This is a genomic window from Microbacterium sp. (genome assembly GCF_017305435.1).
GTDB lineage: Bacteria > Actinomycetota > Actinomycetes > Actinomycetales > Microbacteriaceae > Microbacterium.
The window spans coordinates 1-56,487 of sequence record NZ_JAFKIP010000003.1 but is presented as its reverse complement, the minus strand read 5'-3'; the positions used below and the strand labels follow the sequence as shown (position 1 = coordinate 56,487).

General features: G+C 68.2%; 52 protein-coding genes, 1 tRNA gene and 1 pseudogene (1 of these 54 only partly in view). 32 read left to right on the top strand and 22 right to left on the bottom strand.

Annotated elements, in window-relative coordinates:
• The 11 genes in view from J0I43_RS03695 to J0I43_RS03645 are tightly spaced (at most 16 nt apart) and all read right to left on the bottom strand, a layout consistent with a single transcriptional unit that may run on beyond the window.
• On the bottom strand, positions 1–358 hold the 5' portion of the coding sequence (locus J0I43_RS03695; protein ID WP_292859242.1) for a single-stranded DNA-binding protein. The gene continues 95 nt to the left of window position 1, outside the view; only the first 358 of its 453 coding nucleotides appear in the window; the start codon lies at positions 356–358; its stop codon lies off the left edge, out of view.
• Between the two features lie 16 nt (positions 359–374).
• A complete protein-coding gene (locus tag J0I43_RS03690) occupies positions 375–863 on the bottom strand; it encodes a hypothetical protein (protein WP_292859239.1) in 489 nt (162 codons plus the stop codon).
• Complete coding sequence (locus J0I43_RS03685) at positions 860–1,252, bottom strand: hypothetical protein (protein WP_292859236.1); 393 nt, start codon at positions 1,250–1,252, stop codon at positions 860–862. Before J0I43_RS03685 ends, J0I43_RS03690 begins: the two co-directional genes overlap by 4 nt.
• The gene (locus J0I43_RS03680) at positions 1,249–3,051 is read right to left on the bottom strand and encodes a TraM recognition domain-containing protein (RefSeq protein ID WP_292859233.1); all 1,803 of its coding nucleotides are present in this window, start codon (positions 3,049–3,051) and stop codon (positions 1,249–1,251) included. The genes J0I43_RS03685 and J0I43_RS03680 overlap by 4 nt, the downstream gene beginning before the upstream one ends.
• Complete coding sequence (locus J0I43_RS03675; RefSeq protein ID WP_292859231.1) at positions 3,048–4,322, bottom strand: AAA family ATPase; 1,275 nt, start codon at positions 4,320–4,322, stop codon at positions 3,048–3,050. The genes J0I43_RS03680 and J0I43_RS03675 overlap by 4 nt, the downstream gene beginning before the upstream one ends.
• Complete coding sequence (locus J0I43_RS03670) at positions 4,319–5,944, bottom strand: hypothetical protein (protein ID WP_292859229.1); 1,626 nt, start codon at positions 5,942–5,944, stop codon at positions 4,319–4,321. Before J0I43_RS03670 ends, J0I43_RS03675 begins: the two co-directional genes overlap by 4 nt.
• Entirely contained in the window at positions 5,944–7,434 is a 1,491-nt protein-coding gene (locus J0I43_RS03665) for an SCO6880 family protein (protein ID WP_292859227.1), read from the bottom strand. Before J0I43_RS03665 ends, J0I43_RS03670 begins: the two co-directional genes overlap by 1 nt.
• Positions 7,431–8,948: a hypothetical protein gene (locus J0I43_RS03660; RefSeq protein WP_292859224.1), complete on the bottom strand. Its 1,518-nt coding sequence runs from the start codon at positions 8,946–8,948 to the stop codon at positions 7,431–7,433. Before J0I43_RS03660 ends, J0I43_RS03665 begins: the two co-directional genes overlap by 4 nt.
• Positions 8,948–9,238 (bottom strand): hypothetical protein, encoded by a 291-nt coding sequence (locus tag J0I43_RS03655; RefSeq protein ID WP_292859221.1) that lies wholly within the window; start codon positions 9,236–9,238, stop codon positions 8,948–8,950. Before J0I43_RS03655 ends, J0I43_RS03660 begins: the two co-directional genes overlap by 1 nt.
• A gap of 10 nt (positions 9,239–9,248) precedes the next feature.
• Positions 9,249–9,872, bottom strand: coding sequence for a M23 family metallopeptidase (locus J0I43_RS03650; RefSeq protein WP_292859218.1), 624 nt, complete (start codon positions 9,870–9,872; stop codon positions 9,249–9,251).
• Between the two features lies 1 nt (position 9,873).
• Entirely contained in the window at positions 9,874–10,416 is a 543-nt protein-coding gene (locus J0I43_RS03645; RefSeq protein WP_292859215.1) for a hypothetical protein, read from the bottom strand.
• A 573-nt stretch (positions 10,417–10,989) separates the two neighbouring features.
• On the opposite strand from J0I43_RS03645, the gene J0I43_RS03640 reads away from it, so the two are divergent.
• From J0I43_RS03640 to J0I43_RS03630, 3 genes are all read left to right on the top strand, one after another.
• Positions 10,990–11,307, top strand: coding sequence for a MarR family transcriptional regulator (locus J0I43_RS03640; RefSeq protein ID WP_292859212.1), 318 nt, complete (start codon positions 10,990–10,992; stop codon positions 11,305–11,307).
• A gap of 112 nt (positions 11,308–11,419) precedes the next feature.
• Complete coding sequence (locus J0I43_RS03635; RefSeq protein ID WP_292859209.1) at positions 11,420–12,721, top strand: ISL3 family transposase; 1,302 nt, start codon at positions 11,420–11,422, stop codon at positions 12,719–12,721.
• A 247-nt stretch (positions 12,722–12,968) separates the two neighbouring features.
• Positions 12,969–13,196, top strand: a complete 228-nt coding sequence (locus tag J0I43_RS03630; RefSeq protein WP_292859206.1) for an RNA-binding S4 domain-containing protein — start codon at positions 12,969–12,971, stop codon at positions 13,194–13,196.
• Between the two features lie 10 nt (positions 13,197–13,206).
• On the opposite strand, the gene J0I43_RS03625 is transcribed toward J0I43_RS03630, so the two are convergent.
• From J0I43_RS03625 to J0I43_RS03605, 5 genes are all read right to left on the bottom strand, one after another.
• Positions 13,207–13,896: a YesL family protein gene (locus J0I43_RS03625; RefSeq protein WP_292859203.1), complete on the bottom strand. Its 690-nt coding sequence runs from the start codon at positions 13,894–13,896 to the stop codon at positions 13,207–13,209.
• Between the two features lie 10 nt (positions 13,897–13,906).
• The gene (locus tag J0I43_RS03620) at positions 13,907–14,884 is read right to left on the bottom strand and encodes a carbohydrate ABC transporter permease (RefSeq protein ID WP_292859200.1); all 978 of its coding nucleotides are present in this window, start codon (positions 14,882–14,884) and stop codon (positions 13,907–13,909) included.
• Positions 14,885–14,896: 12 nt separating this feature from the next.
• Positions 14,897–15,895 carry a sugar ABC transporter permease gene (locus J0I43_RS03615; RefSeq protein WP_292859197.1) on the bottom strand — a complete coding sequence of 333 codons (999 nt, stop codon included), beginning with the start codon at positions 15,893–15,895 and terminating at the stop codon, positions 14,897–14,899.
• A 96-nt stretch (positions 15,896–15,991) separates the two neighbouring features.
• Positions 15,992–17,683: an extracellular solute-binding protein gene (locus J0I43_RS03610; RefSeq protein ID WP_292859194.1), complete on the bottom strand. Its 1,692-nt coding sequence runs from the start codon at positions 17,681–17,683 to the stop codon at positions 15,992–15,994.
• A gap of 222 nt (positions 17,684–17,905) precedes the next feature.
• Positions 17,906–19,123: an ROK family protein gene (locus J0I43_RS03605; RefSeq protein ID WP_292859191.1), complete on the bottom strand. Its 1,218-nt coding sequence runs from the start codon at positions 19,121–19,123 to the stop codon at positions 17,906–17,908.
• Positions 19,124–19,191: 68 nt separating this feature from the next.
• Here J0I43_RS03605 and J0I43_RS03600 point away from each other — a divergent pair, with 68 nt between their 5' ends.
• The 3 genes from J0I43_RS03600 to J0I43_RS03590 are packed head-to-tail and all read left to right on the top strand — an operon-like array spanning position 19,192 to position 25,084.
• Complete coding sequence (locus J0I43_RS03600; RefSeq protein ID WP_292859188.1) at positions 19,192–20,883, top strand: glycoside hydrolase family 13 protein; 1,692 nt, start codon at positions 19,192–19,194, stop codon at positions 20,881–20,883.
• Positions 20,884–20,918: 35 nt separating this feature from the next.
• A complete protein-coding gene (locus J0I43_RS03595; protein WP_292859185.1) occupies positions 20,919–23,315 on the top strand; it encodes a TIM-barrel domain-containing protein in 2,397 nt (798 codons plus the stop codon).
• A 41-nt stretch (positions 23,316–23,356) separates the two neighbouring features.
• Positions 23,357–25,084: a glycoside hydrolase family 13 protein gene (locus tag J0I43_RS03590; RefSeq protein WP_292859182.1), complete on the top strand. Its 1,728-nt coding sequence runs from the start codon at positions 23,357–23,359 to the stop codon at positions 25,082–25,084.
• A gap of 39 nt (positions 25,085–25,123) precedes the next feature.
• On the opposite strand, the gene J0I43_RS16445 is transcribed toward J0I43_RS03590, so the two are convergent.
• Entirely contained in the window at positions 25,124–25,297 is a 174-nt protein-coding gene (locus J0I43_RS16445) for an excalibur calcium-binding domain-containing protein (RefSeq protein WP_367267540.1), read from the bottom strand.
• Between the two features lie 252 nt (positions 25,298–25,549).
• On the opposite strand from J0I43_RS16445, the gene J0I43_RS03585 reads away from it, so the two are divergent.
• Positions 25,550–26,281 carry a hypothetical protein gene (locus J0I43_RS03585; protein ID WP_292859179.1) on the top strand — a complete coding sequence of 244 codons (732 nt, stop codon included), beginning with the start codon at positions 25,550–25,552 and terminating at the stop codon, positions 26,279–26,281.
• Positions 26,282–27,278: 997 nt separating this feature from the next.
• Here the strand turns inward: J0I43_RS03585 and J0I43_RS03580 are convergent.
• Together J0I43_RS03580 and J0I43_RS03575 are read right to left on the bottom strand one after the other, a co-directional pair.
• Complete coding sequence (locus J0I43_RS03580) at positions 27,279–28,577, bottom strand: hypothetical protein (protein ID WP_292859176.1); 1,299 nt, start codon at positions 28,575–28,577, stop codon at positions 27,279–27,281.
• A gap of 461 nt (positions 28,578–29,038) precedes the next feature.
• Positions 29,039–29,626 carry an RNA polymerase sigma factor gene (locus J0I43_RS03575; RefSeq protein ID WP_292859173.1) on the bottom strand — a complete coding sequence of 196 codons (588 nt, stop codon included), beginning with the start codon at positions 29,624–29,626 and terminating at the stop codon, positions 29,039–29,041.
• Positions 29,627–30,402: 776 nt separating this feature from the next.
• Between J0I43_RS03575 and J0I43_RS03570 the strand changes: the two genes are divergently transcribed.
• The 11 genes and pseudogenes from J0I43_RS03570 to J0I43_RS03520 all read left to right on the top strand — a co-directional run bounded on the left by J0I43_RS03570 (position 30,403) and on the right by J0I43_RS03520 (position 37,672).
• Positions 30,403–30,494: transfer RNA gene (locus J0I43_RS03570), tRNA-Ser, on the top strand.
• 642 nt (positions 30,495–31,136) lie between these two features.
• The gene (locus tag J0I43_RS03565) at positions 31,137–31,451 is read left to right on the top strand and encodes a hypothetical protein (RefSeq protein ID WP_292859170.1); all 315 of its coding nucleotides are present in this window, start codon (positions 31,137–31,139) and stop codon (positions 31,449–31,451) included.
• A gap of 108 nt (positions 31,452–31,559) precedes the next feature.
• The gene (locus tag J0I43_RS03560; RefSeq protein WP_292859167.1) at positions 31,560–31,751 is read left to right on the top strand and encodes a DUF3892 domain-containing protein; all 192 of its coding nucleotides are present in this window, start codon (positions 31,560–31,562) and stop codon (positions 31,749–31,751) included.
• 391 nt (positions 31,752–32,142) lie between these two features.
• Positions 32,143–32,793: a hypothetical protein gene (locus J0I43_RS03555; RefSeq protein WP_292859164.1), complete on the top strand. Its 651-nt coding sequence runs from the start codon at positions 32,143–32,145 to the stop codon at positions 32,791–32,793.
• A gap of 282 nt (positions 32,794–33,075) precedes the next feature.
• Entirely contained in the window at positions 33,076–33,435 is a 360-nt protein-coding gene (locus J0I43_RS03550; protein WP_292859161.1) for a DUF4190 domain-containing protein, read from the top strand.
• Between the two features lie 119 nt (positions 33,436–33,554).
• A complete protein-coding gene (locus J0I43_RS03545; protein ID WP_292859158.1) occupies positions 33,555–33,725 on the top strand; it encodes a hypothetical protein in 171 nt (56 codons plus the stop codon).
• Positions 33,726–33,956: 231 nt separating this feature from the next.
• Positions 33,957–34,426: pseudogene (locus J0I43_RS03540) on the top strand (recombinase family protein); the annotation flags it as partial.
• Between the two features lie 161 nt (positions 34,427–34,587).
• Positions 34,588–35,208 (top strand): hypothetical protein, encoded by a 621-nt coding sequence (locus tag J0I43_RS03535; protein WP_292859155.1) that lies wholly within the window; start codon positions 34,588–34,590, stop codon positions 35,206–35,208.
• A gap of 75 nt (positions 35,209–35,283) precedes the next feature.
• Positions 35,284–35,895, top strand: a complete 612-nt coding sequence (locus tag J0I43_RS03530) for a copper resistance CopC family protein (RefSeq protein ID WP_292859152.1) — start codon at positions 35,284–35,286, stop codon at positions 35,893–35,895.
• Positions 35,892–36,449, top strand: a complete 558-nt coding sequence (locus J0I43_RS03525) for a copper chaperone PCu(A)C (RefSeq protein ID WP_292859150.1) — start codon at positions 35,892–35,894, stop codon at positions 36,447–36,449. The genes J0I43_RS03530 and J0I43_RS03525 overlap by 4 nt, the downstream gene beginning before the upstream one ends.
• The gene (locus tag J0I43_RS03520; protein WP_292859147.1) at positions 36,449–37,672 is read left to right on the top strand and encodes a Dyp-type peroxidase; all 1,224 of its coding nucleotides are present in this window, start codon (positions 36,449–36,451) and stop codon (positions 37,670–37,672) included. The genes J0I43_RS03525 and J0I43_RS03520 overlap by 1 nt, the downstream gene beginning before the upstream one ends.
• Positions 37,673–37,791: 119 nt before the next feature.
• On the opposite strand, the gene J0I43_RS03515 is transcribed toward J0I43_RS03520, so the two are convergent.
• Positions 37,792–38,412, bottom strand: coding sequence for a TetR/AcrR family transcriptional regulator (locus J0I43_RS03515; protein WP_292859144.1), 621 nt, complete (start codon positions 38,410–38,412; stop codon positions 37,792–37,794).
• A 94-nt stretch (positions 38,413–38,506) separates the two neighbouring features.
• Between J0I43_RS03515 and J0I43_RS03510 the strand changes: the two genes are divergently transcribed.
• Together J0I43_RS03510 and J0I43_RS03505 are read left to right on the top strand one after the other, a co-directional pair.
• Complete coding sequence (locus J0I43_RS03510; RefSeq protein WP_292859141.1) at positions 38,507–40,171, top strand: CocE/NonD family hydrolase; 1,665 nt, start codon at positions 38,507–38,509, stop codon at positions 40,169–40,171.
• Entirely contained in the window at positions 40,168–40,638 is a 471-nt protein-coding gene (locus tag J0I43_RS03505) for a DUF3237 domain-containing protein (RefSeq protein ID WP_292859138.1), read from the top strand. The genes J0I43_RS03510 and J0I43_RS03505 overlap by 4 nt, the downstream gene beginning before the upstream one ends.
• Before the next feature lie 29 nt (positions 40,639–40,667).
• On the opposite strand, the gene J0I43_RS03500 is transcribed toward J0I43_RS03505, so the two are convergent.
• Positions 40,668–41,240: a hypothetical protein gene (locus J0I43_RS03500; RefSeq protein WP_292859136.1), complete on the bottom strand. Its 573-nt coding sequence runs from the start codon at positions 41,238–41,240 to the stop codon at positions 40,668–40,670.
• Between the two features lie 125 nt (positions 41,241–41,365).
• On the opposite strand from J0I43_RS03500, the gene J0I43_RS03495 reads away from it, so the two are divergent.
• Genes J0I43_RS03495 through J0I43_RS03470 form a run of 6 tightly spaced genes read left to right on the top strand, consistent with a single transcriptional unit; the run spans position 41,366 to position 49,717 of the window.
• Positions 41,366–43,018 (top strand): ABC transporter substrate-binding protein, encoded by a 1,653-nt coding sequence (locus J0I43_RS03495; protein WP_292859133.1) that lies wholly within the window; start codon positions 41,366–41,368, stop codon positions 43,016–43,018.
• Between the two features lie 37 nt (positions 43,019–43,055).
• Positions 43,056–44,015, top strand: a complete 960-nt coding sequence (locus J0I43_RS03490) for an ABC transporter permease (RefSeq protein WP_292859130.1) — start codon at positions 43,056–43,058, stop codon at positions 44,013–44,015.
• On the top strand, positions 44,012–44,875 hold the full coding sequence (locus J0I43_RS03485) for an ABC transporter permease (RefSeq protein ID WP_292859127.1): 864 nt from the start codon (positions 44,012–44,014) through the stop codon (positions 44,873–44,875). The genes J0I43_RS03490 and J0I43_RS03485 overlap by 4 nt, the downstream gene beginning before the upstream one ends.
• Positions 44,872–46,563, top strand: coding sequence for an ABC transporter ATP-binding protein (gene nikE / locus J0I43_RS03480; RefSeq protein WP_292859124.1), 1,692 nt, complete (start codon positions 44,872–44,874; stop codon positions 46,561–46,563). The genes J0I43_RS03485 and nikE overlap by 4 nt, the downstream gene beginning before the upstream one ends.
• Positions 46,560–47,993: an amidase family protein gene (locus J0I43_RS03475; protein WP_292859121.1), complete on the top strand. Its 1,434-nt coding sequence runs from the start codon at positions 46,560–46,562 to the stop codon at positions 47,991–47,993. The genes nikE and J0I43_RS03475 overlap by 4 nt, the downstream gene beginning before the upstream one ends.
• 5 nt (positions 47,994–47,998) lie before the next feature.
• Positions 47,999–49,717 carry an amidohydrolase gene (locus J0I43_RS03470; RefSeq protein ID WP_292859118.1) on the top strand — a complete coding sequence of 573 codons (1,719 nt, stop codon included), beginning with the start codon at positions 47,999–48,001 and terminating at the stop codon, positions 49,715–49,717.
• A gap of 22 nt (positions 49,718–49,739) precedes the next feature.
• On the opposite strand, the gene J0I43_RS03465 is transcribed toward J0I43_RS03470, so the two are convergent.
• A complete protein-coding gene (locus J0I43_RS03465; RefSeq protein WP_292859115.1) occupies positions 49,740–50,198 on the bottom strand; it encodes a MarR family winged helix-turn-helix transcriptional regulator in 459 nt (152 codons plus the stop codon).
• A gap of 86 nt (positions 50,199–50,284) precedes the next feature.
• Between J0I43_RS03465 and J0I43_RS03460 the strand changes: the two genes are divergently transcribed.
• The 6 genes from J0I43_RS03460 to J0I43_RS03435 all read left to right on the top strand — a co-directional run bounded on the left by J0I43_RS03460 (position 50,285) and on the right by J0I43_RS03435 (position 56,011).
• Positions 50,285–51,202, top strand: a complete 918-nt coding sequence (locus J0I43_RS03460; protein ID WP_292859112.1) for an SDR family NAD(P)-dependent oxidoreductase — start codon at positions 50,285–50,287, stop codon at positions 51,200–51,202.
• A gap of 2 nt (positions 51,203–51,204) precedes the next feature.
• A complete protein-coding gene (locus J0I43_RS03455) occupies positions 51,205–52,119 on the top strand; it encodes an amidohydrolase family protein (protein ID WP_292859109.1) in 915 nt (304 codons plus the stop codon).
• A 1-nt stretch (position 52,120) separates the two neighbouring features.
• Positions 52,121–53,305 carry an acyl-CoA dehydrogenase family protein gene (locus J0I43_RS03450; RefSeq protein ID WP_292860586.1) on the top strand — a complete coding sequence of 395 codons (1,185 nt, stop codon included), beginning with the start codon at positions 52,121–52,123 and terminating at the stop codon, positions 53,303–53,305.
• Positions 53,306–53,336: 31 nt separating this feature from the next.
• Positions 53,337–53,789 carry a MaoC family dehydratase gene (locus J0I43_RS03445; protein WP_292859106.1) on the top strand — a complete coding sequence of 151 codons (453 nt, stop codon included), beginning with the start codon at positions 53,337–53,339 and terminating at the stop codon, positions 53,787–53,789.
• 37 nt (positions 53,790–53,826) lie between these two features.
• Entirely contained in the window at positions 53,827–55,431 is a 1,605-nt protein-coding gene (locus J0I43_RS03440; RefSeq protein ID WP_292859103.1) for a long-chain fatty acid--CoA ligase, read from the top strand.
• A 130-nt stretch (positions 55,432–55,561) separates the two neighbouring features.
• On the top strand, positions 55,562–56,011 hold the full coding sequence (locus J0I43_RS03435; RefSeq protein ID WP_292859100.1) for an Hsp20/alpha crystallin family protein: 450 nt from the start codon (positions 55,562–55,564) through the stop codon (positions 56,009–56,011).
• Positions 56,012–56,487 lie beyond the last annotated feature (476 nt).

Here is a 56,487-nt window from a genome sequence, read left to right as displayed (position 1 = left end):
GGTCGACGTTGACGTCGGCGAACTTCAGTGATGCGCCGACGTTGTCGGCGATCACATCACGCGTCTCACGCGTCGTGCCGGACTCTTCGTCGACGTATGTCCCGAACCGCAGCTCGCCGGCCACCACGACGGTGTCGCCTTTGTGCAGCGAGTTCGCGACGTGACGCGACTGCTGGTTGAATACGACGACCCGGTGGAACACCGTACCGGCATCCTCCCAGAGATTCGTCGCCTGGTTGAGGCGCCGATCGTTGACGGCCACGGTGAACCGGGCGTACTCGTTGCCTGATTCGCCGGTGCCGTACTCGGGGTCACCGGTGAGGTTGCCCTCGAGGGTGACGGGGATTCGTGTCGTCATCCTTCCTTCTCCTTTCTTAAGAGGCATCCGAAGGGACACCTCGGTGAGCGTGGGCCTGGCTGGTCCACGCGTCCCATTCCGCCACATCGGTCGCGGCCGACCATGAGCGGGGTTTTGTTTCGTTGTGGCCGCTCGCGCAGCCGGCCCCGGCTCGGCTCAGCCGTGGCGTCGCGAGTGAGAGTCGTTCGTGCCAGCCGATCGCGCCGAACCCGGCGTCGCTGGGATCGAACGCGGCCAGGTGCGCGACGTGCAGGGCGGAGAGTTCTTCCACGAGCGCGCCGTGTCGCCACCAGCAGTTCGGGACGACGCTGACGGGCACGTTGTACCGGACGGTGAACCACTCGACCCATTCGCGAAGGTTGTTCCACTCTTTGCGGGCGTCGGCGTCGGGCATCCGCCGCCAATCGACCGCGTGCGCGCCGATCGCATCAGACGTGCCTTTGTGCACGGAGAGCAGTTCGGCGATCGCGAAGGCATCGAGGTCCCGTTCGTTGTCCTCGTTCATGGCGCCACCTGATGCGTGAGCTTGGCGCGCACGCGCTGTAGCGCGAACTCGGTTGCTGCGCGCCGCGTGCGGTTGCGGGAGAGCACAACGTCGCGGTCGATCAGTCTGTGGACGAGCTCGTGACAGTACGGGTGCAGGGGCACGAGATCGGCGTGCGGTTCGAATGCGCGCCACGACCCGTCACCGGCAACCGAGACGCCGGCATAGTCAACGTGGTGCAGCTCAAGCTGCGAGCGCAGGGCCGGTCGGTCGCATGCGGCGCAGACGAGGGGGATGCCAAGTCGCTCATGTTTCGCAAACCACCGATTGCGGCGTGCGAACCAGGCCGGTGAGCGGAGAAACTCGGCGCGATAGCGATTGCGCGCGGTGGGTTTGCGACGGTTGCTCATTCTTCGGTCACAGCCTCGGCGATTTCGGGGCGGCGGCGCACGGCCTGGAAGACGGCCTGCTGGTCGGACTCGGTCTGCCGTTTGCCCGATTGGATTGTGCGCGCGTCGCGCCGTTCGTCCCACCCGGCAAGGTCGAGAAGCACTCCGCGACGGTTGCGGTAGGCGAGCAGGCCGATGGTCTGCGGCATCCGCCGAATCTCGTCGACCGACATCAGAGGGAGCCGCTCGTGCTGCTCGCTCGTCGTGTAGCCGGTGTCGCGGGTCGACCACGAGCGCTGCGTTCGCTTGGTTTCGCGCGTCCCCAGCAGCGCTTCAACGTCGCGCAAGTGGTCGACGTGTGACGCGCCGCCCAGAAGCACTTTCGCGGTCGCCGCGGCCCAGATCGTGTCTGCTTCCGCCCGTGACCATGCTGTCTCTGCTTGCGAGAGTGCTTGCAGGACAACGAAGCTGCAGATTCCGCGCCCTCCTCCGTCCGCCATGATGCGCGGAAGGTTGCCCCAGCGGAACATGTTGGCGATCTCGTCGAGAATCAGCCCCAGGGGGAGTGCGAGGCGAGCCCCGGGCGAGGCGAGTGCTTTGGCGCGGGCGACTTCGACGACGTCATCGAGCAGGGCACCGAGGAAGCCGCCCATCGCTGATGCTCCGGAGGCGGACCCGATCAGGTAAAGCGTGTTGGCGGCATCCAAGAACTCTTCCGGGTCGAACACCGGGTCTCCCGGCGCGGGCATGAGCGCTTCGCGAATCTTGGGCACGGCCAGGGGTGCGACGGCGTTCTGCACGCCGAACCAGATGGAGGAGACGATCTTGTCGTCGCCGGAGAGGGTGGCTTCGAGGTTGTCGCCCCATTCGGGTGCGCCGTCGGCGCGCAGCACGTCGACGGCGGTGCGCGCGACCGCGGGGCTTGTGCCCCAGTTGTAGACGTCCTTGATGGTGCGGCCGCCGACCGCCGCAGCGTGCAGGAGCCGGCTCAAGACGACCCCCGACGCTTGCGCCCACTCCGCGTTGGTGGTCGAGGTGCCCAGCGCGGTGCCGGTGATGATCGCGTTGCCGCGCTGCATTGCGACCAGCGGGTCCTCGCACCCGGCAATCGGGGAGACACGCAACGGGTGTCGCACCCCGGAGAGCCCTTGCGGGTCGAACACGTGCACAGTGCCGCGCTGTTCGCGCATGTGCAAGGTGGCGGTGAGGTTGTCGTTGGTGGTCGAGGTCGTGATCAGCGGGCCCGACCAGTCGATGATCGCGGAGATCAGCACCCGATACCCCTTGCCCGACCGCGGTGGGCCTTCCAAGGCGACGGAGTCTTCGATCGAGACGAACACGTCGCGCCCGCGCGAGCGCCCGACCCGCCACCCGACGTCGCTGGGTTGCGGGTGGCTGAGACCGGGCCGCAGCTGCTTCGCGCGACGCAACACGGCGCGGGCAGAGAGATGGGCGCGGATCTCGGATGCTTCGGCGAACCCGGCCCGCGAGCGCAAGTCCGCAACGAACGCGGCATCCGACTGCCGGTAGCGACGGTACAAGGCGAAGCCGACGATGGTCAGCGCCGCGACGAGCACCACGGCGGTGATGTCGACGATGCGGATCGCCGCCACCGGAAGCGCACAGCCCTCGGGCGGCGAATATGCCGCGGTGTCACCCGAGATCGCGAGCCAGAGACCGGAGAACGGGCTCACCGCCTTCGGCCTGGCTCCGCACGCGATCTGCGTCACGAACTCCGCGAGGAACGCGAACACCAACCCCAGCACCGCGGTGATCGCGATGAGGACGGCGATGGCCTTGCCGAGCATGCTCTCGCTCATGATTCGTCCAACCCTCGGGCAACCGCCGCAGCAACACGTATCCACGCGTCGCGCGTCGGCCCGCGCAGGTCGTCGAGCCGCAACGGCCCCGACCTCAGCGCCGCGTCGAACGGCACGGACTGAACCGCCCGCACCCCATCGGCGAACGCGTCGACATAGCTGCGGGCCACCACGCCGCCGGCGGGTTCAGGCTGCGTGACGACGACCACCGCGTTCTCGGCCAGGCTGCGGGAGCGTTCGTCGCGCTGCCGCAGCGCATCCAGCAGAAGCGACGCGGACTCGGCAGACTCCGGGGTGGTGATCGTCGGGATCACCAGCTGGGTGGCGCCGTCGATCATCCGCAGCCACCGGTCAGCGGATTCGTCGTTGCCGGAGTCGAACACGATGATGCGGTAGTAGCGCGAGACGGCCTGCACGAGCAGGTCGAAGTCGTCACGCGAGATGCGCTGATCGGTGGCGAGCAGCTCCGGGTTGGAGCGCAGCACGTCGTACCGGTCCACGCTCTGGTGGTGCACGTACTGAGCGATGTCAGAGACCGACGAGCTCGCCTGAAGCAGACCGTGCGCGGCCGGGAGCAGGTCGCGGACGGTCGTGTCGTAGAGGCCGGCCTCGGTACGCCACCCGAGGGTGCCGCGCGTGTCATTGTTGTCCCACGCCAGCACCGTGCCCCCACCGAACCGTGCGAAAACGGCGGCGATCATGGCGGTGGTCATCGTCTTGCCGACGCCGCCTTTGCCGTTGACGACGGCGATGGTGCGGCATCCGGCCCACTGCTGCGACACGGCGTGCTCATCCCGGGCGCGCTGCTGCTGTGCACGCGAGGGCGGCACGATGAGCCCGATGTGGGCCAGGAACCCGCGCCAACCTGTCCGGGCGTGGCCTACGGAGACCGGTGTTGTGATGAACGAGGCGCGGTGAGGGGAGGGCTCCGGAGTGTCGTCCGGCGGAGCAGTCGGGGGTTCCGGAACCCATTCACTCACCTCCTCTCCTACGTGTGTGGGTGCACCCGCGCGTCGCCGGGTCGCGGGGGGTGCGACGACGGATCCGTCGGGGGTGACGAGCAGGTGGTGCTCGCCGCGGTCGCCCGTCGTGACCAGTTCGACTGCCGTCCGGTGTCGTCGAGCTTCGGCGGCGGCCCGATGGATGATGACCTGGCGGATGTCTTCGTCGGGGGATGCGGCGATCGGTTCGGTGCTGCCGTCCGGTGCGGTGAACGTCGCGCTAGGCCCTGTGACAAGGGCGTACGCGCGCGGCTGCGTGTCGATGCTCATGACGGTGTTCCCTTCGCTGCGGGAGTCAGCCAGCCGTCCAGGCTGGCATCCGGATCGTCTTCGGAGGTGTCCTCGTCGATAGGGGCCGGGGCGGGCCACAGCTCGTCCAGGTCGGGAATCATGAGGATGCCGGGCGGTTCCGGATCGTCCTGGTCGACGACGGCGTCGTCGGTCTTGAAGAGGCCGTACTCCCAGTCGGTGGAGGTGGCGAAGCAGTCCACGACGTACGCGTGCTGACCGACGTAGGCCAGGAACACGCCCATGCGGAGGTTGCGGGCATCGTCGGCGTGCGTCGCCGGCATGTTGAGCCGCTCACGCAGGCTGGCGGCTTCTTGGTGGTTCACCCGGAAGATGAACTTGTTCTCGATGTCGCCGATGATCGAGTACGCGAGGTTGCGTTCCTTCGACCCGGCATCGCCCACAGCATCTAGGTCGCCCATTTTGTGGAGGATGACGATGTTGCTGATGCCGTAGTGGCGCGACAGCTTCAGCCACTGCTGGAACATCTGCAGCGACGAGAGGTTCGTCATGTCCCGCCACCCCTCCTCACGGATCAGGTACCGGGTGCGCCGGGCGGTGCGGTCGGAGATGACGGCCTGGATCCACGACGTGGTGCACACCTGCGTGAGCTGTGCGACCAGCTCGCTGCGGGCGAACAGCTCCGACGTGTCGACGACGACGATCGGGGCATCGCTGTCGAACGCGACGGTGGAGGCGTCTTCGAACAGGCCGGACAGGTCGCCTTCGACGAACCGCCGCAGGACGAAGTGCGGCTGCACCGCACCCTCAGACAGGCGCCGGTCGGTGGTGTCGTCGACGATCGCGGCGAGTTCGTGGCAGACGGTGCGCAGTGTGGGCTGGTCGTTCGTGGTGCGGATGCTGCGTTCGAGCGCGGCATGCAGCGCGGCGTGCTCGACCGCGGTCAGGCGCGTGCCGCCGAGCGTCATCTCGACCAGTGACACGAGGGTGGTGATGCGTCGCTGGCGGACCATCATCTCGTGCTGCTCATCGTCCGTGCCCGAGCGGCGGGGGCCACGGTCGAGCGGGTTCAGCCGCGCCGCGCTGCCGCCACCGATGCGGATGACTACACCGCCCGGGATCGCCTCGGCGACCGCCACCCATTCACCCTTGGGATCGGAGGGGACGACGGCTTGGTGCCCGAACGCGAGGGACCGGGTGACGAGGGTCTTGACCGTTCCGCTCTTTCCGGCCCGGTACGCGCCCAGAACGAGGAGGTTGGTGGAGAAGGTTCCTCGGTCGGTGCTGTCGGCGTACGTCTCCCACGGCGAGAAATGCCACAAAGCGTCGGCGTTGAGGTCGACGCCGACGATGGGGCCCCGGTGGCCCAGGCCGGCGTCGGCGACGAACGGGTAGATCCCGGCGATCTGCCGCGATGTGGCGCTGTGCGGGGCGACGGTCGGGCGTGCGAGGTTCCAGTAGCCGTGCTCGGCGAGCCCCGGACCGAACGGGCCGGCGACCGCCGGTTCCGGCAGTGCGCGCTCGCGGCGCGACGTGGGGCTGGGATCGCCTGCGCGTGTGGCCCGCGAGACGTCGCGCTCCAGCGCGCGCCGTTCCTTCCGCGACAGTCCGGCGGCCTCGAAGACTGCTGCGTGCCGGGCCATCACTTCATCCCCAGCCCGATGGGCAGCGCGTTCACCATGAGAGCTTCAGCCTGCTGGCAGTAGAGGATCTGCGGTTCCATGCCCGCACGGGCCAGTGCGTTGCGCATCCCGGCGGATGCTTCGTCGAGCGCGGCCTCATCGGGGGCGCTGATCGTGAGGTAGGCGCCGTACCGGAACTCGCCGTGGCCGGCGACGATCTCTTCCTCTTGCCGTTCCAGTGCTTCCCAGTCCGCGGCATCCGCCGCCGACCCATCCCGGCCACGCTTCGCGCGGAGGACTTCGTTGCCGCGCCACACCTTCTTGTCGTCTTCGATCCGCTTCATCGCCTTCTTCACCGACACCGGCGTCAACACGATCGAGAAGATGTGGGTGATCGGCTCCCCGGTCCCAGGAGTTCTCGCGAACACGATCGGCTCGACGAACCCGACCGCGGCATCCGAGCGCGGCCATTCATGGATCCACATCGTGGAGTGCACGCCGGAGTCGCTGTACACGACGCCGTTGTTGCCGCGCGGTTCCTCGAGATACATCGGCCCGATCGCGGAGATGTCCACGCCCGCGTCGCGGTCCGGCCGGTTCTGCACGTTGGCGGCGAACTCGGGGTCGAAGGTGATGCGGGCAAGGGCCGCGACGTCGCGGGGCGACAGCCAGCGGCGCACAGTGATGCGCGCGGCGCGGAGGGCGTCGTCGAGGTTCTTCGCTTCCAGGGAGGCTAGCGCCTTGATCGCCTGCTCCCCGCCGCCGAGCGACTTCAGCTGCGGCGCGAGCGCGATGAGGTCGAGGGTGAACGTGAGGTAGTTGCGGTGGGAGACGGCGAACCGCTCGGACCCGTTCATGACAGCCTCGTAGTTGCTGGCCACGGGGGATGCGGCATCCAGGTCTCGCCGCGTGACGACCTCTTGGTAGTGGTCACGGGCGGCGCGAATGGTCGTCGGGATCGTCCGCTCCTGCAGAACGGCCCGCTTGATGCCGGGCCGCTGCGTGAACGAGGCGAGCACCGGCGACCACTGCTGCGCGAGATCGAACCGCTCGGGGACGTCCTTCATCAAGAACCCTTCGACACCGACCTCGGCCGTCACCGACGCGGAACGGTCGTGCGGGTTGTACACGCACGCGGTGCCGTCGAGCTCCCACAACTGCACCGACGCGCGGATGCCGGGGAGGTTGAGCGTGCCGGCAACGTGCGACCGCTCGGGACGGAAGGTGTGCTTGGTCGCGCCGACGGCATGGCGCACCTGTTTCATCACCCACAGCCCGAGTTGGCGGGGACCGGAGTCGTTGTGGATGCGGATGAACGCGAACGCCCCCAGGGGCAGGTAGAGCGGTGCACCGTAGAGCAGGCCGGGAGGGCCGAACCGGTTGACGCTGATGAGGATGATCACGGCGGCGATCGCCACGCAGGTGAGCTGCCATCCGTCCATCCCCATCACCACGCCCTGACGCGAGCGATGCGGCAGGCGGACGGGGTGCGCGATGTCATGAGTTGTCATGGCGAAGTCCTCTCAGTGCGCGAAGAAGGTGGTGACGTGGTCGGGCGGGCGTTCGCCCGCTGAGATGAAGTGGGGGGCGTTGCCTTAGGGGCGCTCCCCGTGCTGCCAGCGGCGGTCGCCGGGCGCGACGCGGTTGCCGTTGCTGCCCGGGATGATGTGGAGGGCGTGGGCGCACTCGGCTTCTGCCCGCCCGCCGAACTGCGGCCGACTGGCCCCTTCGCACTCGACCCGCCGCTGACGCTGGCCCGTGAGGCGCCGCTCGCGACTGCACCTGCCTTTGTCGCGCCGCCCGCCGGCAGCGCGGAGATGCGGCTCGGGACACGCGACACAGCACCCGCAGCGCGGGAGACGCCGCGCCCTGCGCCGGCACCGAGGCGCGAACCGACAGAGTCTGCGGTAACGGCACCGACGAAACTGAAAAGGCCGAACACAGCGAAAGGCGCGAACGCGACGAGCAGCAGGCCGACGATCAGGGGCCAGGCTTGGGGGTCCCAGATGGTCGACACGTCGGCCAGCCCGTTGATGACGAGGGTGAGGAACCCGATCGTGAGTGGCCCGGTGAGAAGGAGTACGACCAGCGCTGAGACATAGCGGACGACCCATTGCGGTCCGAGGCCACGCACGGGGAACAGCATCCATGCGATTGGGCCGACGGCGATGAGCGCGGCGAGGACGATGTTGCGGAAGGCGAACACGAGAAGCATGAGCAGCATGCCGATCATGAGGATCGCGTGGAGCACGAACGCGAAGAAGTAGTTGGCTCGACCGCCCGCCCACATCACCGATTGCAGGGTGCTGAACAGCCCGTCGGGGCCGCTGCGGTTCAGGACGTACCAGGTGAGGTCGTCGATGGCGTTGAGCAGGTGCCCCGTGAGCCACAGCGCGATCGCCGAGGCGGGGAAAGCGACGAAGCTGCGCACCAGGGTGCCAACGAGTTCCGCCCTATCGCCGGAGACGATCGCTGCCGCGACCGCCCACACCATCGCACAGAACAGGATGCCGAGGATCGCCCACTGCCAGAAGGACCACTCCCCGGCTGCCGCCGACCACAGCGTCGTGGAGGTATCGAACCTCATCGCCTGCGCGATCGCGAACATTGTCGACGTCGCGGTGATCGCCAGCCCGCGGCCCGCATTCTCGAACGTGACGCACACCACGTCGCCCAGCGAGCACCCGTACTCGACGAGCAGAGGCATCCCTCCGCTCGTCTTGATTGCGGGGATGTGATCTTCGAACGTCGTGCACACCGTTGCTCTCGTACCGCCGGCGTACACGTTGACGAAGCACTGCTGTGGCCGCACGTCGGTGGCATCCATCGGGGTGCAGCTGATCTGCGCGCCGGACTGCAAGCAGTCCACCGGGTATGCGGGAGCTGACCAGGGCTCGTTGCTCACGACGCTCGCGTTGTCTGCGATTGGTCGGGAGGTGTCTGCCGCGCTGGCAGGGGCGAGCGCGCCGAGCGCGAGTCCGATACCGATGAGGCATCCGATCAGGCTCGTGCGCACGGCGTTCATCAGAATCCGAAGTCGAAGTTGACGAACCATTGGAAGAGCCCGGATGCGGCGCCCAGGACCGCCGCGGCGATGAAGATCCACAGGATGTTTTCACCCGCCCAGGTGCGCATCCGATCGGATGCCAGGCCACGGAATGCCAGGGATGCGCCCGCGATGATCAGCATGATCAACACGACCAGCATGGCGCCGGCCAGGATGTACGACGCGATGACCTGGAAGCCGGCGAAGAACGGTGCCGAGAAGTCGGGCTGAATGTCGGGGACGTCCACGTCGAGGGGTGCTGTTGCCATGATGATGCTCCTATCTCAGAGGCAGGCCGAGCGCGGCCATGTACGGTTCGGGGTCCACGCGGACCCCGTCCTGGATCACTTCGTAGTGCAGGTGACAGCCGGTCGAGTCTCCGGTTGAGCCTTCAGCGCCGATGGGTGTGCCGGCGTGCACGGCGTCGCCGGCCTGGACGAGTTGGGAGCCCCACTGCAGATGCGCGTATCGCGTCTGGAGGCCGCCGCCGTGGTCGATCGTGATCGCATTGCCCCACCCGCCGGCGAGCGGGCCGGATTGCACCACCGTCCCGAGGCCGGCAGCGAAGATGGTGGCCCCGCACGGCTGGTCCATGTCGAAGCCCCGGTGATCGGAGTTGCAGTACGAGCACCCCTCCACCGGGTTGTACCCGTAGCCTCGGCCGACCGAGTACGGTCCGGCAAGCGGATACCCCCACTCGCCGGACGCCGCGGGTAACGCTGCGGTGCCGTGCTGCTCCACGGCAGCGGATGCCGACTGGCCCGCGATCATCATCGGGATCGCCAAAAGTGGTGTGAGCACCGCGAACGTCACCACGACGAGGATGACGACCGCCCCAATCGCGATCTTGCGGCCGGTCCTCGTGTTTGCGAGGGCTGCTGCGACCGCGACCGGGGCACCCATGTCAGGGCTCCAATGTCCCCGAGAACCAGCGGGCCACCTTGCAGTCCCCGGCCTGCTGGGCACTGTTGGGCGTGGGGATCGACTCCGGTCCGCACAGCACCTGGACGCTGACGCGGACTGTCTCGTCGTAGCTGAGCTCACCACCGGCGCCGTCAGTGCTCGTGTAGGTGAGCGTCACGTCGGCGGTGCCGATCGTCATGTCGCCGGTTTCGTCGCTGGGCACGGGCTCGAATTCGACGTCGCCGTCGACGCGAGCGAGGACACGGCCGCTCTCGTCGGCGAGCGAATCCCACCGGCTCTCGGGCAACACGACCGCTTGCCGCAACTCGAGCTTGGCGCCACGCATGACGTCGTCGCGTTCGGCCTGAGTCGCGTAGCGGGTGTCGGGTGTGAACCAGGTGTCGAGGTAGTCGAGCCATGCGTCACGGCCGCTCTTCGTGGTGTCGAAGGTGGATGCCGCGGCGAGAGCTGCACGCACGTAGGTGTCCGCGTCGGTGGTGATCGGCTCCGGCGTCCATCCCCGGTCGGTGACCGAGGGATCCACAGCCGCTCCGGTTGGCGGAGGGGGAGACGAGGTGCCAGGAGTTGTTGGCGCTGTCGTGCTCGTGCTGCCGGAGGGTGTGGGGACGGGCGCGTCGGAGCCGAGTCGCGTCACGATCAGCGCGACAAGCCCCACGATCAGGACGACGGCGCCGAGCACTGCCCACGCGATGTTTCGCTGCCTTGTGCTGGTTCTGGCCATCATGAGTCGCCCTCCTGAACTTTCAGGACGGCATCCGCGCGTAGGTCGGCTGACTCCCGCGAAGGACGCCGTGGCGGAATACTACGCACAAAAGCCCCAGATCGAGAGAAGTTTTTCACAACGCCAGATGGGCGGGGCGTGACAGTAGAGCGACGCTGCTCAGCGGCCGATGCGGCGTCTTGAATGCACGTTATGTGACGACGGCAGGGGTTGTCTGTCCCCCATTCGGCTGGATTTGACGCATTCGTGTCGCCTGACTTCGGCGGCATCCACGTCCTTGACATGAGGGAAGCGTATAACACTACACTCGAGATGTGAAGTGTTTTTTGATTCGCTTTGCTGGACTCGGCGGAGCGGGGCCGCGAGAATGGGCGGGTGCCTCGATATGCCCGCCCCGCGAACGGTGAGTACGCGGAGGACCCGATCAACGCCCTGGGAAACGCGATGCAGGCGACCATCATCGGTCACCTGCGGTCTAATCCTGGCCTCACCCGCGGCGAGATCGCCGAAGCCCTTGAGCTGAACAAGATGACCGTCGCAAACGGCCTCGAGAAGCTCGTCGACGCGGGGCTGCTCCTGGCTGACCCGCCGCGTGACGTCGCCGTGCGCGGGCAGCGGGTGCGCTACACCGTGGACGACGCGGCCGTCACGGAGATGGTCATGCGGCTCGGGCAGGTGCTGGGGGAGTTTTGAGGCTCTTCGCAGTTGAGGGTGTAGTCGAGGGGCGCCGGCTGGTTCGCGGATAGACGTCGAGGTCTTCCAGGATGGAAGTTCTCACACTCACCGTCCGCCGGAAGACCTCGACTTGCACCACCCTACGTTCGCGACCCCTGACCTCACCACGTTCTGCCGCCTCGACGAGCTCGGCCTCGAAGCCGTCGGACAGCTGCTCGAGCCCGACCGGGCAGTATTTGAGTGCCGCGTCGTCGACGACGATCCGTGGTGTCGGAAGTGCGGCGCTGAGGGTGTGGTACGGGACACGGTGACCCGGCCGCTCGCGCATGAGCCGTTCGGGCATCGGCCGACGACGCTGCTGGTCCGGGTGCGCCGCTACCGGTGCGGGCACTGCCGACGCACGTGGCGGCAGGACACGACGAAGGCTGCGGCGCCGCGGGCGAAGATCTCCCGCGGCGGAATCGGGTGGGCGCTCACCGCGATCGTGGTCGACCACCTCACCGTCACCCGAGCCGCAGCAGGCCTCGGGGTGTCGTGGCACACCGCGAACACCGCGATCCTCGCCGAAGGCAAGCGGCGGCTCATCGACGATCCCACGAGGTTCGACGGGGTGACCACGATCGGCGTCGACGAGCACGTCTGGCGACACACCCGGCTCGGCGACAAGTACGTCACCGTGATCATCGACCTCACCCCCGCGAGGAACAAGACCGGGCCGGCGCGGTTGCTGGACATGGTCGAGGGCCGTTCGAAGGCTGTGTTCAAGCAGTGGCTCGCGGCCCGTCCGAAGGAGTGGGCGAAGGCGATCGAGGTGGTCGCGATGGACGGATTCGCCGGCTTCAAGACCGCCGCCGCCGAAGAACTCCCGCACGCCGTCCCCGTCATGGATCTGTTCCACGTGGTCCGCCTGGCCGGTGACGCGCTGGATGTCTGCCGTCGCCGGGTCCAGCAGGACACCACCGGGCACCGCGGCCTCAAGGGCGACCCGCTCTACAAGGCGAGGCGCACCCTCCACACCGGAGCGAGCCTGCTCACCGATCGTCAGCGGACACGCCTGGACGCGGTGTTCGCGAGCGAGGAGCATGTCGAAGTCGAAGCGACCTGGGGCATCTACCAGCGCATCGTCGCCGGCTACCGAGAACCCGGCAAACAGAAGGGCAAGACCATGATGCGCGCCGTGATCGACGCCATCACCGGCGGCGTCCCGGCCGCGCTCGTGGAGGTTCGCAAGCTCGGCCGCACCATGCGCCAGCGCGCCGCGGACATCATCGCGTTCTTCGACCGACCCGGCACCAGCAACGGCCCGACCGAGGCGATCAACGGGCGCCTCGAACACCTCCGCGGCTCCGCCCTCGGCTTCCGGAACCTGACCAACTACATCGCGCGCAGCCTGCTCGAGGCCGGCGGATTCAGACCTCGACTACACCCTTGATTGCGAAGAGCCGGTTTATCCCGTCGCCGAACAGCAGTCCCTCGGGACCCTTGCCGGCGCACGCCTGTTCGATCATCGTCGCGAGACGATGAGGTCGGCGCGGGCGCCCGGCGCGAGCGTGCCCGCCGCGGGACTGATCGACGACCACGAGTGAGGTCCCCGCCCGTCAGGCCGGAGATCCCGCCTGCCGCCCCGGGCGTGGCCCGGCTCCCCGCGCCCGTGGCCGTACGCGACTAGCATCTTCGATATGACGAACCCATCGCCGGTCGAAGATATCCTGATCGGCAGCGAGAGCATCCGCCTCGGCCAGTTCTTGAAGTTCGCCGGCATCCTCGACTCGGGCGGTGATGTGAAGGAAGCCATCATCGACGGCTTCGTGACCGTCAACGGAGAGGTCGACCGGCGGCGCGGACGGCAGCTGCAGGCCGGGGATGTCGTCGGCTTCGACGGGCGCCGCGCTCGCGTCTGCCCCTGACCGGAAGGCGTCAGGCGACCCGCCCGCTCCGGGTCGAGCTCGCCACCTGCACCGGCGCCGGATGCGCGCGCTCGCGCGCATCCATCCCCGGCAGGCGCCCGAACGAGTACACGACGAGCACCACCGCGAAGGCGGGGAGCGCGAACCCGAAGGTCACCAGCACTCCAGGCCACGTGTACCAGGCCCACACGGTGAGCACCAGCACCGCCATCATCATCACGGTGCACAGGGGCCGGGCGATCACCATGCGCAGCGACGTGCGGACGACCCACCAGGCCCGCTCATCGAAGTTGGCGCGCACGACCCACGAGATCATGACGAACACGCCGTACAGCACGTTCACGAGCAGCAGCATGCCCGAGACGGCGACGCCCATCACGCCCATGTCGTTCGAGTTCGCGAGGTAGTAGTCCCACACGAGCAGCAGCCACACCGCGAGCTGGGGCCACCCGAACGCGTTCGCGGAACCGAGCTCGGCTCGCCACGCGCGGTGGAACACGGTCCAGGTCTCGCGGACGGTCCACGACCGAGTCTCATCCAGCGCCCAGGTGCGGAACGTCGCCGCTGACGCGGCGATCGAGGGGAAGAACCCCGCGACGACAAGCCCGAGCAGCGTGTGCGCGACGAACGCCACGTTCGCGACGAACACCGTCAGGATGGCACGGGCGAGCCGTTCGTAGCCGGTGGCGAGTCCCTTCATGATCGTCGCCTCAGCCTTTCACGGCGCCGATCATGACGCCCTTGTTGAAGTAGCGCTGCAACAGCGGGTACAACACCAGCAGGGGCACGCTCGCCACGATGATGACGCCGAACTTGATCTGGTCGGCGAACTGCTGCGCATCGCCCGAACTCTGCCCGATCGACCCGCCGGCGGCCTGTTGCGACTGGTTCGCCATCAGGATCTGCTGCAGCACGTTCTGCAGCGGCTGCAGCTGCTGGTCGCGTACGTAGATGAGGCCGGTGAAGAAGTCGTTCCAGTGCCCCACGAAGTAGTACAGACCGATGACCGCGATGATCGCGCTCGAGAGCGGCAGCACGATCTTCAGGAAGTAGCCGAAGTAGCTGAGACCGTCGATCTGCGCCGCATCGTGCAGCTCCTCGGGGATCGAACTCTCGAAGAACGAGCGCGCGATGATCATGTTGAACACCGAGAACGCGCTCGGCAGGATGAACACCCACATCGAGTTCAGCAGGCCCAGCTGCTTGATCAGCAGGTAGCTCGGGATCAGGCCGCCGCCGAAGAACATCGTGAACGCGAACAGGAACATGATGATCCGGCGCGGCTTGAACTCCCGGCGCGACATCGCGAACGCCGCCGGCAGCGTGACCAGCAGGTTCAGCGCCGTGCCGACCACCGCGTAGATGATCGTGTTGCGATAGCCGGTCCAGATGCGGCCGTCGCCCATGATCAGTTCGTATCCGCCGAAGCCGATGCCCTGCGGCAGCAGGGTGACCTGCCCCGTCGCTACGGCGCGGGGGTCGGAGAACGAGGCGATCACGATGAACCACAGCGGATAGATGACGGATGCCAGGATCAGCGCGATCAGGACGCCGATCACGATGTCGACGGCCCGGTCGCCGGGGGTCTTCTTGAGCATCCGGTGCTTGCCGCGCGGCGGTGTGCCGACGGCGTCGCCCTCGACCTTCGGTGCGAGGGTCCCGGTGGGGGAGAGAGGTGCATTGGCCATGATCGATCGTTCCTAGAAGATGCTCGTGTTGCTGGCGCGCTTGGCGATGTAGTTCGCCAGGATCAGGAACGCGAAGTTCACGACGGCGTTGAACAGCCCGATCGCGGTCGAGTACGAGAACTGATTTCCGAGGATGCCGACACGGTACGTATACGTGGAGATCACTTCGGACGCCGTGATGTTCAGCGTGTTCTGCATCAGATAGACCTTCTCGAACCCGACGCCGAGCACGCTGCCCATGTTGAGGATCAGCAGGATGCCGGCGGTGGGCAGCAGCGCCGGGATGTCGACGTGCCGGATCAGCTGCAGGCGACCCGCGCCATCGATCTTCGCCGCCTCGTACAGCGCCAGGTCGACCGACGACAGCGCGGCGAGGTAGATGATGCAGTTCCACCCGGTGTGCTGCCAGATCTCCGAGATCCAGTAGATGTGCGCGAACGCGCCCGGATCGCCGAGCAGGCTGACGTCACCGAAGAACCGTCCCATGATGCCGCTGCCGGGGGCGAGGAAGATCTGCAGGATCGCGACCATGACGACGGTCGAGATGAAGTGCGGCATGTAGGTGATGGTCTGGGTGAATCCCTTCACGCGGCGGCTGCTGATCTGGTTGATCAGGAGGGCCAGGATGATCGGGGCGATGAACCCCATCACCAGGGTCCAGAGGCTGATCGTGACGGTGTTCATCATGATCTGCCCGAACTGCGGGTTGTTGAAGAACTGCTCGAAGTACTTGAAGCCGACCCAGGCTCCGCCGGTCAGCCCCTTCGTGACATCGAACTCGCGGAAGGCGAGCTGGATGCCGTACATCGGGATGTACGAGAACACCACGATGAAGGCGATGGCCGGCAGCACCATGATCCAGAGCTGCCAGTACCGAGCGAAGTGCCCGCGCAGGCGGCTGGCGCGCGATCCCTTCGGTCGGGCTGTCTCGGCGACGGCCGAGACGACGACGGCCTTCTCGACGGCGCCGCGCGGGCCGGGGGCGACACCGGTGGCGAGAGTGTTCGACATGATGGTGCTCCTTGAAGCTCCTGTGGGGGACGAGGCGCCGGGCCTCATCGGTGGTGCGGGGCACGGCCACGCGCCCCCCCACACCACCGATGACGGCTACCGGGAGATCGTCGCCGTTCCGTCCGCGTTCTCCACGAACTGCAGACTCGGGTCGTTGAGCTCCGTGTTGAGGTCCACGTCGTTCTGCTGCATCACCGCGACGTATCGGTCGTAGGCCGCCTGCTGCAGCTCGATCTGCTGGTCGAGGTTGTTCTTCTGCAGGTCGGCGACGTACGAATCCCACTCCCCGTCGATGCCGCCCTTGGTGACCCACTGTGCGAACTTGCTCATCGCGGTCTGCGAGATGCCGGTGTTGTTCAGGGAGTACTGCCGGTTCTCGTCGGCCGTGAAGGAGACCCCGCCGTAGATGACGTCCTTGTTCAGGTCGATGTTGGCGAAGTCAGGGGCGTACGCGGTCTCGACGTTGCGCACCTCGAACTGCTCCGACGGGAGCGTCAGCTTCACGCCCGGCTGCACGAACCACCCCGGGGCTCCGTCGGACAGCGAGTTCTGGAACTGCCAGTCCGAGGCGTTCTTGGTCGCGTCGGCCGGCGGCAGCACCGTGTAGTCCTTGTCGCCGTTCTTCTGCACGGCGACGTCGAACGAGCCGTAGCGCGCCTGGATCCCGATGTCGGGAGTGTAGAACGCATCGACGAGCTTGAGTGCTGCGTCCTTGTTCTTCGCGCTCGCGGCCACCGAGATCTTGTTCGGGTTGTAGTTCAGCACGTCGCCGTTGAAGAACCACGTCTTCTTCGCGCCGGGGTCGCTGTCCGCCGTGAGGGACGGGAGCGTCATGTACTGGCTGGCCAGCTGCGAACCGAACATGTCGGACGGGGTCCACCAGAACGTCGCGCCCACGGTCGCCGTGTCTCCCTCGCCCTTGGCGGTGGAGGAGTACTTGGAGAAGTCGTGCGTGAAGGCATCCTTGGAGATGACGCCCGCGTCCCACAGCTCGTTCATGTACTGGATGAACTCCTTGTACTGCGGATCGGTGAGGTAGTTCTTCACGGTGCCGTCATCGGCGTACATGCCGTTGCCGCCCCCGGTCACCGAGATGCCGAAGCTCCCGAGCAGGACGTTCGGGTTGAACCAGCCCCAGCCGTCGGTGGACGGGGCGAGGAAGTCGAGGGGGATCTCGTCGGCCTGGCCGTTGCCGTTCGGGTCGCCGGTCTTGAAGGCCTCGAGCGTCGTCTTGAACTCGTCCCATGTGGTGGGGACGGGAAGACCGAGCGTGTCGAGCCACTGCTTGTTGATGAACAGGTGTGCGCTGGAGTTCGCCATGATGCCCGCGTTGACGCCGGGAGCACCGTAGATCTTGTCGTCCCAGGTGGACGCCACCTTCGCGTAGGGCGACTTCTCGAACGTCGAGGCGAGGTTCGGCAGCGAGTCGAGCTCGGCGCCGAGGTCGAGGAAGAGGCTGCCGTAATCGCCCCAGTCGCCGGCGCCGTAGCCGCCGATCGTCACGTCGGCGACCTCGCTGGCCGCGAGAGACGCCTGCTTCTGCTGCGTCCACGACGACTGCGCCGTCTCTTCCCACTTGATCGTGCACCCGCACGCCTCGGCGAGATCCTTGGTCCACGGCATCTCGTCCATCGGCTTGGCGCGGGCATCCTTGATGACCTGGACGGTGACGATCGGCTTGCCGGACGCATCCGTTCCGCTGTCTCCGGTGCAACCGGTCAGCGCGAGGAGTCCGACCACGCCGACCGCGAGTGCTGCCGTCGCCTTCGAATGGGAACTGCGGTGCATTGCTGTGCTCTCCTTCGAGTCTTGACCGCCCGCCCGCGAATCCCGTGCGATCGCGATCGCGCCTGGTGCACGGCGAGCAACCTTGCCGCCGCGCAGCGTGATCCCAACGGTCAGATTTAGCGCCTAAATCTAGGCGTTGGAAGGACAGTAAGCCATGCGCGGACGCGATGTCAACACGCGCCGCCCGGGTCTTTCGGCGCGGTCGAGCGAGGGGTGCGGGGATCAGGCCGACAGGGCGCGGGCGCGCAACTGCGCGATGGCGGTGCGCACCGCGCCGACGAGCACGACGTCGCGCCCGAGCGCCGAGGATTCCACGACGGGGGAGAAGGGGAGCAGCTGCGTCAGGCGCGCGCGCACCGCAGGCAGCAGCGGCGCCACGGTGTCCGCGACTCCGCCCGCCACGACCACGCGGGCGGGGTCGACGAACTGCGCGAACGTCGAGATCGTGAGCGCGAGGCGTTCGACGAGCACGGCGACGATCTCGCGCGCGACCTCATCGCCCTGCTCGACCGCGTCGAGCACTTCGCGCAGAACCGTCTCTTCCTCGCCGGGACGACGGTCGCCGAGGACCGTGTTCCGGCCGCTCACGTGTGCCGCATCGACGAGGAGGCGTGCGGCCAGGGACAGCCCGTACGGGTTGTCGACCGCCCGCACGTAGTCGAGGTAGGCCATCTCGCCCGCCGCGCCGTGCGCACCGCGCATCAGCTCGCCGCGCACGATGAGCCCCGCGCCGAAGCGGTCTGAGGACAGGAGGGCGATGAGCGGGTCCGAGCCTCCGGACGGATCGGCGGCGAACTCGGCGGTCGCGGCCAGGTTGGCGTCGTTCTCGATGGTCGTAGACCAGGGTGCCACCGCCGCCAGGCGCGTCAGGTCGATGCGGAAGTTCTCCCAGAACGGGTCGCCGGGGAGGGGCGCGCCGTTGCGGTCGACGGATGCGGCGACTCCGATGCATGCGGCGCCGACGCGCGAGGCATCCACCTCGGCCAGCGCGAGCACCTCCTGGATGCAGCCCATGAGCTGTGCGGTGCGGTCGAGGGGTGCCGGCATGTCGTCGTTGAGGTGCCGCACCCGCCCGAGGACGGTGCCGTGGAGATCCGCGACGACGCACGTCACCGAGCTGAGGCCGATGTCGGCGGCGACCACCAGGCGACGATGCGCGTTGAAGGCGAACCTGCGGGCCTGTCGACCGCGACCCGGCACCGCGCTGGGGGCGCGGTCTTCGACGACCCAGCCCAGCTCGCGCAGGTCGCTGCAGATCGCGAGCACAGTCGCGCGCGTCAACCCGGTGCTGTCGATGATCTCCGAGGCGGTGAGCGCAGCACCGTCGGGCGCATCCCAGATCCGGTCGAGGATGATCGCGGCGTTCTGGTCGCGCATCTGCTGCGGAGAACGCGCGACGATCCCGCCGATCGCGCCGGACTCGGCTCCCGCAGTTGACATGGCCCTCATCATGCACCAGATTATTTATTTAACGTCTAAATCTAAAGAGACCCGCCCGGAGGACCCCAATGACGTCGGACACCACCGTCACGCAGAAGATCGAACTGCCGACCCGTGAGGACGAGACCTGGTGGCGCCAGGCCGCCGTCTACCAGATCTACCCCCGCAGCTTCGCCGACCTGAACGGCGACGGCATCGGCGACCTGCGCGGCATCGCCTCGCGGGTGCCGTATCTCGCCGAGCTCGGCATCGACGCCGTGTGGCTCAGCCCGTTCTACCCCTCGGCGCTCGCCGACGGCGGCTACGACGTGGCGGACTACCGCGACGTCGACTCGCGGATCGGCACGCTCGACGACTTCGACGAGCTGGTCGATGCCCTCCACGCCGCGAACATCCGCGTCGTCGTCGACATCGTGCCCAATCACTCCTCCGACCAGCACGCCTGGTTCCAGGCGGCGCTGGCCGCCGGCCGCGGGAGTGCCGAGCGGGCGCGTTACATCTTCCGTGAGGGTGGCGGGGAACGCGGCGAACTGCCGCCGTCGGACTGGGAGTCGATGTTCGGGGGGTCGGCCTGGACCCGCGTCGCCGACGGGCAATGGTATCTGCACACCTTCGCGACCGAGCAGCCCGACTTCAACTGGGACAATCGCGAGGTCCGCGACGACTTCCTCACGACCCTGCGGTTCTGGGCCGACCGGGGCGTCGACGGGTTCCGTGTCGACGTCGCGCACCTGCTCGTCAAGGACCTGCCCGAGACGCTGCCCAGCCGGATGGAACTCGACGCGATGGATGCCGCGTCCGGTTCGCATCCGCTGATGGACCGCGACGAGGTGCACGATGTCTATGCCGAGTGGCGGGCGCTCTTCGACACGTACGACCCGCCGCGCACCGCGGTCGCCGAGGCGCACGTGTCGACCCCGGAACGCCGGGCGCGCTATGCATCGGCGCTCGGCCTGGGGCAGGCGTTCAACTTCGATCTGATGGGCGCCGACTTCGACGCGGCGCAGTTCCGTGCCATCGTCACCGAGAACCTCGCGCAGGCCGATCTGACGGGCTCGTCCTCGACCTGGGTGTTCTCCAACCACGACGCCACCCGGCACGCGACGCGCTATGGCCTGCCGCCCGCACGCGGCACCGGCCAGAAGGCGGGCACGGCCTGGATGCTCGCCGGTGCGCCGGCCGGCGAGATCGACCTCGCGGGCGGTGTGCGCCGTGCCCGCGCCGCCACGATGTTCCTCCTGGGTCTTCCCGGCAGCGCCTACCTCTACCAGGGCGAGGAGCTCGGACTGCACGAGGTCGGGGTGATTCCGGGCAGCCGGCGACAGGACCCCGCATACCTCCGTTGTGCCGACACCGGTGCCTGGAGCTTCGACGGCCTCGGGCGCGACGGCTGCCGCGTGCCGCTGCCGTGGCGGAGCGAGGGAGCGTCGTTCGGTTTCGGGCCGGGCGAGTCGCACCTGCCACAGCCCGCGTGGTTCGCGCAGTACTCGGTCGAGGCCGAGGACGCCGACCCGGACTCCACGCTCAACCTCTACCGGCACGCCCTCGCCCTGCGTCACCGACTGCAGAGCGCGGAGCACCTGGAGTGGATCGAGACCGCCGCGCGCGACGTCCTGCACTACCGCCGGCCGAACGGGTGGGAGATCGTGACGAACTTCGGTGCCGATGCCGTGGCCCTTCCCTCCGGCCGGATCGTCCTGGCGACCGGACCGGTGACGGACACGCTGCCGGGGGAGACCACCGTCTGGCTCGCCCCCTGATCGCCGCCCGTCACCTCTGAGGAGCGCTCCTTCACATGTTCCGTTTCGCTGTGCCCCCCGCCCCCGCCCGCCCTGCGTCCGTCGTCACCGGCGACGGATATCGCATCACCGTCCTGACGAGCCGGCTCCTGCGACTGGAGTGGTCGCCGACGGACACGTTCGTCGATCGTCAGACCCCCATGGTCGTGAGCCGTGACTTCGAGACGCCGGATTTCGAGGTCACCGAGTCCGATGATCTCCTAGAGATCCGCACCGAGCACCTGTATCTGGCATACGACCGGGGCGCGTTCCGTCCCGCCGGACTGTCGGTGAGTCTGCGTCAGCGTGCGCAGTCGGCCTTCTTCAGCACGTGGCACTACGGGGACGCGCTACCGTACACCGGCAGCGCGGACGGCAACCTGGGCGGCACGACGCGCACCCTCGACGGTGTCGACGGCGAGACGGCGCTGGATCCGGGCATCCTCGCCCGCTACGGGTTCGCCGTCGTCGACGACTCGTCATCGGTCGAGGTCGGTGACAGCGACTGGGTCCGCCCCCGACCCGCAGGCGGGACCGACCTCTACTTCTTCGGGCACGGCAACGACTACCGTGCGGCACTGACCGACTTCCACGTACTCACCGGCCCGACGCCGCTCATCCCGCGCGGCATCCTCGGGAACTGGTGGAGCCGTTACTGGCGGTACTCCGCCGACGGCTACCTCGCCCTGATGGACGACTTCGCAGCCGACGGCATCCCCTTCTCGGTGGCCGTCATCGACATGGACTGGCACCTCGTCGACATCGATCCCCGCCTGGGCACAGGATGGACGGGCTACACCTGGAATCGCGAGCTGTTCCCGGACCCCGAGCGCTTCCTCGCCGACCTGCACGAGCGGGGCATGCTCGTGACCTTGAACGTGCACCCCGCCGACGGCGTGCGGGCGCACGAGGACGCGTACCCCGCGATGGCGGCGGAACTCGGCATCGACCCGGCATCGCAGGTCGCGATCCCGTTCGACATCACCTCGCCCGCCTTCGTCGACGCCTACCTGCGGCACCTGCACCACCCCCTCGAGGAGCAGGGCGTGGACTTCTGGTGGCTGGACTGGCAGTCGGGCAGCGTGTCGCGCATCGCCGGGCTCGACCCGCTGTGGATGCTCAACGACATCCACTTCCACGATTCCGCCCGCGCGGGACGGCGCCCGCTCACCTTCTCGCGCTACTCGGGGCTCGGCAGTCACCGCTACCCGATCGGGTTCTCCGGCGACGCGATCACGACGTGGGAATCGCTCGCGTTCCAGCCGCGGTTCACGGCGACCGCCGCGAACATCGGGTACACGTGGTGGAGCCATGACATCGGGGGGCACATCGGCGGGATCAAGAGCAACGAGCTCACCACCCGCTGGATGCAGTTCGGTGTCTTCTCGCCGATCAACCGCCTGCACTCGGGGGCCGACCCGTTCCACTCCAAGGAGCCCGCGCGCTTCCCCGAGCCGTATCGCTCGGTGATGACCCGCTTCCTGCGGCTGCGCCACCTGCTGGTGCCCTACCTGTACACCGCCGCTTGGCGGGCGCACGCGGACGGTATCGGGGTGGTGCGGCCGATGTACCACGACCACCCCGACGACGACGCGGCCTACGGCGTGCCCGACCAGTACCTCTTCGGCGACGACATGATCGTCGCGCCGATCACCGCCCCCGCCGACCCGGTCACGCAGCTCGCGGCGATCACCGTCTGGCTGCCGCCGGGCGGCTGGGTCGACCTGTTCACCGGAGCGCGCTACGAGGGCGGACGCCGCCTCGTGCTGCACCGGAGCATCGACCACATCCCCGTGCTCGTGCGGCGCGGCGCCGCGGTGCCGATGCTCGCCGACCCGCGGGAGCACGTCGAGGTCAACCCCGAGACGCTCGTCCTGCGCCTCGTTCCCGGAACGGGCACGTCCGTCCTCTACGAGGACGACGGCTCCGCCGCGCCCGCGCTCGCGGACCGGACGACGATCCGGGCCTCGCAGACCCTGCGTCCGGACGGCTCGATCCTCGTGCGCGTCGAGGCGACCGGGCCCGCGGCATCCGCCGCGCGCACCCTCGTGCTGGATCTCGCCGGCGTCGCGTCGATCGGCGGGCTGAGCGTCGACGGGAGCCCCCGGGCCGACCGCGGCGACGTGATCCGTGTCGACGGCACTCTGGCGCCCGCGCTGCGCGTGCCGCTCGGGCGGGCGCACCTCGCGGCCGGTGTCGAGATCGAGCTCACCGAGGTGGCCGAGCAGGCGTACGATGCGCAGCAGGCGGTGTTCGAGATCCTCGACCGCGCCCAGATCGAGTTCGGTCTGAAGCACGCCGTGTATTACGGTTCACAGGGCGCGAGCGGTCTGGGGTTCAGTCAGTTCCTCGACACGCTCACCCTCCCGACGACGCTCCGCGGCGCGCTCGTCGAAGCCGTCGCGCAGGCCTGACCGGCGACGTCGCTCCGAACCCTCTTTCCGACAAGGCATCCATGACCTCCTCCCTCTCTCCCGTGACCGAGACCGTGACCCTCGTTCCCGACGCGAACTGGTGGCGGCAGGCGACCTTCTACCAGATCTACCCGCGCTCGTTCGCCGACGCGAACGGTGACGGCATCGGCGACCTGCGCGGCATCATCACGCGGGTGCCGTACCTGCGGCAGCTGGGGGTGGATGCCGTGTGGCTGAGCCCCTTCTACCCGTCGGCGCTCGCCGACGGCGGCTACGACGTCGACGACTACCGCGACGTGGACCCGCGGATCGGCACCCTCGCCGAGTTCGACGAGATGGTGACCGCCCTGCACGAGGCCGGCATCCGGATCATGGTCGACATCGTGCCCAACCACTCCTCGGACCGGCACGTGTGGTTCCAGGAGGCGCTGGCCGCCCCGGCGGGCTCGCCCGCGCGCGAGCGCTACATCTTCCGCGACGGCGCGGGGGCGGACGGGGAGCTGCCCCCCACCGACTGGCAGAGCATCTTCGGCGGCCCCGCCTGGACCCGCGTCCCCGACGGCCAGTGGTACCTGCACCTGTTCGCGAAGGAGCAGCCCGACTTCAACTGGGACAACGACGAGGTGCGCGCCGACTTCCGCACCACGCTGCGGTTCTGGTCGGACCGGGGGGTCGACGGCTTCCGCGTCGACGCGGCGCACGGTCTCGTGAAGGACCTGACCGAGCCGCTGCCCTCCGCCGCGCAGATGTCGGCCACCAACGTGCCGGGCAGGAACCGACTGTTCGACCGTGACGAAGTGCACGACATCTACGCCGACTGGCGTCGCGTCTTCGACCAGTACACCCCGCCGCGCATCGCCGTCGCCGAGGCGTGGACCGACACCGCCGAGCGCCGGGCGCGCTACGCGTCGCCCGAGGGGCTGGGGCAGGCGTTCAACTTCGACCTGCTGCAGGCGGGCTTCGACGCCGTGCAGTTCCGGAGGATCATCACCGAGAACCTGGCCCTCGCCGCGGCATCCGGCTCGTCGACGACGTGGGTGCTCTCCAACCACGACGTCGTGCGGCACCCCACCCGGTACGGCCTGATCGCCGGTTCCGCACCGGGCGAGGCCGCCGAGGCCGCCGAGGCCGTCGACACCGCGATCATGCAGGTCGGCGGCCGCGAGTGGCTGCTCGCCGGCGGGCCGGAAGACCAGCTCGACCGGGCGCGGGGCATCCGCCGTGCGCGCGCCGCGACCCTGCTGGAGCTGGCGCTGCCCGGCTCGGCGTACCTCTATCAGGGCGAGGAGCTCGGCCTGCACGAAGTCAGCGAGATCCCCGACGACGCCCGGCAGGATCCCGCGTTCTTCCGCAACAAGGGCGTCGAGGTCGGGCGCGACGGATGCCGCGTGCCTCTGCCCTGGACCCGCGGCGGCTCGTCGTTCGGGTTCGGCGACGCGGGTGCGCATCTGCCGCAGCCGGCCTGGTTCGCGGATGTCTCCGTCGAGGCGGAGGAGGCCGATCCCGACTCGACCCTCAGCCTCTACCGGGCGGCTCTGCGGCTGCGCCGTGAGCTCGAGTCGGAGGAGTCGCTGGAGTGGATCGAGACCGGCCGCGACGACGTCCTGCACTTCCGGCGTCCGAACGGTTGGGAGTCGATCACCAACTTCGGCACCGCGCCGGCCCCGCTCCCGGCAGGCCGGGTCGTGCTGGCCAGCGCGCCCGGCGTGCGCGATCTGCGTGGGGAGCTTCCTGGGGAGACGACGGTCTGGCTCACCCCGGAGGGCTGACCCGGCAGCCCGGCCGACCGGGCTGAGCCGGCGACGTCGTCAGAACTCGCACACCCGGCCGTCGTGGTCTCGGTCTTGGTACCACGCGTACTCGGGGTCGACTCCGGACTGGTAGAGGATGGCATCGCAACCTTCAGCCGCGTCGCCACCGAGATTCGACTTCCCGCGGGAGCACAGTAGTCCCCTCCGGGCAGCTCCTTCGTCGTCCCTCACCGTTCACGACGACAAGAGCACCCGGGGAGTGACACCACGCTACGGGACTCACGCGTGGATGAGCCGGCGACCCTCATCGGTCGGCCTCAGGCCGCACCCTGGTCTTCGAGGCCGATGATCCCGCCGGCGATCCCCTCGCGCGATCTGGGCTGGAAAATGAAAACCCCCCGGCCGATGGCCGAGGGTGTTTCCATGTAGGAGACGAGGGACCTTGTCCTCGTATTGGTATCAAGGATACTCCAGACTGGAGACATGCCCCAAGCGAAGACGACGGAGCTGATCGCCGGGGCGCTTCACGTGTCGAGGTTCGGCACATACGCGACGGCGACCGGTGGAGACATCGAGCGGGCTCTCCGGCTGTACTTGTGGAACGTCCAGCTGTCGAGCGCGTTTCACGCCGGCCTCGGACTGCTTGAGGTGTTGCTGCGCAACGCGATCGATCGCGAGCTCCGGGCGTGGAACGCGCAGCAGCTTCGTGCAGACGGAAGTCAGCACGCGGCCGAATGGCTGCTCGACCCTGCGCGCCCGCTGAACACATTGACGGCGACATCGCGAAAGACCGCGGAGGCCAACGCTGTCAGAGCGAGGGCTGCGCGTCCCGCCGGGCATCCTCGAAAGCACTCGCCGATCACACACGACGACATCCTCGCGCAGCTCACGTTCGGCGTCTTCGTGCGACTTCTGCCGGTGGACGATCCTGAGGACAAGACGTACCGTGCGCGCCGCGTGCTATGGGAGCGGGCCCTCATGCACCCGTTCCCTGGGGAAGGTACCAACAACGCGGATGATGTCGTCGCCAGCCGCGCGGACAGACTGCTTGCGCTGCGCAACAGAGTCGCGCACATGGAGCCGCTCTTGGCGGTGAATGCGAAGGCGCGTCACCGCGACGCCGTCCGTTTGGTCGGCGCTATCAATCCTGAACTGCAAGGCTGGTTCGCGGGCGTCTCTCGTGTCCGCGAGGTCGAACGGGAGCGGCCAGCATGAGTACGGGCGGTCGTTCCTGGCGCCGAAGACGTGAGTAAAATTTGCGTAAACCTGAGCCACTCCGAACGTCTCTGAACGTGGTCGAGCCGCACCAAAACTTGCGCCTGATCAGCCTGAAAGTGGTCGAGCGTGGCGGAACGAATTCGACCGTCGCCCCAAAAGTCGGAGTTCAAATCCCTCCGTCTCCGCCATTTTTCCCAGGTCAGGAGCCATTTCTACGGCTCGACTGTCGGGTGCTGGCGATCAGAGTCCGAGGCTCGGACCCTTCGAGGTGACCCCCAAGTGACCCCCGCTGTGGCCGAACTCTTCGGCGGCGGCGAGGCGGCGCACGTGGTCGCGGCGTTGGCCTTCGCCGAGGACGTGCGCGTAGACCCGGATCGAAGCCCTGCCGATCCGAGAGGCCGCGCAGCTTGTCCGCGACCGCGCCGCGCAAGCCGAGATGGAGCGGAACGCCGCAGAGCAGGCGAAGGTGCTCGCCGCGGCGCGGGCCGCGAAACGCGCCCGGCACCAACCGTCGAGCGACCACCGCCGCAGCGGGCCGGAGCGGGACTTCGGGCCGAGCCTGTAGTCGGACTCAGGGCTCTGTCATCGGTAGGCCGCGGCAGAATGCGTTCATTCTTTGAAACAGAGGGTGATGGCTGGTCAAGGACCAGCTGGCGGGGTAGTGATTGGCCGCTCGTCGTTCGTCCGTGGCTCAGCGTTCATTCGACGCTCTTTGGGGTTGTCCTTCTTCTGACTTGCCCGGATGGATGGCGGCGGCCGGCACGATCCACGTGGAGCAGATGCAAGAACGGATGTTGCCCGTTCGTTCCTCACGCCCTGTCGTCGCAAATCGACCAACGTCTCTGGGCAGTACACCTGGGGCGCGTACGTCGCTACCGTCACTGCCGAGGCACCCCAATGTACGTTGAGATGCCTCGGCCAGCCTTCTCCGGCTTACGTGGCGTCCGCGTTCGCCGCCTATCAAGCGAGAAGGTCCGGGCGGGAGCCGCCTCCATCACATTGTGAGAATTTGCCAGCTTAGGTTGTTGTTGAAGAAGGCGTTCAACCCGGCAGTGAAGACAACCGAACCGCACTGGCGTGAAGATGTCGAGGGCATTCCCGTGCAACTCGTTCCGCCACCTTCGCCGGGAATGATCGCGCTGAGGATTCCGGTCGCGTGAAGCTGATCATTGATCACTCGGAACGCTGGCCCACCGCTGTCGCCGTTGCCGGCGGCGGGCTGATTGAACGCCTGCACGGAGCGATACTGATTGGAGTACGTTGCCACGATGTTGCCGTTCAGATCGGTTACGGAGATGGTCAGTGGTCCGTGCGTAATCGTGTTGCTGCACACGGTGCCCGACTGCGAGCCGTTCATGCAGATGCTCTGATTGACCATGGGCACGCTGTAACCCTTCACCATCACCGCAGTGTTGGAGTTGTACGCTCCCACAAAGTTTGCACCGTAATACAGCACATCTCCCCGCAGCATCTTGAGGTCTGCACCGCCGGTTGCCGTCGATTGCGCGGTGCCGAAGTACGGGCTGTTGGAGTAGAGCCCTGAGTTCCAGACCTTCCCGGTCGTGCTGCAGTGGTCCGCGAACAGCATCCCGGTGACGCTGTAGGGGACCCCAGGCTGGATCACGGAAAAACCCGATGAGCACACGCCATACGAGCCGTTGGCGTTGGGGGTGCTGATCAGAGCCCCTCCAATATAGGGCTGAGTGTGATACTGCCGATCTGCCAGGACGGCCATCTCTCCCGGGATAACCTCGATCGGAAATTCTGAACCGAACTGCTGAGCAATGTTCGCCTCCACGGCGCGAGCGGCGACGTGGTCCGCTCCGACTACGGCAACCTCAATTCCTGAGCCATCCGCCTTCGCTCCAGCCCACGCGATTTTCTGGCCGTTGATGACGTGTGTGCGGGCGATTCGGTCCGCAGTCTCTCGCAACTCGTCTGCGTCATACTTATCGATCACGACCTCGAATTGTCCGCTAGGAAGGTATTCCCCGACGGCGGATGCGATCGCCTTCAGATCGCCAAAGGCGTGCACGACAACGATGACACGCTCACGGTCCCAAACGTAGTTGTTGAGGTCTTGGCGAATCGGCGATCGGTCGAGCGCCACGATGCCATCAGCCAGCTCGGCAGTTACGCCGTCGTTGTCAGCTGCCGCGAGCACCTCGTCGGGGAGATACTCAGAAATCTGCGGGGCAGAGACATCATCCGGTGAGCGGCCGTCTCCCGCGGCGGCTGACGACGCCCCGAAGGCCACCGCCAGCAACGCAGCGATACCAATAGCGGCGACCATTCTTCGACTCTTCATATTCGTCCTCTCCAGTCATCACTCGAACTGCCGACATTCTTAGGAAATCGGTTCGTCAACACGCGCAAAGCTCGCGAAGGCACCGCCTTGAAAAGTGGAGTTCTCCTACCTAGAGATGTCCGGCAGGCGAGGAATGGTTCCCGTCTGATCAGGGACGGGGTTGGCAACGCTGATCTATCGCGGTCTCGCCGCCGATCACGATGGGCCCGGACGAGGACGGGGTTGGCGTCGGTGAGGCGCTGACCGCAAGGTCGACACAAGGAGAGACCGAGTCGCTGACGTTGACGAGGATGAAGAACCCGCCCACTATTACGCCGGCAGCCGCTACTAGACCCACCGTCCAAATGGTGGGCTTGCGGGGCTTCGCGTGGCCAATCGGCCGAAGCTCAGCGCGGATACGATCAAGGACCGCCTCCTCGATCTGCTCCGAACGCGGCATGCGTTTGTCATCCCTCATGCGCGGCCTCCACCTCGAAGCGTAAGTGTTGGAGCTGGCCCTGCATGCGGGACTTCGCTCGGAAGAGTCTCGACTTCACGGTCCCGACGAGAAGCCCCAGCACGCGAGCTGCTTCGGGCATCGAAAGCTCCTCGATCAGGCAGAGGATGACAACGGCAGCTTCAGGTTCCCTCAGGTCACGCAAGGCCGCATGGATCTCGCGCGAGTGTCCTCTGTGATCCAGTACCCGGTCAACCTCATCGGCGTGGTCTGGTGTTGGGTCCGGCAGTGGAATTTTCGCGAGAAGGCGGCCGTATCGCATACTTCCGCGGCGACTGTTTCGGCAGAGGTGAGAGACCGTGACCATCAGCCACGGACGGGCCGAGTCATCAACGAAGCGAACGCGGCGGCGCTGCCGCCACAACTCAAGGAATGCTGATCCGACTACCTCCTCAGCATCTTCTGAGGAGCGGACAATGCTCAACGCCAGCCCATAGACCGCTGACTCGTGACGCCGGAAGAGGACGCTGAACGCGGACTCATCGCCAGAATTGACCAGACCGATCAGGTCGGCGTCAGTGCGGTCGTGATGAATCACCTTGCACATGCGAGCGGGTCCACGGTTCTCACGCTTCGAGGCTACAGGGCACTTCTCATCGCTCCCGCGGGCGGGATCAGTGTACCGACCCGTGAGTACGCCGCCCGGGGCCTTCCCTCGTCGTGGTCCTGTGGACAATGTCGTGGCGCCTCCGAAGCCGATTGCGAAGATCATGCGGTGGCTTCCTGCGGACAGCGACGATCCTTCGCGCACCGATGGTTGTCATGGTCGACCGGAGCTTACGAAGCTTGCTCCGCGCCGGTGTCCAGGAAGGCTTTCGCTTCATCAAGCGCAACGCAACGTCGCCCGCCAGATTCTGGCACTGATCGAGAACAGCCCCGACTGGTCGTCGGCCCCGCCGATGCCCACGACGTAAGCAGCCCTCGCCGTCACTCGGCGACGAGTTCGCCGGCGTGGCCGAGTCCGCGCCGAGTTGATCCTTCAATGGCCGGACGTACCGCGGTGGGCGGCGCGATCCGATGATCCGCACCTGGCATCTCGGCAAGTTTCCGTACGACCTCATCTACACGGTCCGCGAGCGCGAGCATTCGCGCTCGCCTACGCCCCCGAGGCGCGGCGACCGGGCTACTGGATGCGCCGCCTGGACGACTGGCCGGCCGCTCTCAGGAACGTTCGCCAAGTGACCCCCCGGTGACCCCGAGCCTCCCGAGGACGCCGATTGTCGCCGACTCTAGCGTGTGACGAGTGTGAGACGTGGGTAGCGCCGATACGCTGATTTCCCAGCGATCGCAACGGATCGCGGCGTCCGCCGGCTTGGAGACGTTGCACAGTCAGGTCTAGTGCACCACCCTGCTAAGGTGAAGTCCCCTTACGGGGACCGAGGGTTCAGATCCCCCTGTCTCCGCCATTCTTTTGCCTGATCAGACATGGTTTCTGCCTCGCGCGTACTGGGGCTCTGGCTGGTTCTTGCGCCGTTTAGTGTCCCGAAAGTGTCCCAATCCGGGACACTCTCGGGACACTGCGACCGTCGATTCGCGTCGGCACCGTCGGCGGACAGGTCTCAGATCCGCGTCGTGACGCGGAGAATTGGCTACGGCTCGGCCTCGACGTCTGCAGAGCACCACACCCGGTATAGGTGGTGCCCCTCATGCAAATCGGTGGTCAGTAGGCGCGCGCTAATGCCACCTTCATCGTGCATTTCATCGCGCGGGGCATACGAACTTAGCGAGAGTGCCGCGTCGAAGTCTCGAACGCTGCGGTCAAGTACCCCCTCAGGGAACCGCCGTTCGTCCTGTCTCCGCGTGTTCGATCCAACCCTTGGCTACCATCGCCGTATGGACTCTGGGGACGATGAGCGTATCCTGCGATACCAGCATCTAGAACCGCCCATTCCACTAGACCAGATGATCGAATCCGTCGACGTAGCGGACCATCCCGATGGTCAGGACGAGGGTTATCGATACCAGGAGTGGCTGATTCGCAACGCGCCCGGTTGAGAGCCCGCGCGGGCATCTTCACAGCTCACCTGATCCCGGGTTAGCATTTCGCCATGGTTCCCGGGCCGCCGGACGGTTCGCCTGACGTGAGGGTCAGGGACGCGCTGGTGGCGCTGCTCCTCTTGGGGCTCGCCGTAGTCGCCCCCTTCGTCGCGGCCGGAGTCTACGCCGACGCTCGCGGTGACTGGGCGATGTGGATCGGCCCCGAAGGCGTTAAGGGGTCGCCGACACCGATGTGGTTGAGTTTCGGCATGTGGTGCTTCCTGGGTCTCATGGGGCTGGCCGGCACGAGCTTGTTCGTCGTAGGGATCGTGCGCCACGTGCGCGCGCGTCGCTCGTGGGCGAAGGACAAATCAGAAGCCCGCTGATCGATAGCTTGCGCGCCCGTCACCGGATCGCTTGCAGCAGTGTCGGAGGCTGCGGCAAAGGTGGTGTCGCCTTCGCAGGTAGCGAAGACAGATCGATCGGAGAAAGTCGTGGCAGATGCCGAGATCAAGAACGTCCGCAAAGACCGGAGCGGGGACATCACAGATGTTGGCGTACGGGGGCAATGGGAGTGGTCGGTTGCCCAGGTCGTAGCATCGATCGAATCGCGTACCAACACGTTTTACGTCAACTGCCCGCAGCGCGCCAACGTCTATGTCGCCCAGACCTCCGGTGGGCGATAGTTCCTCAAAACGACGGCGGACACTACGACGAAGAACAATCTCGACAACCTGCCTCCGCTTTAGCTAGGGCCTGTACGCCGACTTCGACTCGGCTGTCGGCGCTGCTGCTGGTCCGCACGCCTGTGGGCCGGCTCACGCGCGGTGATCGACCGCCGAGCGTGCGATGGATATCCGCCGCGCGGGGGAGTCGCTGAGTGCGTGGTCTTAGTAGGTTGGGGGCATGGACATCGCTTCAATGCTGATGGGCGCTTCAATCGCTTCGGTCGCCTGGATCGCATTCGTGCCGTGGACCAAGCTGAAGAGACTGAAGGAGCTCGACGAGCGCTCTGGTGAGTGACGGGGCATGAGCGCCGCAGTCAGGGACGTCATGTGCGCTGTTTGATGCCATTGATTGAATAGCATCGAAGTCGGCGAGTCGCCGACGGTGGTGTTGAATCTCGATGTGACTGTGACCCGCAGCGAACTCGCGGACGCTGCGCGTGCCGGCTATCCGTCGCGCCGAATCCGGATCGGTCAGGCACTCATCTGGGCTGGGCGGGCGTACCTGTTGGCGCTGATCCTTGTAAGCGTCGTGTGCGGGTTTGCGGGACCGGCCTGGATCTCAGCGGACACCGCAATGATCTTCTTGCTCGTATTCGCAATTCTCTGGCCGTGGCTGTTGTTGCCGGTGACGTCGATTGCGCTCACTACCAGCGAAGGCGGCTGTCTCTACGGGGTCAGTGTGCTCGGCCGTCGCCGCGTGGCGACCGACTCACTGCGAGCCACGCGCGTGACCCTTCCCGGGCGCGGCTATTCCTCCTATGTGGCGGTGCTGCGAGATCACCGGCTTCGTCTCCTCATCGTCGTCGGGACAGGGATGTGGGAAGCCAGCCACTTCGATGAGGTCGCAGGACACTCGATTCCCGACCCAGACCAAACACGCCGAGCGCTTCTTCGATACCTCGCGGGGATCGCAGCGATGGTGGTCAGCGTGTTGATCGGCGTCACGATGATGGTCGTCATCGGAAACCTCCTCGCTCCCTGGGCAATTCACGCCAACTGAATCGACAGGGGCCCATGCCGTCTGCCAACACGGATACGGCGGCCGCCCACTGCGATAGCGGCCCGACTCGAAGGAGCGCGACGCGATCGCGCACGCAGGTGGACCGGCCAGGGTGCGCACCTCGGCAACCGAGGCATACCGCCGTATGCCCAGCACATGATTCGATCTGGTCAGCGTCGCTTATCGTCCTGTCGGCAGAGTGGTCGTTCTGAACGCGGCTCTACGGCTCATGTTTCGACGAGGCTTACCAGGCGCGTGCAGTCGCGGCTATACGCTGTGCGAATGACTCTCTCAGGTGAGCCGACAGTCCTCACTGGTCAGCAGATGCTTAGCGCACCGCGATTCTCCGCGATGAGCGTGGTCGGCTTCATCCTCGCCTTCCCAATCCCCGTCGCTGGAATCGTAGTGAGCATCATCGCTCTTGCTCGATCCCGCAAGACTGGAGACCGCAAAGGCCTCGCCGTGGCCGGGGTCATTGTCTCCGCCGTCGGCCTCTTGTTCACCATCGTCTGCCTGGCGATCCTGATCCCCATGGCCATGCAACTGATCGGAATGTGCGCAGAGCTAGGGCCGGGTACCCATCAGATCGAAGGTGCTACATACACCTGCGGCGCTTTCGGCTCTTCGGTCGTCTATCGCTGACCACCAACTCCGCGATACCTGGCCATGGGGCCTTGCCAACGGCGCAGTACGCCAGCCAAGCTGCAGACCACCCGCTCACGGACCGGCGTACGTGCGAAAACGCGGGCTCCACGTTTCTCATGGACTGGTTCGGTCTCGTCGGCCTCGATGAGTGCATCGAAGCGCGACCGACGAAGACCGTGGGTGGCGACGGATTCGATCTCGCGAACGAGGAACGCGATCTGTGCTTCCTCGTGAATATCGCCCATGGGTTCCTCGTCGAACAGGACGAACCTTCCACTCCAACGTGAACGACCAGTCGTAGTTCGCATACAAGGTCAGTGGCGCGCCGCCGACATTTGAGGGTGTGAAATCGCCGATCGTGAAATGCTGTGTTGGCCGCGCCGGCCTCGCAGAGATTCGGACCGCGGGATAGCTCGCGGTGACCTCCAGAGCGCGCCCGCGACTTCCCGTGTGCGGGCAACCGCACGGATAGGGATCGACGATTGTCGCCCTGCGCGCTGGCGGCGCACCCTGAGCGGATGGATGCAATTCAGATTGGACATGCCAGGGTCTCGACCGCGGATCAAGACCTCACCGCTCAGCGCGACGGATTCTTGCGTTTGGGTGTTCAGGACGCGAACATCTACGTCGATCACGGGATGACCGGAGCGAATCGCGCTCGGCCCGAGCTCCGAGAAACGCTCGCCGCAGTGCGCACGGGCGAGACGCTGGTCGTCACCAAGCTCGACCGACCTGCTCGTTCGTCGCGTGACGCCCGCGAAATCGCGGACGAGCTGACAGCTAAGGCGTCGCGCTGAGCCTGGGCGGGAGCAGATATGACCCCACGGATCCTGTGGGGCGGTTGTTGTTCAATGTGCTGGCGATGGTTGCCGAGTTCGAGTGGGGCCTCATCAGCATGCGCACGCGAGAAGGCATGGCCGTTGCGCGTGCGAAGGGACGGTTGAAGGGCAAGCAGCCGAAACTCACCGCGCCGCAGCGGAAGCTGCTGTTCGAGATCTGTGATCGGGTCTTCTAGACCACGAGCCGAGGGCACCTGCGGTGAATTGCCTCGCAAAGAGGCGCCCCGCAGATGCCACGGCCGCGAGGGTGCTGAGGTCAGAGCGATCGCCCGTCGAAGTCGCGCTGGTCAGGACCTGGCAGACTGGACGCATGCGTTCCTCCCGGGCACCACGCGTTGCGCGTGGCGTCGTCGTCGCGTCTGTCGCGACGTTCGCGGCGCTGCTATCGCACGTGGTCGCAGGCGGGGATATCCCGGGATGGGTGGGCATCGCCGCTCCTTGGATGCTCGCGGTCATGGTCAGCACCCTGCTCGCCGGCCGAGGTCTCTCGAGACTGCGCCTCGCTGTGAGCGTGATCGTAAGCCAGCTTCTGTTCCACACGCTCTTCGTGATGGGTGCGGTGTCCACATCTGCGTCGGGATCCGTGACGGCGGGGCATCAGCATCACACGGGGATGCCGGTGATTCCGAGCAGCGGCGATTCGACCGTGGCGGCGCTGTGCGCGGATCCCGCGATGTGGGTGGGGCACGGAATCGCTGCGGCGGTGACGATCGCGGTGCTGTACCAGGGGGAGCGCACGTTGCGGGCTCTGCTCGCGCTCGGCCATCGACTGCGTGCATGGGCACGCCGCGTCGTCACGTGCGACGTGATTCCCGCACTGCCCGTGACGCGCCCCGCCGGCATCGCAGACGCACCGGGCTGGATCGTCCGGCCGGCGGCACGCCTGTCCCTCCACCGCCACCGCGGGCCCCCTCTTTCGATCGCGCTCTGATTCCGCTCGGCCGACGGCCTGTCGGCTGGCTTCGCGTGCGCGCCGGCTGGGTGCGCGACCGATTGGTGGTGCCCGATGTCCCGTTCCCCGTCCCTGCTGTTCGCGTGCACCGTGGCGGCGGTGGTCGTGCTCGTCAGTGCGTCGCCCGCTGCGGCGCATGACGAGCTGATCTCCAGCACTCCCGCGTCGGGTTCCCAACTCGCCGAAGCACCGACGGAGATCTCGCTGACGTTCTCCGCGGACGTGCTCACGATCGGCGCCGCGGTGATCGTCGCGGATGATGCGGGGCGCGACTGGACTGTCGGGGAGCCGACGGTTCACAGCGGCACGGTGACCGTGGAGCTGGATGCCGGGATGCCCTCGGACGGGTACGAGATCCGTTGGCGGGTCGTCTCGGAGGACGGGCATCCGATCAGCGGATTGGTTCCGTTCACCGTGGGTGACGCGGCTCCGCTCACACGCACCCCGGCCCCCACCGACACAACGGCCACCACCGACACAACGGCCACCACCGACACAACGGAGAGCGCCGCGACCGATCCTGCCGTCGCGACGCAGGAACAGAGCACACAAGAAGACCAGGGAGCACTCCGCATTCTCCTGGTCGGCGCCGGCGGTGCACTCGCAGCGACCGCCGCGTACGCCCTCATTCACCTCATTCGCCGTAAGAAAGGCACTTCCTCATGAACACTCGCATCAAGACCGGCGCGCGCCTGAGCGCCCTGCTCGCCGCTGCCATCCTCGCCCTTTCCGGCTGCGCATCCACCGCGGCCCCCGAAGCAACGCCGACCTCGGCACGCGCTGGAGACGCCGTCACCATCACGGACGCGTGGGTCAAGGCTGCGGACTCGGGTATGTCGGCCGCGTTCGGCACCCTGACCAATGAGTCGGATGAGGACATCACGCTCGTGTCCGCCGAGTCGCCGGCATCCACCATGCTGCAGCTGCACGAGACCGTCGAGAACGACTCCGGTGAGATGGTCATGCAGGAGAAGGACGGCGGCTTCGTCATCCCTGCCGGGGGCAGCTTCGTGCTCGAGCCGGGCGGAAATCACATCATGCTGATGGAGCTCACCGCCCCGCTCGCAGCGGGCGATGAGGCGACGTTCACCCTCACGTTCTCGGACGGCTCGACCTACGAGTTCACCGCCCCGGTGAAGGACTACTCAGGCGCGAACGAGAACTACGAGGGCGACCACATGGACATGGACATGAGCCCGAGCCCCATTCCGAGCAACTGATGGCAGCGCCCGACTCGGGCGCCGGTCGATCGGGTTCGACGCGGCGACAGTTCCTCCTCGGGGGGACTGTCGCCGGCGTCGGCGCCGCTGCCGCCATCGGCATCGACCTCGCGCTCAACCCCTCCACCAGCACGGTCACCTCACCCTCCGCACCTTTGAACGGCGACGAGATCGTTCCGTTTCACGGCGCGCACCAGGCGGGCATCGACACGGATGCCCAGGCGCACGGCACCTTCATCGCGCTCGACCTCCACGACGACGTCGACCGCGACCAGTTGCGGCGCCTCATGCGCGTCCTCAGCGACGACGCCGAACGCCTCACCCAGGGGAGGGCAGCACTCGCGGACTCCGAACCGGAGCTCGCGTTGACCCCGGCGCGGCTCACTGTCACCTTCGCGTTCGGACCGGGCTTCGTATCCCGAGCCGGCAGAGAGGCGCCCGCGTGGCTGCAGCCGCTTCCCGCCTTCAGTGTCGATCAGCTGCGTGACGAGTTCAACGACGGCGACCTTCTGCTGCAGATCGCCGCGGATGATCCCCTGACCGTCGCGCACGCGACCCGGATGCTGCTGAAAGACGCGCGCAGCTTCGCGGACGTGCGGTGGACGCAGCAGGGATTCCGACGTGCCTACGGGTCGGTCGCACCCGGCACGACCATGCGGAATCTGTTCGGACAGGTCGACGGCACCACCAACCCGAAACCGGGCACGGCGCACTTCGATGACGTGGTCTGGTCCGGTGCCGGCTGGCTCGCCGGCGGCACCGGGATGGTCGTCCGACGCATCCACATGAATCTCGACAAATGGGACAGACTCGACCGACCCGGTCGGGAGCAATCCGTCGGACGCACTCTCACCAACGGCGCCCCACTGACCGGCACCGGCGAGCACGACGAACCCGACTTCGATGCGAAGACGACGATCGGCTTCCCCGTCATCCCCGAGTTCTCCCATATGCGCCGCGCCCGTCCCGACGACGAGAAGCAGCGGATCTTCCGCCGTGCGTACAACTACGACGAGCGGCCCACCGGAGCCGAGGTCTCCGAGTCCGGGCTCATCTTCGTCTCCTTCCAAGCCGACGTCGACGCCCAGTTCACCCCCATCCAGCGCAGACTCGACGAACTCGACCTCCTCAACGAATGGACCATCCCCATCGGATCAGCCGTGTTCGCTGTTCCGCCCGGCTGCGCGCCCGGAGGCTACATCGGAGAGACACTCCTCGCCTGATACCGGCACGCAGATCCCGTCAACCGCTCCTCGCCCGGACACGCTGACCGGAGTGGCCGCTACGGCCCGAGCTCACGGTTGAGGAGATCCTGATGCTCGGCGCGACGTGAGAGCCGCGCTCACGCGGACTCGGGGATCCGGGCGAGCGCCGCGATCAGCAGCTCGGCGCTCGCGCGTGCGAGCCTTGTGCGCTCGGCTGAGACCTCGAGGTCGGACATGAAGACGTTGCCGATCGCGATCGACATCACCCCCTTCGCGGTGCGCTCCACGTCATCGGGGCGCGCGGCGGGGTAGGCGGCGGACAGCGCGGCGACGAGCTCGGACTCGGCGCTCGCATAGGCGCTCACGACCACGGCGTGCAGGTCGGGGTTCGTCCGACCCGCGTCGACGAAGGCGAGGGCGGCGATGTTCGTCGCGTCCGGTTCGGCGAACTCGCCGAACAGATACTCCAGCGCACCGTCGACGGTGGTATCGGGCGACGGGAAGAACGAGCCCGGATGCCCCGTGGCACCCATGTCCGCACCCGGCTCGGGGACCTCGCCGAAGTACAGCAGGACGGCGGCGGCAGCCAGGATGTCGTCGCGATTGCCCGCGAAGTGGCGGACGTGTCCGCGCGCCATGCCGGCCTCTTCCGCGATGCGGTCGAGCGACGCTCCGGACATGCCGTGCCCAGCGATGCAGCGAATCGTCGCCTCCAGGATCTGGCGGCGACGGGCTTGAGCGACGGACGGGCGGGCCATGAGCTCCGATTCTGTCAGGCAAGTTGATAGTCAGACTTGACTATCAACAAGATCGACTCTACCGTGACCACAACGGATCGTGAAGGGACATGCAGTGACGCAGATCGTGAGAGTCGGGCCGGCGCCGGTCAGCCCGCTGGCGCAGGAGCACAAGGTGCGCATGCGCGACGGCATCCACCTGGCATCCGACGTGTACCTGCCGACGGATGCCGGGCGGGGCGCCGACGCCGAGCCGGGCGATACGATCCTCATCCGCCTGCCGTACGACAAGGCCGGCGCATACACCTTCATCCCGCTCATCGCCGAGTACTTCATGGCGGCCGGCTACGGGGTCGTGGCGCAGGACGTGCGCGGCAAGTTCCGCTCCGAGGGCGAGACGCTCCTCTTCGTCAACGAGGTCGCCGACGGCTACGACACGATCGAGTGGATCACGCAGCAGAGCTGGTCCAACGGCCGCGTCGCCATGTGGGGAGACAGCTACTACGGCTACACGCAGTGGGCGGCGGTGTCGTCCCAGCACCCCGCGCTGAAGGCGATCTCGCCTCGCGTCACCGGCACCCAGCTCGGCGAGCCGGTCCACCGCGACCCGGGCGATCGCACCCGCCGCGTCGAATGGGGCATCACCTACCTCTACCCGTTGACGTACTTCCACTCGCGGGACGCCTTCTTCTGGGAGCTCGACCCCGAGCGGCGTCCGTTCAGTGCTCAGGTCGAGGAGGTGCTCGAGCAGATCGGTTCGCGATCGATCTCCTACGACCAGTGGTACCCGCGCCCCGTGCACCTGCGGCGCTTCCCCCAGGGCAGCCCGTTCGACGCGCGCCCCGTGCCGACGCTGCAGACGATCGGCCTGTGGGACAACTGCGCGCCTCTGTCGTGGGCGGACGTCGCCGAAATCGAGCAGCGACCCGCGTGGGCGATGAACCACTTCCTGCGGATCGAGCCGATGGACCACGAGGCGTTCTACCTCGACGACCCCGCCGAGGCCCGCGTCGAGGAGCGCTCCGAAGAGCAGATCCGCGGCGACCTGCCGCGCATGCTCGACCCGACGCTCGAGTTCTTCGAGGTCTTCGTCCGCGGCAACGGCTCGGCCACCGACATCCCGCGCGTCACCTGGACGCTCGCCGGCACCGGGGAGGTGCACACCTCGGCATCCTGGCCCCCGCCCGGAACCACGCGGCACGCCCTGTTCGCGACGTCGGACGGCGGGCTCTCGCCGGTCGCCGCGCCGGGCGAGACGACGCTGACCTGGACCCACGACCCGAACGACCTCGTGCCCTCCAGCGTCGCCAACGCCTTCGCCTTCCTGCTCGACCAGCCTGACGAGGCACCCCTCGGTGATCGCGACGACGTCCTCGTCTTCACGAGCGAGCCGTTCTCGCGCGATGTCGACCTCGTCGGCGCGGTCGACGCGGCCGCCGTGATCTGCTCGGACGGCCCGGTCATGGACTTCTTCGTCCGCCTGCTCGACGTCGCCCCCGACGGCGCGGCCCTGCGCATCGCACGTGGACAGGTGCAGCTGCTCGAGGCATCCCACCCGACCGCCGTCGACATCGACCTCGGGCAGCTCGGCTACCGCCTGCGCACCGGACACCGCCTGCGCCTGCACGTCAGCAGCAGCGACTACCCCGAGTTCATCCCGCAGCCGGGCACCGGAGAAGACCCGTGGGCGGCCCTGCGCACCGAGCCCAACCGGCAGAGCGTCGTCATCGGCGGCGCGACCGGATTCACCCTCAACATCACGAGTCTGGAGCCGCGATGACCCTTCCTGCCCTGCCCGAGCCGCAGCTCGAGTTCGCCTTCGAGATCCGCGCCGGCATCGCACCGCACCTCCGCATCGGGCGCAGCGCCGACGAGGAGCTGAGCTTCACCCCGGTCACGGGCGGCACCGTCGCGGGCCCCCTCCTGAACGGAGAGGTGCTGAGCGGCGGCGGCGATTGGGCGGTCGAGCGCAGCGGAACGTCGCAACTCGAGGCGCGCTACCTGCTGCGCGCCGACGACGGCGCCGTCATCGACATCCTCAACCGCGGCTACTACCGCGCGACGCCCGAGGTCATGGCGCGTGTCGAGGCCGGTGAGAACGTGTCCGAGACGGAGTACTACTTCCGCACCGCGCCGGTCTTCCAGACGGATGCCCCGGCGCACCGCTGGCTCGCGGAGCACCAGTTCATCGGGCTCGCGCGCGATGAAGACGGTCAGGTCTGCATCCGGATCTTCGTGGTGCGATGACCGCGATCTCGCGAGGGCGCGCGGCCCGTTCAGATGCGCGGATGGGCGTCGATCGCGGCGCGGATGACGTCGCGCGTGTGCGTCTCCGTCCAGTGCTGGGGCGCGTCGACGTTCGCGAGGTAGGCGCCGCGGATGGCGAGGTAGGCGATGTCGGCGACGGCATCCGGCGCGACGAAGCCGCTCTCGCGTGCGGTGGCCCGCAGTGTGGCCAGGAGATCGTCGGCCTCTCTGCGCAGCGCATCGGCCAGGTCGGGCTCGAACTCGGCGTTCGAGACGACCTCGAGGATGAAGGTGCGCAGCACCGCGTCGTCGGCCGTCGCGGCGAGCTCCCACTCGACCAGCGCGAGGAAGCGGCCGGATGCCGGTGCCGCGGCGAGCGCGTCCTCGCGTTCGCGTTCCCACCGGTCGCGCGCACTGTCCAGCGCGTTCAGGATGAGCGCCGCCCGCGAGCGCACGTAATTTGTGACGAGCGTCGTCGAGCCGCCGAGCTGCGTCGCCACCGAGCGGATCGTCACGGCCTGCGTGCCGGCTGTGCGGGCCACGGCGATCGTCGCCGCCGCGATATCGGCCAGGCGCTGGTCGGCATCCACTTCTCTGGGCATGCCGCTCAGCGTATCCACCGCTGTAACACAAATGCAACATTGATGCACAACACTGTTGTACTACACTCGAATCGCTGCGCGTCATCGGTGACCGGCCGGCGCGCGACCCTGCGAAAGGACCCGCTATGAGAATCTCCGGCCCCCGCGCCAGCCTCGCCGCCATCGCCGTCGGCGCCACCGCGCTCCTGGTGCTCACCGGATGCACGTCGCGTGACGGCGGCGGCGAATCCCCGACCGCCGCCCCCGTCGACGAGTCCGCCGTCGTGGCATCCATGCCCGCCGGCACGAAGGACGTCGACGCGGTGACCTGGGCGCTCGTCGAGGGCGAGCCGCTCTCGCTCCTCGCGGGATCCGACTACAACTTCGTCGCCCCGAACATCTGCGAGAGCCTGCTTCGCGTCGAGCCCGACTTCTCGATCGGCGACGGCATCGCGAGCTCGGCCGAATGGACCGATCCCGTCACGTTCGTCATCGACATCCGCGAAGGCGTGACGTTCTCGGACGGAACGCCCGTCACCCCCGACGACGTCATCTACAGTCTCGGGCGGCACAAGGACAACGTCGCCGACGGCTACTTCGGCGCCTTCGTCTTCGTCGACTCGATGGAGGCGACCGGCGACTCCCAGGTGACCGTGCACTTCTCGGCGCCCGATGCCGACTTCCGCGCCGCGATCGCGAGCGGTGGCGGCGCCGTGCTCAGCAAGGCCTTCAGCGAGAAGGCGGGCGCCGCGCTCGGCACGTCGAGCGGCGGCATCCTCTGCGCGGGCCCGTACGAACTCGATTCCTGGACGCCGGGCAGCGAGATCGTGACCGTCGCGAACAAGAACTACTACGGCGGAGCGCCGCATGTGGCGAAGATCACCTACAAGTTCATCGCCGACGGCACGACCCTGACCAACGCGCTCCTCGAGGGAGAAGTCGACGGCGCGTTCAATGTGCCCCCGGCAGCGCGTACCGCGTTCGAAGGCTCGGACAAGGGGCACCTCGTGCTCGGGCCGTCGACGGCTTCATACTCGTTCGGGCCCACGCGCTCCACGGGTGCCGGGGCGAACCCCGAGGTCCGCCGGGCGCTGAGCATGGCGATCGACCGCGAGCAGTACATCCAGACGGTCTTGGGCGGTCTCGGTTACGTGCAGAACAGCTTCGTCGCGCCGTTCTCGTGGTCGGGCTCGCCGGCCGCCGACACCTACCAGGCCGCGTACGACGAGCTGCCCGCGCTGGCCCTCGATCTGGATGCCGCGAAGAAGCTCGTCGCGGAGTCCGGCGAGGACACGTCCGTGCCGCTGAAGATCGCGGTCCCCGCGGGCGCCAAGGAGCTGTCCCAGACCGCCGCCATCGTGCAGAGCGCCGCTCAGCAGATCGGGCTGACGGTGGAAGTCGACGAGCGGCAGGCCTCCGACTTCGCCGCGATCTTCGTCGACGAGAGCGCCCGCGAGGACATCGACTTCGTCGCCACGGTCGGCTACATCGAGACGCCGGGAGCGCTGCCGAACCCGCAGCTGTTCGCGCTGCCCGCCGACCTCGGCGGCATCTTCAACTGGAGCGGCTACGCGAACGACGAGGTCACGGCGCTGCTGCAGCAGGCGCGCACCGCGACCGACCCGCAGGCATCCGCCGACGCCTACGTGAAGGCGCAGGCGATCTTCGCGCCGGACATGCTGCAGGTCACGCTGGCGGGCGCCTATCAGACGCTGTTCATCAGCAACGAGCTCACGGGCGCCGTCACCTCGGTCGCGGCGTACTCGAGCCCGTGGGCGCTCCAGCTCGGCGGCAAGTGACAGACGGCGCGGCCGGGAACAGGGAAGGAGGAGACCGATGAGCGCGAACGTGCTGCGACAGCTGGCGGGCAAGCTCGGCGGGCTGCTGCTGACCCTGTTCCTGGCCAGCGTCGTCATCTTCGCGGCGATGCTGCTGACACCGGGCGATCCGGTGACGGCGATCGCCGGCGGGGTGCGTCCGACGCCGGAGATGATCGCGCAGATCCGCGCGCAGCACCACCTCGACCAGCCCGTGTGGGTGCAGTACCTGCTGTGGGTCCAGGGGGTGTTCACGGGCGACCTCGGCACGTCGTTCGTCTACAAGACGCCCGTCGCCGAGCTGATCGCGCCGCGCATCGGGATCACGCTGCTGCTCGTCGTCTACACGATCGTCCTCATCGGCGTGTTCGGCGTCGGGTCCGGCATCCTCGCCGCGACGCGCGGGCGTGCCGTCGACCGGACGATCCTCGTGCTCACCTCGGTCGGAGTCGCCCTGCCGACCTTCGTCGTCGCGATCGGCCTCATCTGGGTCTTCGGACGCGTGCTCGGCTGGTTCCCGGTGTACGGCGCGGGCAGCGGTCTCCTCGACAACCTGTACCACCTGACCCTTCCCGCCATCTCGCTCTCGGTCATGTACATCGCGTACCTGAGTCGCATCACGCGCGGCGCCGTCGTCGGCCAGCTGCACGCCGAGCACGTCGACACGGCCCGCGTGCGCGGCATCCCGCACAGCGCCATCTTCCGGCGGCACGTGTTCCTGAACGCCTCGCCGCAGATCCTCGCGATCTCGGGCGCGACGATCGCGGGGCTGTTCGCGGTGTCCGCGATCGCCGAGCAGGCATTCGGCATCGGCGGGCTCGGGTCGCTGCTGACCGAGGCAGCCGCGCGCAAGGATCTCCCCGTCGTGCAGGTGATCTCGCTGCTGCTCGTCGCGATCTTCGTCGTCCTCAACGCCGTCGTGGACGTCGTGATCGCCCTCATCGACCCCGATTCCGCCCGATCGAGGAGGCTCGCATGAGCGTCGCCCAGCTCGCCGGGGGCCGGGTGCCGCGCGTCGCGCGCCGCGCCGCCGCCCGTGATCCTCTGTTCGTCGCCGCCGCGGTCGTGGCGCTCGCGATCGTCGCGCTCGCCCTCTTCGGCCCGCTGCTCGCGCCCTACGACCCGAACGAGCTCTACGTGGGTCCGATCTCGGGTCCGTCGAGCCTCGCGCACCTGCTCGGCACCGACGACCTCGGCCGCGACATCCTCTCGCGCGTCATGATGGGCGCTGCCCCGAGCGTGTTCGCGCCGGTGTTCGTCGTCGTGATCTCGACCGTGCTCGGGGCCGTCGTGGCCATCGCATCCGCGTGGTTCGGCGGCTGGGTGGACGGCGTGAGCACGCGCGTCGTCGAGGTGATCTTCGCGATCCCAGGTCTCGTGCTGGCCGTGCTCGCGGTCGCGATGTTCGGCAAGGGGCTCGTCGCACCGGTCCTCGCGCTGTCGATCGCGTACCTGCCGATCGTCTCGCGGCTCGTGCGCGCGGGAGCGCGCTCCGAGCTCGGCAGACCGTACATCGCCGCGCTGCGCATCCAGGGCATCTCGTCGTTCGCGATCTGCTTCCGCCACTTGGTGCCGGCGCTCCTCCCGACCCTCCTTGCACAATCGACGATCGGATTCGGCTACGCCATGCTCGACCTCGCCGCGATCTCGTTCCTCGGCCTCGGCGCGCAGCCCCCGGCATCCGACTGGGGCGTCATGATCTCCGCCGGCCAGCCGGCCCTGCTGACCGGAGCGCCCGAGCAGTCGATGTACCCGGCGCTGCTCGTCGTGCTGACGGTGCTCGCGGTCAACATCCTCGGCGCGCGCGTGACCGCGTGGGCGGAACGGAGCGACGCATGAGCGACATCGTCCTCGAGCTCGACCACGTCGGGGTCGCGACGCCGACCGGTCGGCCGCTCGTGCACGACTGCACGCTGCAGGTGCGGGCGGGCGAAGCGCTCGGCCTCGTCGGCGAGTCGGGCTCCGGCAAGACGCTCTCCACGCGGGCGGTCGCGGGTCTCGTGCCCGACGGGTTCACCGTGAGCGGGACGATCCGCATCGACGGCGTCGACCTCGATACGCTCTCCCGCGCGCAGCTGCGCGCGGTCCGTGCGCGGCGACTCGGCATGATCTTCCAGACGCCGCGGGCGCATCTGAACCCGCTTCGCTCGATCGGCGACTTCATGACGGAGGCGCTCGTCGCCGTCGCCGGCGAGAAGCCGGATGCCGCGAACCGGCGCGCGATCGAGCTGCTCGACGAGGTCGGTATCGACAATCCCGGTCGTCGCATGCGGCAGCGACCGGGCGAGCTGTCCGGCGGCCTGCTGCAACGCGTCATGATCGCCGCGACCCTCGCGATGGACCCGCGGATCCTGCTCGCCGACGAGATCACGACGGCGCTCGATGTCACGACGCAGGAGGAGGTCATGGCCGTCATCGGCGACCTCCGCCGCCACCGCGAGCTCGCGATGCTGTTCATCACGCACGACCTGGCCCTCGCCGGCGCCGTCTGCGACCGGGTGACGGTCATGCAGCACGGCCGCACGATCGAGACGCTGTCGGCGTCGACGATGCGGGAGGACGCCACCGATCCGTACACGCGGCGACTGCTGTCGGCGACGCTCCCGGCCGAGCTCGAGGCCCCGGCCGCCGAGAGGGAAGAGCCCGTCCTCGCGGTGACCGGCCTGCGCAAGACGTTCCAGGTGCGCGCTGCGCGCGGAGGAGGGCGCGAGGAGTTCGTCGCCGTCGACGACGTCTCCTTCCGCCTGGGCGCGGGCGGCGCGCTCGGCATCGTGGGCGAGTCCGGCTCGGGCAAGTCCACGACGGCCCGCATCGTGTGCGGACTCGAGTCTGCCGATGCCGGCGAGGTCGCCGTCAAGGGCGAGGACTGGACGCGTGCGGCGCGCGGCACGACCGAGCGCCGCCGTCGCGCCCGCATCGCCCAGATGGTGTTCCAGGATCCGTATCAGTCGCTCGACCCCCGGCAGACGGTGCGGCAGTGCCTCACCGAGGCGCTCCGCGTCCACCGCCCGCGGGCATCCCGAGCCGACATCGACGCGCGGGTGGACGAGCTGCTGGCATCCGTCACCCTCGCTCCCGACCTCGCCGACCAGCGCCCGCGCTCGCTCTCCGGCGGGCAGCGCCAGCGCGTCGCGATCGCGCGGGCGCTCGCCGCCGACCCCGAGATCCTCGTCCTCGACGAGGCGGTCTCCGCTCTCGACGTCACGACGCAGGTCGAGATCCTGACGCTCCTCGACGCGATCCGCAGCCAGACCGGCGTCGCGCTGCTCATGATCTCGCACGATCTCCTGACCGTCCGGCGGCTGTGCGACCAGGTCGTCGTGATGCGCCGCGGACGCGTCGTCGAGCAGGGCCCGATCGCCGACGTCCTCGACCACCCGCAGACCGACTACACGCGAGAGCTGCTCGACTCGATCCCGCGCGAGGGCTGGCAGCCGCGGCGTCGCCGTCGCGACACGCGCACGGCGCCGCTGCCCTCCGTCGCGACCTCCACGCAGCGCATCATCACCCGCAAAGGAAAGAAATGACGTCCTCACGCTCTCTGTACGCCCTCGGTGTCGCGGAGCTCGCCGCCGCCGTCCGCACGGGTGCCGCGACCGCCGTCGACGTCGTCGAGGCGCACCTCGAGCGCATCGCCGAGGTGAATCCCGCCGTGAACGCGATCACGGTGGTCTTCGCCGATCGCGCGCGGGCGCTCGCCGCCGACATCGACGCGCGCATCGCGGTCGGCGAGCCCGTCGGCCCCCTCGCCGGAGTGCCGTTCTGCGTCAAGGAGAACATCGACCTCACGTGGTCCGCCTCGACGAGCGGATGGTCCTTCCTCGCCGACGCGGTGCCGGAGGCGGATGCCACGATGGTGCGCCGCCTGCGCGAGGCCGACGCGATCCCCATCGCACGTGGGAACATGCCCGACTTCGGCCTCCGGTGGGACACCGACAACGACCTGTTCGGCCGGACGCTCAACCCCTGGGATCCGGCGCGGGTGCCGGGCGGGTCGAGCGGCGGCGACGCCGTTGCTGTCGCGACCGGAATGGTGCCGCTCGGACTCGGCAACGACTACGGCGGTTCGCTCCGCCTGCCCGCCTATGCGGCCGGCGTCTGCGCCCTGCGCCCCTCGGCCGGGCGCGTGCCCGCGCCGACGGCTCAGACGCGCGAGCCCGTGTCGCTGACGCTCCAGCATTTCGCCGTGAACGGCCCCATTGCGCGGCACGTCGCCGACCTCGACCTCGCGTTCTCGCTCATGCACGGCGCGGATGGCGCCGACCCGCTCGTCCGGACCGTCGCGCACCCCTCGGCCTACGACGGCCCGCGCCGCGTCGCCGTCGTCCGTGATCCGCTCGGATGGGGCGTCGATCCGCAGGTCGCCGAGGCGATCGTGCGCGCCGCCGATGCACTCGTCGCGGCCGGCTGGGAGGTCGAGGACGCCGAGCCGCCGCTTCTCGAAGAGGCCGCGACGCTGTGGCGGCAGCTGTCGACGACGGAGATGGTCGGAGCGTTCCGGCCGGGCGGCCTGCCGGCTCCTCTCGGCGAGGGGTCGACGCGCTATTTCCTCGACAACGCGTCGGAGACGCAGTTCCTCGAGTCCGGCGAGGCGTACGGCGGGGCGTGGGCCTTCCGGGTCGTGATCGCGGCCGCGTGGGAGAGCTTCCAGCAGCGCTTCCCGATCATCCTCGGACCGGTGTCCGCACGACGGATGCCGCACATCGGCTTTGACCTGTCCGGCCCCGACGCGACGACGCAGCTGTGGCGCGACCACCGGCTGCTCGTCGCCGTGAACTTCCTCGGCCTCCCCTCGGTCGCCGTGCCCACGGGGCTCGACGAGGACGGGCTGCCGACCGGCATCCAGCTCATCGCCGCGCGCGACCACGACCACGTCGCGCTCGCCGCGGGTCGCGACGTCGAGGCGGCGCTCGGCGTGCTCACGCCGATCTCGCCGACCCGCGTGGCCGTCTCGTGAACCGGGTGGCGCAGACGACAGAGCCGGGCGCGCGCCGCCCGTTCGCCGACACGGTGTTCCGCGGCGGAGCCGTGTTCCTCGGCTCGGGTGAACCCCGGCACGGTCATGCAGTGGCGGTCTCCGACGGGCGGATCGTGGCGGTCGTGCCCGAGCACGAGGCATCCGCGCTCATCGGGCCGGCGACCACGATCATCGACCTGGACGGCGCCCTGCTGTCGCCCGGCTTCCAGGACGCGCACGTGCACCCCGTCGGGGGCGGCGTCGAGCTGCTGCAGTGCGAACTCAGCGAGGCGACGGATGCCGCGGACACGCTCGCGCGCATCCGTGCCTACGCCGATGCCCACCCCGGCGAGGCGTGGATCCTCGGCGGTGGCTGGTCCATGGACCACTTCGCCGGTGGGGCGCCCACGCGGCGCCTGCTCGACGAGGCCGTGCCCGACCGCCCCGTCCTGCTCGCGAGCCGCGACCATCACAGCTCCTGGGCGAATACCGCGGCGATCCAGGCCGCGGGGCTCGACGCCTCGACCCCGGACCTCGTCGACGGCCGCATCGAGCGAGAGCCGAGCGGTTTTCCCGCGGGGACGTTCCACGAAGGGGCATCCGCTCTCTTCGACGCCGCGCGGCCGGTGCTCGACGCCGATCTCGCCTACGCGGGACTGCTGCGTGCGCAGGACGCGCTCGTGGCGCTGGGCATCACGGGCTGGCAGGATGCGCTCGTCGGCGGCGACCTGAGCGGCGTCGATCCGCTCGACGGCTACCGGCGGGCGCGCGCCGAGGGCACCCTCAGGGTGCACGTCGTCGCGTCGCAGTGGTGGCATCGGGACCGCGGCGCCGAGCAGATCGACGACTTCATCGCCCGGCGGGCGGAGTTCACGGCCGATCCGGACGCCTCGGAGCCGACGCGCCTCGACTTCGGAACCGTGAAGATCATGGTCGACGGCATCGCCGAGAACCATACGGCCGCCATGATCGGCTCCTACCGCGACGCCCATGGCCACGACACAGGTGAGCACGGCCTGTCGTTCATCGACGCCGCGGCGCTCCGGGATCACGTGACGGCGCTGGATGCCGCGGGCTTCGCGGTGCACTTCCATGCGCTGGGGGATCGGGCCGTGCGAGAGGCGCTCGACGCGGTCGAGGCCGCACGCACCGCCAACGGGCCGGACGGGCCGCGCCACCACCTCGCGCATCTCCAGGTCATCGCGCCGGAGGACGTCGGCAGGTTCGCCGCGCTCGATGCGACGGCGAATCTGCAGGCGCTGTGGGCGTGCCACGAGCCGCAGCTCGACGAGCTCACCCTTCCGTTCCTGCAGGAGGGGGCCGAGGCGCGTCACTACCCGTTCGGCGAGCTGCACCGCGCCGGCGCGCGCCTGGCGGCGGGGAGCGACTGGCCCGTGTCGAGCGCCGACCCGCTCGCCGCGATCCACGTCGCGGTGAACCGGGTCGCGCCGGGCTCGGTCGCTCCGCCGCTGGGCGGCGTGCACCAGCGGCTCGATCTCGCGACGGCTTTCGCCGCCTACACGTCGGGGAGCGCCTACGTGAACCGCCGCGACGGCGACACCGGACGGATCGCGCTGGGGTACCGCGCAGATCTCGTCACGATCTCTCCCGACCCGTTCGGCCTCGACCCGACCGAGATCCACCGGGCGCGGGTGTCGTCGACCTGGATCGCGGGGGAGCGGGTCTTCGCGGCGACCGCAGGGGCACTCGCGGGTCCGCAGTGAGGCGAGCGGATGCGGGCGCGGGTCACCCTTCTTCCGGGAAGGCGGTCTTGTGGAGCAATCGAGCGAGCGTTTCGCGTTCCCGGTCGGTGAGTGCGGCGTGCGTCGTGCGCTCCGCCTCGAGGATGGCGACGCGCGCGGCGGTGAACAACGCGGTGCCCGCGGGCGTGGCCGAGATGACGTTGGCGCGCCGGTCGCGAGGGTCCGGGGCGCGATCGACGAGCCCCTTCGCCTCGAGGTCGTCGACGAGGGGCACGACCTGGCTGGGGTCGAGGCGCAGGAACTCCGCGATCTCGCGCTGGGTCATCGTCGCGGGAGCGCACGCCGACGCCAGCACCGAGTACGAACGCACGCGAAGGCCGAACGGCGCCAGCGCGGCGTTTCCGGCGACCAGCGACGCGGCGTTGGAGCGCGCCAGCAGGAAGCTCAGGTCGTCCATCAGCGGGCGCTCGTCGGCGGGCGAGTCGAGCGGCGCATTCGTCATGAGGGCGATTCTACAAGAATACTGAAGGTCAATGATTGACAAATTCAATTAAACCTGGTCTCATCGAGGAGAACAAGGGAGATCGCATGTCGCTCGCAGGCAAAGTCGCCGTCGTCACCGGATCGGGTCGTGGCCTCGGTCTGGCCTATGCGCAGGAGCTCGCGCGGCAAGGGGCAGCCGTCGTCGTCAACGACGTGGATGCCGCCACCGCCGATGATGCCGTGCGTTCGATCACGGATGCCGGGGGCAGAGCCGTCGCCGTCGCGCTGCCGGTCGGGCCCACCGAGACCGCGAAGCAGCTCGTCGAGACCGCCGTCCGCGAGTTCGGGCGCCTCGACATCCTCGTCACGAACGCCGGTGTGCTGCGCGACACGGTGCTGTGGAAGATGAGCGACGACGACTTCGACACCGTCATCGGCGTGCACCTGCGCGGCACGTTCACGTGCGTGCGCGAGGCCGCGACCTACATGCGTGAGAACGAGATCGCCGGCCGCATCATCTGCATCGGCTCGCCGACCGGCCAGCGCGGCAACTTCGGCCAGACCAACTACGCCGCCGCGAAGGCGGGCATCGTCGGCATGGTCCGCACGTGGGCGCTCGAGCTCAAGAAGGCGGGCATCACGGCGAACGCCGTCATCCCGGTCGCCGCGACCGCCATGACGGCGACCGTCCCCTACTTCGCCGCCGCCGTCGAGGCGGAGGCGGCCGGTGAGCCCATGCCCGCGTTCTTCCGCCACGACCTCGGTTTCGGCACGTCGCAGGACGTCGCGGGACTCATCGCGTACCTCGCGTCGGATGCCGCGGCATCCGTCACCGGTCAGGCGATCGGCATCGGCGGCGACCGGCTGCAGGTGTGGTCGCACCCCGAGCCCGCCGTGACCGAGTATCACGACGGCGGCTGGTCGTACGAGGCGCTCGCGGAGGACTTCCCCCGGCTCGTCGGCGATCGGCAGCAGTCCGTGGGCGAGCGGTTCCCCGCACTGCCCGACGACCTGCAGCGCTGACCATGGCCCGCTACGAACCCGCGATCGACCTCGAGAGCATCCGCGCGATCGACGTCCACGTGCACATCGAGGTCGACGACCACGGGCACACGTCGCTGCCGCCGGATCTCGCGGAGGCCGCATCGCGCTACTTCGCCGTGGGCGCGGGCCGGCCCGACCTGGACTCGGTCGCCGCGTACTACCGCGAGCGTCGCATGGCGGCGGTCGTGTTCACGGTCGATGCCGAAGCCCAGCTCGGCCAGCCGCCGCTGTCGAGCGAGGAGATCGCCGCGGGCGCCGCCCGCAACAACGACGTCCTGATCCCGTTCGGGTCGGTCGATCCGCACCGGCCCGACGCGGTCGACCGGGTGCGGCGTCTCGCCGAGGATCACGGCGTGCGCGGGTTCAAGTTCCACCCGACCGTGCAGGGATTCGACCCCTCCGATGAGCGCTGGCATCCGATCTACGCGGCGCTGCAGGAGGCCGGGGTCGTCGCCCTCTTCCACACCGGTCAGACCGGGATCGGCGCAGGCCTTCCCGGCGGCCGAGGGCTGCGGCTCGCGCTGTCGAACCCGATGCTGCTCGACGGAGTCGCCGCCGACTTCCCGGATCTGCAGATCGTGATGGCACACCCGTCGGTGCCGTGGCAGGACGAAGCGCTCGCGGTCGCGACGCACAAGCACAACACGTGGATCGACCTGTCCGGGTGGAGCCCGAAGTACTTCCCCGAGTCCCTCGTGCGCGCGGCGAACTCGTATCTGAAGACCCGCGTGCTGTTCGGCTCCGACTTCCCGCTGCTGACCCCCGACCGCTGGATGGCGGATGCCCGCGTCGACGAGGAGGCCGGCCTGTTCAAGTCAGAGGTCCTCCCCGGCATCGTGAAGGACAACGCCGCGCGGCTCTTGCAGCTCTTGCCGTCCCCTGGGCTCGGTGACTGACATGGCGGTCTCGTCGTCGGTGATCGGGCTCGACCCGTACGGCTTCGCTGCCGCGCACTTGAGCGATGCCGCGCAGCGCGCGCTCGTCGGGCTCGCCGAGACGCTCGACACCGACATCCGTCCCCTGCTCGCGGATGCCTGGGAGACCGCGACCATGCCGCCGGAGATCCTGCGCGCCCTCGTGCCGCTCGGGCTGATGCGCCCGGCCGGCGTGACCGACTCCGAGGCCGACTCGAGCATCTACTCGGGCTTCCGCAACTACGTGCTCGCGCGCACCGACGTGTCGGTCGCGACGCTGTACAACGCGCAGTCCGGGCTGTTCCGCTCCACCGTCCGTCACGGCGGGTCGGCCGAGCAGGTCGCGGGCCTCGACCCGCGCATCCGCTCGTTCGAGACGACCGGCGTGTTCGCACTGACCGAGCCCGAGCACGGCTCCGACATCGCGGGCGGGCTCGCGACGCGGGCGCGACGCGACGGCGACGAGTGGATGCTCAGCGGGGTGAAGCGCTGGATCGGCGGCGCCGACACCGCCGACGTCCTCGCAGTGTTCGCGCGCGACGAGGCCGACGGTGAGGTCAAGGCGTTCCTCGTGCCGCGTACCGCCGAGGGTGTGACGATCGAGGTGATGCGCGGCAAGGTGTCACTGCGGCCCATGCAGAACGCGCAGATCACGCTCGACGGCGTGCGCGTCGGCGAGTCCGACCGGCTGCAGCGCGTGAACGGATGGCGCGACGTCGCGCGCATCCTCCGCGTCATGCGGTCGGACGTCGCGTGGATCGCGACGGGGCTGCAGGCCGGTGCGCTGGATGCCGCGCTGCGCTACGTCGCAGAGCGCCCGCAGTTCGGTCGCCCCGTCGGGGGCTTCCAGCTCGTGCAGGAGAAGCTCGCCCGCATGCTCGGCAACCTCACCGCGTCGCTCGGCCTCGTCGTCCAACTGTCGGTGAGGCAGGATGCCGGGGAGTACGCCGACGAGAACTCCGCCCTCGCCAAGATGCAGACCGCGCGCCTGGCCCGCGAGACCGTCGCGCTCGCCCGCGAGGTCGCCGGCGGCAACGGCATCCTGCTCGAGCACGATGTCGCGCGCTTCTTCGCCGACGCCGAAGCCGTCTACTCGTACGAGGGCACGCACGAGATCACCGCCCTCATCGTCGGACGAGCTCTGACCGGCCTCTCCGCCTTCGCCTGAACCGAAACAACCGACCGAAAGGCCCCCACTCATGACCACGACCTACGCCTACGACGACGTCGCCGGCCTCGCCGGCACCGACCTCGGGGACACCGACTGGCTCGAGGTCACGCAGGACCGCGTGAACCTGTTCGCGGACGCGACCGACGACCACCAGTGGATCCACGTCGACCCCGAGCGTGCGGCCGAGGGACCTTTCGGCGGGCCGATCGCGCACGGGTTCCTGTCGCTGTCGCTCACCGTGAAGTTCTGGTCGGAGCTGTTCGACGTGACCGGCGTCACGACGCGCGTGAACTACGGTCTCGACAAGGTGCGGTTCGTCTCGCCCGTGAAGGTCGGCGCCCGCGTGCGGATGAATGCCGTCATCGCCGAGGTCACCGAGGTGCCCGGCGGCTACCAGTTCGCCGTCGACCAGACGATCGAGATCGAGGGCGGCACGAAGCCCGCCGTCGTCGCCCGCGGAATCTACCGCTTCTACGCCTGAGCACCGCGCGCACCGCACCTCGAAGGGGAGGACACCGATGGACAACCAGGGACTGGGGACGTGGATCTCGCGGCGGCGCGTCAAGTCGGAGGGCGACGTCGCCGTCGTCCACGGCGACACGGCGGTGCGGTATGAGGAGTTCGCGGCGCGCATCGACCTGCTCGCCGGCGCGCTCGCCGAGCGGGGCGTCCGCAAGGGGGACCGTGTCGTCTACCTCGGCAACAACCATCCCGACTTCCTGACGACGTTCTTCGCGTGCGGGCTGCGGGGGGCGATCTTCGTGCCGCTGAACACCCGACTCGCGCCGCGTGAGCTCGAGTACATGATCGACGACTGCGGGGCACGCGTGCTGATCCTCCACGAGGAGCAGCGCGCTCTCGCCCGCGCGGCGGCGTGGTCGAGCGGCATCGAGCATCGCATCGTCGTCGAGGGTGCGCCCGAGGCCCCCGCGGTCGAAGCACTCGATGAGGTGCTGGCCGCGGCATCCGTCCCAGGCGACGACGTTCCGGTCAGCCTCGACGATCCCGCGATGATCCTCTACACGTCGGGCACGACGGGGCGACCCAAGGGCGCCGTCCTCACGCATGGGAACCTGACCTGGAACGCCCTCAACGTCCTCGTCGACTACGACGTCACGAGCGATGAGCGGGCGCTCCTGATCGCGCCGATGTTCCACGTCGCCTCGCTCGGCATGGGCGCGCTGCCCACGCTCCTGAAGGGCGGGACCCTCGTCCTGCAGCAGAAGGTCGACCCGGGCGCGGTGCTCGCCGCGATCGCCGAGCACCGCATCACGAGCCTGTCCGGTGTGCCGACGACGTTCCAGCTGCTCGCCGAACATCCGGCGTGGGAGGCCACCGACCTGTCGTCTCTGCGCAAGCTCACGTGCGGCGGATCGGCCGTGCCGTCGCGGGTGTCCGAGGCGTACGAGGCGCGCGGGCTGCACTTCTCGTCGGGGTTCGGCATGACCGAGACCTCGCCCGGTGCGACGTCGCTGCCGTACCGCAAAGCGCACGATCACCCCGGGTCTTCGGGGCTCGCGCACTTCTTCACCGATGTCCGCGTCGTGGGGCCGGACGGGGCCGAGCTGCCCGCCGGGAAGGCGGGCGAGATCGAGATCAGCGGGCCGAACGTCATGAAGGAGTACTGGCTGCGGCCGGATGCCACGCGCGACGCGCACCGCGGCACGTGGTTCCGCTCCGGCGACATCGGCCATCTCGACGCGCAGGGCTACCTCGTCATCAGCGACCGGCTGAAGGACATGATCATCTCCGGCGGCGAGAACGTCTACCCCGCCGAGATCGAGCAGATCATCATGGAGAACGCCGCCATCGACGCCGTCGCGGTCATCGGCATCCCCGACGAACGCTGGGGGGAGGTCCCGCTCGCCGTCGTCGCGCTGCGCCCCGGCGAGCTGCTCGCCCCCGAGGAGATCCTGGCGCCCCTCGACGGCCGGCTCGCGAAGTACAAGGTGCCCCGCGGAGTCGTGTTCGTCGACGAGCTGCCCCGCACCGCGAGCGGCAAGATCCGCAAGAACGAGCTGCGCACTCAGTACCAGGAGCTGCCGGAGGGATCGCGCCCGACGAACGCCGCATCGACGCCCGCGCTGCCGACCCAGGTGGTGCGAACGCCGCGTGCCCGCTGAGGTCGACCCCGCGCGACTCGTGAGAGGGCGGTGGATGCGGCGATCACTTCTGGCACTCTCGGGGTGAGAGTGCTAATCTGGATGCGGTTGAGTCGAGTGGACTCAATCTTCGAATCGAGAGGAGATCACCATGGCCACTTACGACCCGTTCCGCGAATTCGACCGGCTTGCGTCGGGTCTTCTCGACCCGCGCCGCGGTCCGCGTCGCATGCCGATGGACCTGTACCGCGACGGTGACCACTACGTCCTCACGGCCGACCTTCCGGGTGTCGACCCGGGCTCGGTCGACATCGACGTCGACGGTCAGCTGCTCACGATCCGCGCCGAGCGCTCCGTCCCGACGGGAGAGGGTGTCAAGTGGATCACGCGGGAACGCGAGGGCGCGAGCTTCCTGCGCCAGCTCAGCCTGGGCCAGGGCGTCGACACCGAGCACATCTCGGCGACGTACGACAACGGCGTGCTGAGCGTCACGATCCCCGTGAGCGAGAGGGCCAAGTCGCGCAAGATCGAAGTGACGACGGAAGCTCGCTCTTCCGTCGTTCAGGCGCACGAGACCGTGCCTCAGGCCGTCGCGAGCTGACCGCCGCGCCCGCGTCGGGAACCGAGCCGCCCCGATCCATCTGCGACCGGGGCGGCTTTCCGCGCAGCCGCCTCATCGTCGCCCGCTCGATCGAGGGGCGCGAGGCATCCGTTTCGCCTCCTCGAGCGCCCGACACGCCCGGGATGCCGCACGGATTTGCCCGTCCGCTCCCCGCGGCGTAGTGTTTTACCTGTTCGCCCCAAAGGGAGAGCGAGCGGGCCGGAAGGCCCCGCCCCCTCAAGCAGTGAACAACCTCCACCCCAACGGAACTCTTCGGAGCGACAGGGCTCTCGGGCTCGGGGTGGAAGCCTCTCACTCGAGATCGTCGGATTTGACGGTTGGTTGGTGTGGGGGTAAGGTGGTGAAGTTGCCCTTCTGGGTTGGTCGTGAGGCTGGCTGGGGGGAGCGTTCGATCCTTGAGAACTCAACAGCGTGCACTTGTCAAATGCCAATTAACCTCGTTCCAGCTTCGGTTG

Excerpts from the sequence above, each read along its gene's own strand:
- J0I43_RS03690 (WP_292859239.1), bottom strand. The coding sequence starts at position 863 with ATGAACGAGGACAACGAACGGGACCTCGATGCCTTCGCGATCGCCGAA.
- J0I43_RS03685 (WP_292859236.1), bottom strand. The coding sequence starts at position 1,252 with ATGAGCAACCGTCGCAAACCCACCGCGCGCAATCGCTATCGCGCCGAG.
- J0I43_RS03680 (WP_292859233.1), bottom strand. The coding sequence starts at position 3,051 with ATGAGCGAGAGCATGCTCGGCAAGGCCATCGCCGTCCTCATCGCGATC.
- J0I43_RS03675 (WP_292859231.1), bottom strand. The coding sequence starts at position 4,322 with ATGAGCATCGACACGCAGCCGCGCGCGTACGCCCTTGTCACAGGGCCT.
- J0I43_RS03670 (WP_292859229.1), bottom strand. The coding sequence starts at position 5,944 with ATGGCCCGGCACGCAGCAGTCTTCGAGGCCGCCGGACTGTCGCGGAAG.
- J0I43_RS03665 (WP_292859227.1), bottom strand. The coding sequence starts at position 7,434 with ATGACAACTCATGACATCGCGCACCCCGTCCGCCTGCCGCATCGCTCG.
- J0I43_RS03660 (WP_292859224.1), bottom strand. The coding sequence starts at position 8,948 with ATGAACGCCGTGCGCACGAGCCTGATCGGATGCCTCATCGGTATCGGA.
- J0I43_RS03655 (WP_292859221.1), bottom strand. The coding sequence starts at position 9,238 with ATGGCAACAGCACCCCTCGACGTGGACGTCCCCGACATTCAGCCCGAC.
- J0I43_RS03650 (WP_292859218.1), bottom strand. The coding sequence starts at position 9,872 with ATGGGTGCCCCGGTCGCGGTCGCAGCAGCCCTCGCAAACACGAGGACC.
- J0I43_RS03630 (WP_292859206.1), top strand. The coding sequence starts at position 12,969 with ATGACGAACCCATCGCCGGTCGAAGATATCCTGATCGGCAGCGAGAGC.
- J0I43_RS03625 (WP_292859203.1), bottom strand. The coding sequence starts at position 13,896 with ATGAAGGGACTCGCCACCGGCTACGAACGGCTCGCCCGTGCCATCCTG.
- J0I43_RS03620 (WP_292859200.1), bottom strand. The coding sequence starts at position 14,884 with ATGGCCAATGCACCTCTCTCCCCCACCGGGACCCTCGCACCGAAGGTC.
- J0I43_RS03615 (WP_292859197.1), bottom strand. The coding sequence starts at position 15,895 with ATGTCGAACACTCTCGCCACCGGTGTCGCCCCCGGCCCGCGCGGCGCC.
- J0I43_RS03610 (WP_292859194.1), bottom strand. The coding sequence starts at position 17,683 with ATGCACCGCAGTTCCCATTCGAAGGCGACGGCAGCACTCGCGGTCGGC.
- J0I43_RS03605 (WP_292859191.1), bottom strand. The coding sequence starts at position 19,123 with ATGTCAACTGCGGGAGCCGAGTCCGGCGCGATCGGCGGGATCGTCGCG.
- J0I43_RS03600 (WP_292859188.1), top strand. The coding sequence starts at position 19,192 with ATGACGTCGGACACCACCGTCACGCAGAAGATCGAACTGCCGACCCGT.
- J0I43_RS03595 (WP_292859185.1), top strand. The coding sequence starts at position 20,919 with ATGTTCCGTTTCGCTGTGCCCCCCGCCCCCGCCCGCCCTGCGTCCGTC.
- J0I43_RS03590 (WP_292859182.1), top strand. The coding sequence starts at position 23,357 with ATGACCTCCTCCCTCTCTCCCGTGACCGAGACCGTGACCCTCGTTCCC.
- J0I43_RS03585 (WP_292859179.1), top strand. The coding sequence starts at position 25,550 with ATGCCCCAAGCGAAGACGACGGAGCTGATCGCCGGGGCGCTTCACGTG.
- J0I43_RS03580 (WP_292859176.1), bottom strand. The coding sequence starts at position 28,577 with ATGGTCGCCGCTATTGGTATCGCTGCGTTGCTGGCGGTGGCCTTCGGG.
- J0I43_RS03565 (WP_292859170.1), top strand. The coding sequence starts at position 31,137 with ATGGTTCCCGGGCCGCCGGACGGTTCGCCTGACGTGAGGGTCAGGGAC.
- J0I43_RS03550 (WP_292859161.1), top strand. The coding sequence starts at position 33,076 with ATGACTCTCTCAGGTGAGCCGACAGTCCTCACTGGTCAGCAGATGCTT.
- J0I43_RS03545 (WP_292859158.1), top strand. The coding sequence starts at position 33,555 with ATGGACTGGTTCGGTCTCGTCGGCCTCGATGAGTGCATCGAAGCGCGA.
- J0I43_RS03535 (WP_292859155.1), top strand. The coding sequence starts at position 34,588 with ATGCGTTCCTCCCGGGCACCACGCGTTGCGCGTGGCGTCGTCGTCGCG.
- J0I43_RS03530 (WP_292859152.1), top strand. The coding sequence starts at position 35,284 with ATGTCCCGTTCCCCGTCCCTGCTGTTCGCGTGCACCGTGGCGGCGGTG.
- J0I43_RS03525 (WP_292859150.1), top strand. The coding sequence starts at position 35,892 with ATGAACACTCGCATCAAGACCGGCGCGCGCCTGAGCGCCCTGCTCGCC.
- J0I43_RS03520 (WP_292859147.1), top strand. The coding sequence starts at position 36,449 with ATGGCAGCGCCCGACTCGGGCGCCGGTCGATCGGGTTCGACGCGGCGA.
- J0I43_RS03515 (WP_292859144.1), bottom strand. The coding sequence starts at position 38,412 with ATGGCCCGCCCGTCCGTCGCTCAAGCCCGTCGCCGCCAGATCCTGGAG.
- J0I43_RS03505 (WP_292859138.1), top strand. The coding sequence starts at position 40,168 with ATGACCCTTCCTGCCCTGCCCGAGCCGCAGCTCGAGTTCGCCTTCGAG.
- J0I43_RS03500 (WP_292859136.1), bottom strand. The coding sequence starts at position 41,240 with ATGCCCAGAGAAGTGGATGCCGACCAGCGCCTGGCCGATATCGCGGCG.
- J0I43_RS03495 (WP_292859133.1), top strand. The coding sequence starts at position 41,366 with ATGAGAATCTCCGGCCCCCGCGCCAGCCTCGCCGCCATCGCCGTCGGC.
- J0I43_RS03490 (WP_292859130.1), top strand. The coding sequence starts at position 43,056 with ATGAGCGCGAACGTGCTGCGACAGCTGGCGGGCAAGCTCGGCGGGCTG.
- J0I43_RS03485 (WP_292859127.1), top strand. The coding sequence starts at position 44,012 with ATGAGCGTCGCCCAGCTCGCCGGGGGCCGGGTGCCGCGCGTCGCGCGC.
- nikE (WP_292859124.1), top strand. The coding sequence starts at position 44,872 with ATGAGCGACATCGTCCTCGAGCTCGACCACGTCGGGGTCGCGACGCCG.
- J0I43_RS03475 (WP_292859121.1), top strand. The coding sequence starts at position 46,560 with ATGACGTCCTCACGCTCTCTGTACGCCCTCGGTGTCGCGGAGCTCGCC.
- J0I43_RS03465 (WP_292859115.1), bottom strand. The coding sequence starts at position 50,198 with ATGACGAATGCGCCGCTCGACTCGCCCGCCGACGAGCGCCCGCTGATG.
- J0I43_RS03460 (WP_292859112.1), top strand. The coding sequence starts at position 50,285 with ATGTCGCTCGCAGGCAAAGTCGCCGTCGTCACCGGATCGGGTCGTGGC.
- J0I43_RS03455 (WP_292859109.1), top strand. The coding sequence starts at position 51,205 with ATGGCCCGCTACGAACCCGCGATCGACCTCGAGAGCATCCGCGCGATC.
- J0I43_RS03450 (WP_292860586.1), top strand. The coding sequence starts at position 52,121 with ATGGCGGTCTCGTCGTCGGTGATCGGGCTCGACCCGTACGGCTTCGCT.
- J0I43_RS03445 (WP_292859106.1), top strand. The coding sequence starts at position 53,337 with ATGACCACGACCTACGCCTACGACGACGTCGCCGGCCTCGCCGGCACC.
- J0I43_RS03440 (WP_292859103.1), top strand. The coding sequence starts at position 53,827 with ATGGACAACCAGGGACTGGGGACGTGGATCTCGCGGCGGCGCGTCAAG.
- J0I43_RS03435 (WP_292859100.1), top strand. The coding sequence starts at position 55,562 with ATGGCCACTTACGACCCGTTCCGCGAATTCGACCGGCTTGCGTCGGGT.